Origin of the sequence: Candidatus Magnetobacterium casense (assembly GCF_000714715.1) — a bacterium.
Lineage (GTDB): Bacteria > Nitrospirota > Thermodesulfovibrionia > Thermodesulfovibrionales > Magnetobacteriaceae > Magnetobacterium > Magnetobacterium casense.
The window spans coordinates 1-44,418 of the sequence record NZ_JMFO01000027.1 but is presented as its reverse complement, the minus strand read 5'-3'; the positions used below and the strand labels follow the sequence as shown (position 1 = coordinate 44,418).

Annotated in this window: 34 protein-coding genes, 1 tRNA gene and 1 pseudogene; 19 read left to right on the top strand and 17 right to left on the bottom strand. The window is 48.8% G+C overall.

Annotated features, from left to right (window positions below; genetic code table 11):
• Position 1: 1 nt before the first annotated feature.
• From Mcas_RS18295 to Mcas_RS12595, 5 genes are all read right to left on the bottom strand, one after another.
• Entirely contained in the window at positions 2–277 is a 276-nt protein-coding gene (locus Mcas_RS18295) for an IS1634 family transposase N-terminal domain-related protein (RefSeq protein ID WP_156033357.1), read from the bottom strand.
• 174 nt (positions 278–451) lie between these two features.
• Positions 452–622, bottom strand: coding sequence for a hypothetical protein (locus Mcas_RS18290; protein ID WP_156033356.1), 171 nt, complete (start codon positions 620–622; stop codon positions 452–454).
• 223 nt (positions 623–845) lie between these two features.
• Positions 846–3,206, bottom strand: coding sequence for a 1,4-alpha-glucan branching protein GlgB (glgB, locus tag Mcas_RS12605; RefSeq protein ID WP_081853848.1), 2,361 nt, complete (start codon positions 3,204–3,206; stop codon positions 846–848).
• A gap of 73 nt (positions 3,207–3,279) precedes the next feature.
• Positions 3,280–5,373, bottom strand: coding sequence for a glycogen debranching protein GlgX (gene glgX, locus Mcas_RS12600; RefSeq protein ID WP_040335903.1), 2,094 nt, complete (start codon positions 5,371–5,373; stop codon positions 3,280–3,282).
• Positions 5,374–5,470: 97 nt separating this feature from the next.
• Positions 5,471–7,462, bottom strand: a complete 1,992-nt coding sequence (locus Mcas_RS12595; RefSeq protein WP_040335902.1) for a 4-alpha-glucanotransferase — start codon at positions 7,460–7,462, stop codon at positions 5,471–5,473.
• Positions 7,463–7,690: 228 nt separating this feature from the next.
• Between Mcas_RS12595 and Mcas_RS12590 the strand changes: the two genes are divergently transcribed.
• The 9 genes from Mcas_RS12590 (at position 7,691) to Mcas_RS12550 (ending at position 16,078) form a co-directional block, all read left to right on the top strand.
• Entirely contained in the window at positions 7,691–8,863 is a 1,173-nt protein-coding gene (locus Mcas_RS12590) for an efflux RND transporter periplasmic adaptor subunit (RefSeq protein ID WP_081853847.1), read from the top strand.
• Between the two features lie 259 nt (positions 8,864–9,122).
• Positions 9,123–9,560, top strand: coding sequence for a FecR family protein (locus Mcas_RS12585; protein WP_052567395.1), 438 nt, complete (start codon positions 9,123–9,125; stop codon positions 9,558–9,560).
• Between the two features lie 26 nt (positions 9,561–9,586).
• Positions 9,587–10,216, top strand: a complete 630-nt coding sequence (locus Mcas_RS12580) for an OmpA family protein (protein WP_162176324.1) — start codon at positions 9,587–9,589, stop codon at positions 10,214–10,216.
• A gap of 91 nt (positions 10,217–10,307) precedes the next feature.
• Positions 10,308–10,532 (top strand): hypothetical protein, encoded by a 225-nt coding sequence (locus Mcas_RS12575; protein ID WP_040335900.1) that lies wholly within the window; start codon positions 10,308–10,310, stop codon positions 10,530–10,532.
• Between the two features lie 133 nt (positions 10,533–10,665).
• On the top strand, positions 10,666–11,085 hold the full coding sequence (locus tag Mcas_RS12570; RefSeq protein ID WP_040335899.1) for a gluconate 2-dehydrogenase subunit 3 family protein: 420 nt from the start codon (positions 10,666–10,668) through the stop codon (positions 11,083–11,085).
• Positions 11,082–12,755, top strand: coding sequence for a GMC oxidoreductase (locus Mcas_RS12565; protein ID WP_040335898.1), 1,674 nt, complete (start codon positions 11,082–11,084; stop codon positions 12,753–12,755). Before Mcas_RS12570 ends, Mcas_RS12565 begins: the two co-directional genes overlap by 4 nt.
• Positions 12,756–12,779: 24 nt before the next feature.
• Positions 12,780–13,298, top strand: coding sequence for an archaeosortase/exosortase family protein (locus Mcas_RS12560; RefSeq protein WP_156033355.1), 519 nt, complete (start codon positions 12,780–12,782; stop codon positions 13,296–13,298).
• Positions 13,267–13,878 carry an exosortase H-associated membrane protein gene (locus Mcas_RS19310; protein WP_353740393.1) on the top strand — a complete coding sequence of 204 codons (612 nt, stop codon included), beginning with the start codon at positions 13,267–13,269 and terminating at the stop codon, positions 13,876–13,878. The genes Mcas_RS12560 and Mcas_RS19310 overlap by 32 nt, the downstream gene beginning before the upstream one ends.
• A complete protein-coding gene (locus Mcas_RS12550) occupies positions 13,865–16,078 on the top strand; it encodes a CHASE2 domain-containing protein (RefSeq protein WP_040335895.1) in 2,214 nt (737 codons plus the stop codon). The genes Mcas_RS19310 and Mcas_RS12550 overlap by 14 nt, the downstream gene beginning before the upstream one ends.
• Here Mcas_RS12550 and Mcas_RS12545 read toward each other — a convergent pair.
• A complete protein-coding gene (locus tag Mcas_RS12545) occupies positions 16,071–17,522 on the bottom strand; it encodes an O-antigen ligase family protein (protein WP_040335894.1) in 1,452 nt (483 codons plus the stop codon). The genes Mcas_RS12550 and Mcas_RS12545 overlap by 8 nt on opposite strands.
• 142 nt (positions 17,523–17,664) lie before the next feature.
• Here Mcas_RS12545 and Mcas_RS12540 point away from each other — a divergent pair, with 142 nt between their 5' ends.
• Positions 17,665–18,252: a coiled-coil domain-containing protein gene (locus Mcas_RS12540; protein WP_040335893.1), complete on the top strand. Its 588-nt coding sequence runs from the start codon at positions 17,665–17,667 to the stop codon at positions 18,250–18,252.
• A 182-nt stretch (positions 18,253–18,434) separates the two neighbouring features.
• On the opposite strand, the gene Mcas_RS19445 is transcribed toward Mcas_RS12540, so the two are convergent.
• Both Mcas_RS19445 and Mcas_RS12535 read right to left on the bottom strand, forming a co-directional pair.
• Entirely contained in the window at positions 18,435–19,370 is a 936-nt protein-coding gene (locus Mcas_RS19445; RefSeq protein WP_492208017.1) for an FG-GAP repeat domain-containing protein, read from the bottom strand.
• A pseudogene (locus Mcas_RS12535) lies at positions 19,359–22,370 on the bottom strand (LamG-like jellyroll fold domain-containing protein); the annotation flags it as partial. The gene Mcas_RS19445 and the pseudogene Mcas_RS12535, both read right to left, overlap by 12 nt.
• Positions 22,371–23,001: 631 nt before the next feature.
• On the opposite strand from Mcas_RS12535, the gene aspS reads away from it, so the two are divergent.
• Positions 23,002–24,798 (top strand): aspartate--tRNA ligase, encoded by a 1,797-nt coding sequence (gene aspS / locus Mcas_RS12530; protein ID WP_040335891.1) that lies wholly within the window; start codon positions 23,002–23,004, stop codon positions 24,796–24,798.
• A 507-nt stretch (positions 24,799–25,305) separates the two neighbouring features.
• On the opposite strand, the gene Mcas_RS12525 is transcribed toward aspS, so the two are convergent.
• Entirely contained in the window at positions 25,306–25,839 is a 534-nt protein-coding gene (locus tag Mcas_RS12525) for a thermonuclease family protein (protein WP_052567392.1), read from the bottom strand.
• 152 nt (positions 25,840–25,991) lie between these two features.
• On the opposite strand from Mcas_RS12525, the gene grpE reads away from it, so the two are divergent.
• From grpE to Mcas_RS12500, 5 genes are all read left to right on the top strand, one after another.
• Complete coding sequence (gene grpE / locus Mcas_RS12520) at positions 25,992–26,585, top strand: nucleotide exchange factor GrpE (RefSeq protein ID WP_040335890.1); 594 nt, start codon at positions 25,992–25,994, stop codon at positions 26,583–26,585.
• A 14-nt stretch (positions 26,586–26,599) separates the two neighbouring features.
• Positions 26,600–28,360: an Hsp70 family protein gene (locus tag Mcas_RS12515; RefSeq protein WP_081853841.1), complete on the top strand. Its 1,761-nt coding sequence runs from the start codon at positions 26,600–26,602 to the stop codon at positions 28,358–28,360.
• Positions 28,353–30,341 (top strand): hypothetical protein, encoded by a 1,989-nt coding sequence (locus tag Mcas_RS12510; protein WP_040335889.1) that lies wholly within the window; start codon positions 28,353–28,355, stop codon positions 30,339–30,341. Before Mcas_RS12515 ends, Mcas_RS12510 begins: the two co-directional genes overlap by 8 nt.
• A complete protein-coding gene (locus Mcas_RS12505) occupies positions 30,338–30,655 on the top strand; it encodes a DnaJ domain-containing protein (protein ID WP_040335888.1) in 318 nt (105 codons plus the stop codon). Before Mcas_RS12510 ends, Mcas_RS12505 begins: the two co-directional genes overlap by 4 nt.
• Positions 30,656–30,749: 94 nt before the next feature.
• Positions 30,750–30,826, top strand: a tRNA-Met gene (locus Mcas_RS12500).
• Between the two features lie 149 nt (positions 30,827–30,975).
• On the opposite strand, the gene Mcas_RS16970 is transcribed toward Mcas_RS12500, so the two are convergent.
• The 6 genes from Mcas_RS16970 to ftsE all read right to left on the bottom strand — a co-directional run bounded on the left by Mcas_RS16970 (position 30,976) and on the right by ftsE (position 37,491).
• Positions 30,976–32,523 (bottom strand): ABC transporter ATP-binding protein, encoded by a 1,548-nt coding sequence (locus tag Mcas_RS16970; protein ID WP_052567390.1) that lies wholly within the window; start codon positions 32,521–32,523, stop codon positions 30,976–30,978.
• 4 nt (positions 32,524–32,527) lie between these two features.
• Positions 32,528–33,325 (bottom strand): ABC transporter permease, encoded by a 798-nt coding sequence (locus tag Mcas_RS12490; RefSeq protein WP_040335887.1) that lies wholly within the window; start codon positions 33,323–33,325, stop codon positions 32,528–32,530.
• Positions 33,326–33,476: 151 nt separating this feature from the next.
• Positions 33,477–34,790, bottom strand: coding sequence for a S41 family peptidase (locus tag Mcas_RS12485; protein WP_040335886.1), 1,314 nt, complete (start codon positions 34,788–34,790; stop codon positions 33,477–33,479).
• 28 nt (positions 34,791–34,818) lie between these two features.
• The gene (locus Mcas_RS16965; RefSeq protein WP_081853840.1) at positions 34,819–35,961 is read right to left on the bottom strand and encodes a murein hydrolase activator EnvC family protein; all 1,143 of its coding nucleotides are present in this window, start codon (positions 35,959–35,961) and stop codon (positions 34,819–34,821) included.
• A 1-nt stretch (position 35,962) separates the two neighbouring features.
• Positions 35,963–36,829, bottom strand: coding sequence for a cell division protein FtsX (locus Mcas_RS12475; protein ID WP_040335885.1), 867 nt, complete (start codon positions 36,827–36,829; stop codon positions 35,963–35,965).
• Positions 36,829–37,491 carry a cell division ATP-binding protein FtsE gene (gene ftsE, locus Mcas_RS12470; RefSeq protein WP_040335884.1) on the bottom strand — a complete coding sequence of 221 codons (663 nt, stop codon included), beginning with the start codon at positions 37,489–37,491 and terminating at the stop codon, positions 36,829–36,831. Before ftsE ends, Mcas_RS12475 begins: the two co-directional genes overlap by 1 nt.
• A 300-nt stretch (positions 37,492–37,791) precedes the next feature.
• On the opposite strand from ftsE, the gene Mcas_RS12465 reads away from it, so the two are divergent.
• Entirely contained in the window at positions 37,792–39,099 is a 1,308-nt protein-coding gene (locus Mcas_RS12465) for a protoporphyrinogen/coproporphyrinogen oxidase (RefSeq protein ID WP_040335883.1), read from the top strand.
• A 36-nt stretch (positions 39,100–39,135) separates the two neighbouring features.
• Positions 39,136–40,212, top strand: a complete 1,077-nt coding sequence (locus Mcas_RS12460) for a radical SAM/SPASM domain-containing protein (RefSeq protein ID WP_040335882.1) — start codon at positions 39,136–39,138, stop codon at positions 40,210–40,212.
• Positions 40,213–40,245: 33 nt separating this feature from the next.
• Here the strand turns inward: Mcas_RS12460 and nifS are convergent, their stop codons facing one another.
• The gene (gene nifS / locus Mcas_RS12455) at positions 40,246–41,400 is read right to left on the bottom strand and encodes a cysteine desulfurase NifS (RefSeq protein WP_040335881.1); all 1,155 of its coding nucleotides are present in this window, start codon (positions 41,398–41,400) and stop codon (positions 40,246–40,248) included.
• 110 nt (positions 41,401–41,510) lie between these two features.
• Positions 41,511–43,937: a PAS domain S-box protein gene (locus Mcas_RS16960; RefSeq protein WP_162176323.1), complete on the bottom strand. Its 2,427-nt coding sequence runs from the start codon at positions 43,935–43,937 to the stop codon at positions 41,511–41,513.
• Between the two features lie 107 nt (positions 43,938–44,044).
• On the opposite strand from Mcas_RS16960, the gene Mcas_RS12445 reads away from it, so the two are divergent.
• The coding region (locus Mcas_RS12445; protein ID WP_040335880.1) for a transposase family protein at positions 44,045–44,418 on the top strand (374 nt) is incomplete at its 3' end.

The following is a 44,418-nucleotide window of genomic DNA, read 5'->3' as shown; positions in this document are numbered from 1 at the left end:
TTTAGCCGTATGATAAAACGTAAAGCACATAGAGTGCACCAAACTTTAATCCTGTTTTCACGCTAACCTTATCCGTCTCTATCACTTTCTTATCTATTGGTTTTCCAGTGCCTGTCAACATGTCTCTGATCATCCTGATAATATTTGCAGGAAGATGTGTAAGATTTGATAAAGTCCGTTTTTTTACCTTGCCATCATCCCTATAGGATTCACGTAATAATATCCTCGTGTGACTTTTGCCACTAGATGTCTTTATCGTTGAGTAATCTATATACATAGTGACTACTATTATATATCATAGTTAATTTAATTGTCAAGCGTTATTTTTGTACATTCGACTATTTTAGTGTCTACATTTTGGCTAAAAAATATCCGTACCCTGCCATCTTTATTGATATCTATGCTTACTGTTTACAGAATATCCGCTATATATGGGAGAAAATCTACAGGTTCATTGCCCCAAGGTTGCCCAATCTTGAACATTCCTAATTCCTCCAATAGATTTACCAGCCTTAGTTTCTAAATCATCAAGAGAAAATAAAGAATTACCTTTTAGTGGGGTGCATAAATTTTGGGTGGGCGGTAGTATGTTTTCTTTAAATGCCTGACAATCTTCTTCCATTGTCCTGACAGATATAATACTAAAAGAACCCTCCCCTAACCCCTCCCATAAAGGGAGGGGGTTCTTCTACAAGGACGGGAAAAGTTACCCACTTGAAATGAAAAGGAACTCTTAATTTCGATGCTATAAACAAAGCAACCAGATAGCCCCCACCTGTCCACTCCTCCCCTTGCTGGTGGGTCTGAGGGAGGAGGTTGGCGAGGGTGGTCTGGCTGAAAATAGCTTATTTCTTGTCTGCCGGTTTAACCTGACTATTAACGGATTTGTCTGCCGGTTCTGCCGGTGATATCAGCAGTTTTTCCGCAGGCGGCGTTGAAACGTCTTTGACTTCCGGTTGCTCCGTGACCTCCTTGACCTCTTCTGCGGCGATTGTGACGACTTCCTCGCTGTAGGGCTTCATGAACACGGCACCCAACGGCGGAACTTGCAGGTTCAGAGAGAACGGTTTGCCCTGCCACCAGACATGGTCGGCATGAAAACCTCCCCAGTTGCCAACGTTGCTGCCCCAGTATCTCTCACTGTCGCTGTTAAGAAGTTCCTTATAAAACCCGCCCTTGGGAACGCCTACTCTGTAATTTGTCCGCGGCACCGGGGTGAAGTTAAACACACAGACGATGAAGTCTTCAGGGTCCTTGGCCTTCCTTATGAACGAAACGATACTGTTGGAATAATCGGTAAAGTCAATCCACTCAAAGCCCTGATGATCGAAGTCCACCTCGTAAAAGGCCCTCTCGGTCTTGTATATGTTATTTAGGTCTCTGACAAAGTCCATGAGCTTTCTGTGTGGCTCATGCTCGGTCAGGTGCCAATCCAGACTGATATCCACGTTCCATTCCTTCCACTGCCCGAACTCACCACCCATAAAGACCAACTTCTTGCCAGGCTGGGCGTACATGTAGGCGTAGAGCGTCTTGAGATTGGCAAACTTCTGCCACATATCCCCCGGCATCTTGTCCAGCATGGATCGCTTGAGATGAACCACCTCGTCGTGCGAAAACACGTTGACGAAGTTCTCCGTAAAGGCGTACAGAAGCGCAAAGGTGAGGTTGTTGTGGTGGTACTTCCTGTGTACAGGCTCCTTCTGGAAGTACAGGAGCATGTCGTGCATCCAGCCCATGTTCCACTTGAGACTGAATCCCAATCCGCCCAGATACGTCGGACGAGACACCATCGGCCACGACGTGGATTCTTCGGCTATGGTCAGGATGCCCGGATGATACCCGTGCAACACCTCGTTGAAACGCCTCAGGAGGTCTATAGCCTCGATGTTTTCCTTACCGCCATACTTGTTGGGTACCCACTCGCCATGCTTTTTGGAATAGTCCAGGTACAGCATTGATGCAACGGCATCCACCCTCAGACCATCCAGGTGATACTTGTCGAGCCAGAACAGGGCATTGGCGATGAGGAAGTTTGCGACCTCATTTCTGCCATAGTTGAATATCAGCGTACCCCACTCCTTGTGCTCACCCTTGCGCCAGTCGGCATGTTCGTAGAGTGCCGTGCCATCAAAGTAGGACAGCCCATGAGAGTCCCGCGGGAAGTGCGCCGGCACCCAATCCATTATAACGCCGATGTTGTTTTCGTGACATTTATCGACGAAGTACATAAAGTCATCCGGTGTGCCATGGCGCGACGTACATGCGAAGTACCCTACCGGCTGGTATCCCCAGGAGGCATCCAGGGGGTGTTCCGTGACAGGCAGCAGCTCTATGTGCGTGTAGCCGAGGTCCTTGACGTAGGGAATGAGCGTTTCGGCCAGCTCCCTGTATGTCAGCCAGCGATTGCCATCCTCGGGCACCCGGCGCCAGGAACCCAGATGTACCTCGTATGTGCTGAGGGGCGCCTCAAGCCAGTTGCGTTGACGGCGATTGTTCATCCATGCATCGTCTTTCCACTTGTACTTGTTGATGTCGTAGACGACCGATGCGCTCTTGGGTCTGACCTCTGCGAAGAACCCATACGGGTCTGACTTGATACCCAGGTAGTTGCCGTAGCGTCCTTTGAGTTCAAACTTGTATATGTCGCCCTCCTTCAGGCTCGGCACAAATATCTCCCAGACGCCAAAGGAGCCACGCAGACGCATCTGATGCCTTCTGCCGTCCCAGTTGTTGAAGTCGCCTATGACGCTGACCCGCAGCGCATTGGGTGCCCAAACGGCAAAGAATACTCCCGTGATGCCATTGATTGTAGTGACGTGGGCGCCTAACTTTTCGTACTTCTTGTAGTGGGTGCCTTCGCTCATAAGGTGCAGGTCAAAGTCCGACAACACCGGTTCAAATGAGTATGGGTCATACATCTCCGCAGTGCCGGCATCGGATACGAGCCTTACCTTGTAGGGGAAGAAGACGTTTGTCTGCTCAACTATGGTTTCAAAAAAACCCTCCTGTCTGAGTCTGGTTGCCTGATAGACCTTTTTGGTGGCATCCGTGCGGACAACGTACAACTCCTTTGCATCGGGGTTGAATACCCTTACGGCAATGGCGTCCTTGTCGTTGAACTTGATGTGATGCATGCCAAGGACAGAAAATGGGTCTGAGCTGGTTGCATTGATCACCTGCTCGATATGTTCGTTTAGATTCATAGATTGTCTCCTTTTACTGTCATTCCGGCAGAGGCCGGAATACACAGATTAAATTTTTCTAGCTTATCCACGCCTACTTACTCACCAGTATAACTACAGAGCGTGGCCAGACCTTGTAGTGAGACTGTTCATTCATAAAGACCTCGTTGCCTATCTCTGTGATATCAAAGGGGTGTTCCTGTGCGGTGTCAACAAACCTGAACCATCGTTTACCGGTGAAGGGTTTTGGTAGTGCGAAGTCCAGGGGTTCCCAGTATGCGTTTGCCACCATGTAGATATCGTTCTGTTGTCCTTCGCCGCAGAGCAGCATTGCAATTGACCTGGAATCGTTGGACAGGTCCGGTTTGCCGACCTTGATGCCGTGCCATGACACTGAGGAGGTGTCTTCGTCCAGAAAACTGTCCGGTCTCAGGAGCTGGTGTTGCTTTCTGAACTGGATCATCAGCTTAAAGAATCGGAATATGTCGGAATTGGTTTTTGTCAGGTCCCAGTTAAACCATCCCAGTTCGTTGTCCTGGCAGTAGGCGTTGTTGTTGCCGTTTTGTGTGCGGGCTATCTCATCGCCGGCCAGGATCATTGGCACCCCGTGGGAGATAAACATCAACGTGGCAAAGTTTTTTATCTGTTGTCTGCGCAGTTGGTTGACATCGGCGTTTTTGGTTGACCCTTCCCAGCCGCAGTCCCAACTGAAGTTGTCATCAGCGCCGTCTCTGTTTTGTTCGCCGTTGTTGTCATTGCGCTTGCCGTTGTAAGAGACAAGGTCATTGAGCGTAAAGCCGTCGTGACTGGTGACGAAGTTTATGCTGTGCCAGGGTTCACGATTGCTCTCTTTATACATCTCCGGGGAGCCCATCAGTCTGGATATCAGGTGGTTGACCATACCGCTCTCTCCCCTTACGAAGCGTCTTATGTCGTCACGGAACTTGCCATTCCACTCGGCCCATCGTCCCCAGTTGGGAAACGTCCCGACCTGATACAGCCCGGCAGCATCCCAGGCCTCTGCGATCAGTTTGGTGTTGGCCAGGATCGGGTCAGCCGCTATGCGTTCCAGCAACGGCGGGTCTCTTAACACCTCTCCCTTGCGACCACGCCCAAGGATCGATGCCAGGTCAAACCTGAAGCCATCAACATGCATCTCCATCACCCAGAACCTCAGACAGTCAAGGATCACGTTACGCACCACCGGGTGGTTGCAGTTGAGCGTGTTGCCGCACCCTGAGTAGTTGTGGTAGTGGCCGTCTATGGGGTCTATTATGTAGTACGTGGAGTTGTCTATGCCCTTGAACGAAAACGACGGTCCCTTCTCATTGCCTTCGGCTGTGTGGTTAAAGACGACGTCCAGGATCACTTCGATGTTGGCCTCGTGCAGCTTGCGAACCATGTTTTTGAATTCCCTCAATTGGCCGCCGTTTTTGCTGTCTGCGGCATACGATGCCTTTGGGGCAAAGAAGGATATGGGCTGATATCCCCAGAAGTTCTTGAGTCTCTGGCCCGTGGAGGGGTCTATGCGGTCCGAGTCCATCTCCTCAAACTCGGCAATGGGCAACAGCTCTATAGCGGTTACGCCAAGCTCCTTCAGGTATGGTATCTTTTCGACAATCCCTGCATAGGTACCAGGGGCGCTTACCGCTGATGACTGATGGGCAGTGAAGCCTCGCACGTGCATCTCGTATATTATCGAGTCACGCAGGGGTATCTCCAGGGGTTTATCGTATTCCCAGTCGTAGTCGTCTTCGATGACCAGACAGCGGCGGGTGTTTGCAAATACCTCTCCGGGGTCGTCTCCCCTGCGTTTGTATATCTTGCCCCAGGTGGAGGCACCCGTTAGTGCCGTTGCATAGGGGTCGAGCAAGACGTTATCGGGGTTACAGCGGTGAATGGGGTACATGTCATCGACATCACGGGCCATGCGATAGCCGTAACGTGTCTGCACACCCACGCCCCTGACAAATACATGCCAGACGTCACCGGTCTTGTTAAAACACTGGTGCAGAGGGATTTCGGCAACAGGCTCTCTGACTCCGGAGGCAAAGATCACCAGCGTTACGGACGTGGCATGCTTGGAGAATATGGCAAAATTGACCCCGTCTCCCTTCACCGTAGCGCCCATGGGCAGTGGACTACCACGAAATATTTCCAGATTTCCTATTCGTTTCAAATACAGCATTAATATATCTCTCCTTTCCTGTAAATCCCCCCTCCCTGTATGGGAGGGGTTAGGGGAGGGTGCGCACAACTGTGCCTGAATTTAGCCTCCTCTGCTATCAATCCACCAGGGGGCGATTGCGGCGCTCATCGACAAGCCCCTTGATGTACATGCTGTACTCGTTGTACTCTGCGAGGTAGCTTACGGTGTCTTTCATTCGGTACGTCCAGTTTTTGTCGTTATAGGTGCCGGGTACGTTTATCCTTTCTTCATCGGGGTTGGATGTTCTGAGGTTGTAGTACAACGACAGCAGGTCCGGTAACAGGATGATGGTTATGAGGGAGTTTGCCCCCAGGTTTCTGCGCATAATGCTTGCGGCAACTTCGGTCGTAAGATAGTTCGGGGCAGTGCCACCCAGGCCGAGCAGGGAGAAATATTGGTTTTTATCCCAGCCAGGTTCTTCCCACAGTCCCCTGAGGGTGGAGGTGTCATGCACCGACGGGGAGGCCACGGACAAACGCGGATAGTATGCGGGGTGTATATAGGGGGCATCATGCTTCTTGTACTCCCTGGCCCATCGCTCAATCCTCAGACCCAGTATCTTCATATCTGCAAGTACTCCCGGTACGCAATCGGGAATAGCACCGAGGTCTTCGGCACAGACGAGCATGTCCGTTGTCTCTGCCATCATCTTGAGGAGTCTCTTGCCGTTGACCTTCCAGACCTCTTCGTGTCTGACCTTGTTTCTTTCGATGAGGTCAGTGAGCTGTCTGCGCTGCCCTTCGTGGAGGTTATTGAACGTCCTGGTCCTGTAGTAGAACCAGGTGGGCTGATACTGGTTCGTCCCCTTGGGGGCCTTGGGGTTTGTGAGCATGACCCTGTCCCAGTACAGCTCAAGGAGCTTGTCCTTGATGTATGATTCATCGGCGAGGGCCATGATGATATTTTCACTGGATATGGTGGCGGCAAATACGTAGTTGTCGTTACCGGTATGGGCGAAGTAGCTGTTGATAATGCGCTCGGAGTCGTTGCCAAAGAAGCTCCTGAGATACGACTTCGTAAAAGTTGGCACTACCAGGCGTTGTATGCCGTCTTCGTCAAAGCCGATATTGCTGAGTTCCGTTTTGGATAACCATGAGGCAGGCTCATAGCTGCCCAGCACGCCGGTGTGTTCGGGGTCCGGTATCTGCCATATGCGGAAGAACCCCAGGACGTGGTCAATGCGATAGGTGTGGTAGAAGTTTGCGGCCTGCTTGAGTCTCTGCCGCCACCACTTGTAGTCGTCCTTTTCCAGAGCCGACCAGTTGTAGCATGGGAAGCGCCAGTTCTGGCCCCTGTCGGAGAACATATCCGGCGGTGCTCCTGCCCTCATGCTCAGGTCAAAGTACTGGCGTTGTGCCCAGACATCGGCGCTGTCCTCGTTGATGAGTATGGGGATGTCGCCCTTGAGCTTCAACCCCATCTCTTCAAGGGCATTTGAGGTCTTTGTCAACTGTGCCTCCAGCTCGTACTGTATCCAGGCATAGAACGTCACTTCGTCTGTGTGTTTGTCCCAGAAGGCATCGATGTCGCTGGTGGAGGGGTTGTTGAGGGTGCTCCAGTTTTTCCAGTGTTTTTGTTCGTTGAGGTCCTTTAATACGCGGTAGACGGCGTACTGTTTCAGCCAGGACTTGGAGGCCATCCATGCGAGGATGTCCTTGTTGGACTGTATGAGCGTTTTATTGAGCGTGTATATCTTGTTTAGCATTGCCAGCTTGAACTGACTGACTTCGTTGTAGTTGACGCTTTTGAGGGCGTTTAATTTTGCGGCAGTTTCCTTTATCTCTGCTGCAAAGCCATCCTTCAGTTGCAGGTTGCCGGTTGTCAGCGCCTGCAGGCGGATATAGATTGGGTGCAGGGCAAATGCCGTCAGGGCATTATAGGGGGAGGTGTCCCTGCCCGTGTCGTTGACAGGCAGTATCTGTATAACATCAAGCCCCATCTTCCTGCACCATGTCCCAAAGGGTATCAGATCAAGGAATTCACCAATCCCGCAGCCCTCCTCCGTCCTGATACCAGAGACAGGCACAGCCACTCCGGTAAGATAGTGTGTGATTGTTCCAAATTTCATTTAATTTGTCCCTCTCTTTATAGATTTTTATTTTACTTGCGAACAAGACCTGTCAAATATTATAATCAAAGCAGGCCAAAAATTGATAGGCAGCGAGTTGCCTCATCTAAAATCTATACGAAACAGCATCTGTTGCCTCACAGTATTTTTTTATAGCAAGAAAAATTTTCAACATCTATTGCCCTGTTGCCATATCAATGGCAGTAGATGTAAAATAGAGCGTTGTTTATGAAGACCACAGTTGAAGGAACGCGCATGAGGCTTGAGCAGACGCAATTTGTTGTGACAAGATCGTGTTTGAGGTTGTTTTGGTTTTTTTCGTGTGTTGTGTGCATTTGCCTGTTGCCTGGATGCAAGAAGGATGAGCTGCCCCAGACGCCTGCGGAGAAGACCATCAATGTCATCACAATCCCTGCGTTGAAGACCACGCTCAGGGCATTTGTTGAGGCAACGGGGTCGATTGAGCCATTTGAGCGGGTAACGGTCAGCAGCGAGGTCGATGGCATTCTGTCGCAACTGACCGTGACCGAAGGAGCACGTATATCAAAGGGTGCGGTGATTGCCAGGGTCAACGACAGCGAGTTAGTCCTGTCCCTTAATAGTGCCGAACTTGCCGTGACTCAGGCCGAGGCATCGCTGACCAACATTAGGGGTGAGTTCCAGCGCAAGAGCGACCTGTACAAAGACCAGCTCGTAACAAAGCAACAGTTTGACGACATCTCCACACGTCTGGCTATCGCCCAAGCCGAGGTGGAGAGGGCAAAGGCCGCAATGGCGCTCTCACGACAGAGACTGGACAAGACGACCATTCACAGTCCGCTCAGTGGTGCGGTTGAGGTCAAGAAGGCATCCGCAGGTGATTACGTCCGAAACGGCACCCCGCTGGTGACGATCATCCAGACCGACCCCGTCAAGCTGAACTTCACGGTACCCGAAAAGGCTGTCCGGATGCTGCACAAGGGACAAGAGGTGACCTTTAGTGTTGATGCGTTGCCCCGGGGGCAGTTCACCGGAAGGGTCAGCGCCATCTACCCCGCAGTTGACAAGAAGACCCGCACGCTTGAGGTTGAGGCGCTCGTTGACAACGCCGATGGCGCACTGAGGCCGGGGTATTTTGCCCACGTGATGCTCTATACGCAACAGCCACGCGAGGTCATCGCAGTCCCTGCTACGGCGTTGCTCTATGAGGGCGACAGTGTTAAGCTCTACGTTGTTGACGGTGACAAGGCCGGCCAGGTGTTGGTGAAGGTCGGACAGTCCTTTGCAGATGAGAACTCCGGAGAATTGACCGAAATAACACAGGGCATTACTGCCGGGCAGTCCGTGGTAGTGGTCGGACAGCAGGGCCTCTTTGACGGGGCCAGGGTGAAGGTACAAACGGCAACTAAAGAAGATAAGTGACATGTCTGGGGGTATTGACAATAATGTACACAGTGTAATATCGTTTGACAGTCCTATCAACATAAAACATTTGCAGGAGATCATGGATAATGCGGTAAATGAGTTACCTCAGCTTTTTTAGAAGTTACAAATTTTTTCACGAATTACCAGCAATTCTCACTGAAGGTGTGAGGGAATTTTTTTTGTATAAGATTGTCAACGGTATGACGGCTTGACAGAAACAAATATCTCGTGTATATTAAAAGTAGGGATTATTATAATGATACGGATTAAAGTACTGACATTGTTGCTTATGTTTATACCTGTGAGCCTGTATGCTGCCGATACAATAGGCAGTATCAAGACTGTCGGAGGTAAGGTGTCCATCATACGTGCAGAGGGCGTCATACCTGCAACTGTTGGGAGCAAGGTGTTTAAAAATGATACCCTGGAAACCGGAGATGATGGCGCCGTGGGAGTAATCCTCCGGGATGACACGCGGGTATCGCTTGGCCCCAAAAGCAAAATAGTCTTTGACGATTTCGTGTTTTCTCCAAGGGAGCAAAAGTATGCCCTCGTTACACGAATGAGCAAGGGGACGGCCACGTGTGTGACAGGGATGATCGGTAAGTTATCGCCAAAGTCCGTGAGGTTTGAAACCCCCCTCGCAACGCTCGGCATCAGGGGCACGAAGTTTGCCGTTCAGATAGAGGAATGAAATTGCAAAAAGTAATGGTGTCTAAGATGATTGGCAGACTGGCGATTTTGTTATCCGTATTGGCCGTGCTTGTATCATGTGCAAAGGAGGTAAAGAAGGAGGAAGTCAAACCGGTAAAAAACGCCGCCATCTTTACCCTTTTGTCTGACGATGGCAAGGTCGGCAGCATTGAGGTGTCAAACAGCGGTGGTGTACAGGTAATAGACAGCGCTGATCACTTCACGGGGGTGAGGGATGCCAATACCGCTCCAAGTCAGTCCCAGGAGATGCAACCACAACAGATACAGGAGATATTTGGCAGCGCCTTAAACGCACTGCCTAAGGCCCCTGAAAGGTTTATGATACACTTTAAACACGATTCCGTGGAGTTAACGAAGGAGTCGGCAGCATTATTACCAAAGGTGCTTGAGTCAGTACGCAGGCTGCAATCAACGGATATCAGCGTAATTGGACACACGGATACATCCGGTTCCAAGGAATACAACTACAAGCTATCCCTAAAGCGAGCACAGAGTATAAGCAAGTATTTAACAGAACACGACGTGGACCCGGCAAACCTTGAAATCGAGTCACACGGAAAAGACAATCCCCTGGTACCAACAGCAGACAACGTAGATGAACCACGCAATCGCCGTGTAGAGGTCACAGTCAGATAACCACATCACGTTGTTGAATATGGAAGCTAAAAGAGTATGTTTTATGTAACATTGGCTTTGCTTTAAAGCTAAAAAATTAGGAGGACACGAAATGAGTTACGAAAAACACCATGATAAATTGAAACGCCGTCTCTGGTTGTTAGGCGCGGCTATTTTCTTTTCACTGCTTAACACCTTATTGTGGGTTGCACCAACAATGGCTGGTACACCGCCAACACCAGTACCTGCAATGGGTGATGTAGGACAAGGGTTGTATGCTGTGGCTGCCGGGGTCGGCGGGGTTTATATGTTGCTCAGGGCAAGAAGCGGTAAATAGTACTCATGGCAGGGATAGTGCATAAACTACTTTAATGACCTATAGCCGAAGGAAATTTCTCAGAAGTCTTACGGGGATTTGTTTACTTGGATATTCAGGGTACGCGTTAAAAAGAGATTATTTACCATCCACGTTGACAGAGGACAAGAGACATACGCTGAAGGCCTTTCTCGATGTTATTATCCCTGCCGATGAGAGTCCTTCGGCATCTGCTCTCCGTGTTGATATTGCAATTGTAGCTAAGTCAGCAAGAGATAGAAGGTTCCTTGCACTGTTGTGGAGGGGCTGTGATTGGCTTGACAAGCAAGCTAAGAGCTTATTCGGCATCAGACTGTTTCATCTTTTGGATGAAAGTATGCGCCAGAAAATAGTCTCCTTTGCTGCAGAGAGTTCAGAGGGATCGTTACCGGCTATTTTTTTTGAACGGTTGCGCAGAGAAACATTTTTTTACTATTACGGCAATCCCCTGAGTTGGAAATCCATTGACTATGACGGCCCGCCACAGCCTTCAGGATTTCCCGATCATTCAAAACCGCCTGGCTTCAGTCCATGAATGAACCAGCCTTTGACGCTATTGTTGTGGGGACAGGGGCCGGTGGTGCCGCTGCTGCATGGGCACTTTCAAGGCTCAAGCTCAAGGTGCTGATGCTCGAATCCGGCCCGGCGTATAATCCAAGTACAGACTATGTTACAGATAAACCTCAATGGGAACAAGATGGTTTCCCGGAAAAAGAGGGGCACAAGGGTAAATATACGTTTGGTTTAATGCAAAGGTTGGATGAGAGATTCAGGAATCTCTCAAGTGTTAATAATGTTTTTGGCAAGGTAAACAATACCGGTTATAGAATGGCAGGTAAGTATCACCATATAAGAGGAGTAGGGGGTAGCACACTGGCATTCAGTGGCGAAGCCCATAGATTAAACCCCAGGGCAATGAAGCTAAAGAGCCATTTTGGAGTTGCCTCTGACTGGCCGTTTGATTACGACGAACTGGAACGCTATTATTGCATTGCCGAAGACGTTACAGGGGTATCGGGTGCTTCGGATGGAGACTCGGTACGGTATCGCAGTAAACCTTATCCGCTTGCAGCACACAAGATAAGTTATGGGGGATCAAAAATAAGGGACGGCGCACTTAAACTTGGTCTGAGCTTTATCCCGAATTCACTTGCCATCCTGTCAGAGTCTTACGATGGGCGACCTTTGTGTAATTACTGTGGATGCTGTCAACTTGGATGCCAGCGGATGGACAAGGGTAGTGCCGACGTTACCTTTGTACGCAAGGCATTAGATTCCGGTTACTGCATGCTTAGAACTTTATGCAACGTTGTATACATTGAAGCCGCATCTGATGATAGGATAAAGAGAGTGCATTACATAGATGCTAATGGGGACTTCCAAAGGGAGAGAGGTCATGTTTTTGTTGTTTCATGTGGGGCAGTGGAAACACCCCGACTCTTGTTACTGTCAAGGAATCGCTATGCCCCCGATGGCTTGTGTAATGAATCCGGCATGGTTGGCAGAAATTTCATGGAAACCCTTTATTGCAGTGTATCTGGCTTGCATCCGGAGCAGTTGAAGAGCTATCGCGGCACACCGGCTGATGCAATTTGTTGGGACTACAGCAATCCTGACGCTATACAAGGCGTATTAGGTGGATGTCGGTTCACTCACTCTACCCTTGAGCTGGGGTTTTATGGACCCATCAGTTATGCTCAAAAGGTTGCAAAGGGGTGGGGCAAGCAACATAAGCAACAGATGCGGAGGAGTTTTGGCAATTTATTAAGCGTTGGTGCCATTGGTGAATTTATACCCAATGAATACTCTTACGTAGACCTCGCCCCAATTAAAACGGATGAGTTTGGTTTACCATTGCCACGAATTAATTCATACCTCAATGAAATGGATTTGATGAGACTCAAGTTTATGCTTGATATGTCTCGTGAAATACTCATTGCCTCTGGGGTAAGCAATATTGCGGAAGTCTACAGCACCTACGATAACTTCAACTCTACCCACGTCTTTGGCACTTGCAAAATGGGTAACAGGCCCCAAGACTCGGTTGTAAATCAGTTTTGTCAAAGCCATCGCTGGCGCAATCTTTTCGTGGTCGATAGCAGCGTATTTCCAAGCTCTGGGGGCGGAGCATCTCCGAGTCTGACAATTGAGGCATTAGCCATCAGAACGGCTGAATATATAGATGAACTTAAGAGTAAATATTGAATACCGGAGGCTTTTGACTTGAGTTTGAACTCGGACAATGCTTTTGCTATAAAGCGTTTTGTGCTTGTGTATGCGACACTGATGTTTTTATTTTTTCTGTTAATGAGCGTAAATGCTGTAAAAAACGTCTTTGATGTAAACAAAGTATACAATGAGAGCATAGTTATTATGACGTCAAAGGTTCTAAATATATTAAGCATCCCACATTCGTGCAATGGCAGCATATTGAGGTTGTCCACATTTGCCATGGAAGTGAAATTTGGCTGTAGTGGCCTTGAGTCTGTAATGATTTACTCCATTGCGATAGTAGCCTATCCTGCTACCTGGAGGCAGAGGTTAGTGGCAATAGTGACAGGGTTTGTCATTATACAGTTACTCAATGTCATAAGAATAGTTGCTCTGGGACTTACGGGGATATACTTTAAAGATATATTCGATATCGTTCATCTCTATGTTGCTCAAGGGGTTATGATTGCCATATCCCTTGCCCTATTCTTCATTTTTTCGAGCTATGTCAGAAAAAACGGGCAGCTTTCAAAATAAGGGATTTTACCTGAGGACCGTATTAATGTTCCTGGTATCCTTTTTGTTTCTGTTGTCTGTCTGGATTTGGTTAAAGGATTACTATGCAATAGGGCTTACGCACATATCATTCAATCTTGTGTCATTAACTGTTGGAGGAGTCAACTTTATTAAAACCGACACAGAAAATGGTGTAGTAAAGTCAACCTTTGAACCGGTGAGACATGTCTACAATAAGAGATTTAATCTACATGTTAATACTTCTACTTATACGTATAACATGCCTTTGACAATGGCAATTGTTGTAACCCTGTTGCCGCATATAAGAAAAAGAGGCAGAGTGGTAATGGAATCGTTATGTTTGGTTGTTTGTACTCATTTATGCTATCTATATTTCGGTGGTGTGTTTCATCTTGCTGATGATCTCATCAAGGCAGGTATTTATACTACATACGCATTAGGAATGTTTTTATTAAACGTAGACAAGTTATTGTTCGAATTCCTTGAAGCAATGATCATAAGATTTGAACCATTCCTTATGGCTATATATATTTATAGCAGATTTCGCTCTACGGAGACTCCCTACATTGCGGAAACCTGAAACAGCCAAGGGAAAGAACCTGCATCTGCTTATTCTGGGTATCGGGCTTTCAATATTATGCACGCTGCTTGTAATATATCCGCCTGTCTTTATAAGATTCATCAGCGGTAAGCTCTATGATACCATACTGATGTCTGTGCATTCCAGTAAGACAAGCGGTGTGCCGGTTATCATTGACATAGACGACAAGAGTATGCTGCAATACGGGCAGTGGCCATGGCCGCGTTACAGGGTTGCCCTCTTGCTTGAGCGGTTAAAGTCGCTGGGAGTATCGGCAGTTGGTATCGACATAGTGTTTTCAGAGCGAGACCGCACATCTCCAGTAATCCTGAAACACACCCTTAAGACCGACCTCGACCTCGATGTTGGTTTCATCAACATGCCCGATGCCCTGATGGATTACGACAAGGTGTTGGCAAACACACTGAAAAATGGGCATTTTATACTCGGATACAAGTTCATCTTTGATGGTCAACCCGGCAAACATAAACAGGAATGCCTCTTGCATCCCTTAAAGGCAGCCACCATTGATACTATCGACAGTATGCAGCAGACCAACAACGAACCAAATGACGTGCTCTGTAACCTGCCGGAATTATCGGAGGCGGCAAAGGCTTCCGGATTTTTTAACGCGGCAAACGATCGGGACGGCATATTTCGCAGGGTGCCCCTGGTGACACAGCGGCAGGGAAGGTACTACCCAAACCTGGCCCTTGCCACGTTTCTCCACAGTGCGGACAACGCTCAGGTGAGCATAAAACGCGACAAAAACGGTATCGAATCCATCCGTGCAGGCGGGATAACCATCCCCGTTGACGCCACGGGCAACATGCTCATCCACTACAGGGGTGGGCGCAAGACCATTCCTTTCTATTCAGCCGCAGACGTTATGCTCGGCAACCTGCCACCGGATGCCCTTGAGGGTAAGATTGCCTTTGTGGGTTCATCCGCGTTGGGATTAATGGATATTCGTTCAACGCCCTTTGATCAGTTTTACCCCGGTGTTGAGGTCCATGCCACGGTTGTAGACACCATACTCAGGGGTGACTTCATCGTTAAACCTGGTTGGGCCATTGGTGCCGAGGTCTTGATAACATTGCTTGTTGGGTTTGTGTCAACGGCGCTCTTTGCATACCTGAGAATTTATAAGAGCGTCCCTGTATTGATACTGATAATGCTGGCGTTATGGTTTGGTGCCAAAGGCATTATGCGTGCCAATGGGGTTTATCTTTCACCACTTGTGCCGCTTTTGACTTTGAACAATAATTTTATGGTACTGACTATCCTGAAATTCAGGAAGGAGGAGTCCGACAGGCGTTTTCTCCACCATGCGTTTTCCAAGTACGTCTCAGGCGCCGTGGTTGACGAACTGGTCAGAAACCCGCAACAACTCGCACTTCAGGGCGAAGAGAGAACCGTCTCCATACTGTTTAGCGATATACGGGGCTTCACCGCCATCAGTGAACGGATGTCCCCTACCGATATCAGTGCACTCTTAAGAGGCTATTTTACACCCATGACGGGCATTGTCAAGGGCAACAAGGGCACCCTGGACAAGTTTATAGGGGATGCCATCATGGCCTTTTGGAACGCCCCCGTAAGCATTGACAACCACCAGAGCTGTGCGGTGACGGCTGCATTGGAGATGTTGAGCGAACTTGAGAGGTTAAACGTTGACTTCAAGGGACGTTTTGGCCTTGAGCTGCAAATTGGCATCGGTCTGCACAGCGGCGTGGCCATGGTGGGCAACATGGGGTCGCAAGACCTATTCAACTACACAATAATCGGAGACAACGTCAATCTCGCCTCACGCATCGAGGGCCTTACCAAGACCTACGGTTTGAGCCTCCTGGTCAGTGACGCAATACAGGGCAGTGTTGACGCACAATCGGGCATCAAGTTCAGGTTCGTTGAGATCGACAGGGTCAGGGTCAAGGGCAAACAACAACCGGTGACATTGTATACGGCTTACTCGGCAAAGCAGGCTGAGGAGCTTGAGGAGGAACTTGCCCTGTTTACAGGGGCGCTGAATATGTACTATGCCCTGGACTTCGTCAGAGCGGGGCAATTGTTCTCTAAACTGCTGACCGGGTATCGTCAGGTGGTCTTGTATGACCTGTACAGGAGACGTTGCAACTATTTCCAGATGAACGTGCCCGGTGACACCTGGGACAAGGTCTTTACACACACGATCAAGTAGCTGCCCCACCCTCAACCTTCCCTTTGATCCCCATGATGGCCACATGTAGCCCCAGCAGAAACCACACGTATCTTGATGACGGCGAATTGATGTCAAACCACACCAGCCCCTCAATCCCAAATACGGTTAGCAGCATTACGCAAGAAGCCACAAAGAGTCCGCTCAATGGCCCGGTATCAAGCTTGTGAAGCTTGCCGTACATGTCCCCTGACAAAACGTAGCAGATATAGATCAGCAGGAGTATCCCCACCATGCCCATGTCAAAGAAAAACGCAAGGAGCAGACTGTGTATCTCACGCGGGGTGTTGGGGGAGACGTGGACAAGGCCACCAATGCCCATACCCGTTACAAACGTCAGGGGGTGCTCCTGCATGTAACGCAGGCCATCAAGCCACATCTGTTTTCTTATCTTCATCCCGGTGACCCCCTCCTTCTGTGAGGACAGCTTTGCAGTGCTGGCATCGTGTTGAGAGCTTTTCTTTGTAAATATAGGTTCCCCCCTGTAACCAAACCCTACCAACATACGGTCTATAAATCCGGGTGTAGCCGTTATTACTATAAGCAGCATGGTTGCAACACACAAGACGGCATATCGGAGAAACCTCTCCCTCGATGCCGGATGCAGGTGGAAGAACAAGACAAAGGCAGGTATCAGTGCAATAAAAGCCGCTCTGACACCCATCAGTACAATAGAATAGGACAGCAGGATGGTAACAACGGCAATGCCGATACGCTTTTTCCCTGTGGAATTAACGATAAAGGCCAGCATGAAGATGATGACCGCTACTACGAACCCCGACATCGTAGGCCCTCCCCCAAGCCCCCAGGGTCGGGAGTCCATCTGCCACAGGGCAAAGTAAGACAGAACAATGTTCTTGTCAATCCTAAGCTCTGCATGTGGGGTATACCACTGAGAGATAAACACCGATACGGTATGGATCAGCGCCGATACGGCCATAAAGATTATAAGAAGCTCTAACTGCCTGGTGGTCTTTATTATTGCCGTCAGCAGGTAAAACATGAGCATATTGAAACACAGCAGCAGGAAAAAGTGTAGTCCCAGCACAAACGATGGCGTCCAGAGCAGAGAGACCCCCAGATAGAGAAACAGTGCCAGCAGAGGCAGGTCAAGTGGGGTTGGTGGTCTCTTAAGACGGTAATTGAAGGCCTTGTGGACTGCCCACCCTGCCAGGGTCACAAGCAGAAAGACGATATAGACTGGGTAGTCAACATGGTCATTGCCGTCGGCGATATGGATATGCAGTGCGGTATTTTCGATGTTGTAGACAAAGGTTGTCAAGAGCAACCCCCACATTGGCCCCTTGAGCACAACGAAGGCAAGGGCCAGTACGCAAACTATCACCGCAAGGTAGAGGGGCGACAGCATATAGGCTATCCCCGCCAGTAACGCCATCAATGCCGCAATGATCGTTGTCAGAGCCATATCTCCCCCTCCCTTCCTGCGTAGGTTCAAACTTGAGTTATCGCTATATGATAAAGCTACCTGCCTGTCCATGTCAATATTATAGCGCGTTTTTGATTTTTGCACTTGAATTTTTTATACCAAGTATTGTACAATAGATGATATGTATAGAAAGATAGAACTGTATAACCTGCTCAAGGACAAAATTGGGGAAGATGGGACTATTGCCATCATTGATGCAATTGACGATGTGGCCGAACATGCAAAAACCGAGATGGCAACAAAGGCCGACCTGATGGCGCTGGAAGGCTCATTAAAGGCCGATCTGATTATCCTCGAAGGCAAGATTAAAACCGACACAACGGCGTTAAGAACCGAGATGAAAAACGACTCAACGGCGCTAAGGACTGAGATGAAAAACGACTCAACGGCGTTGAAGGCCGACATCGTGGCGCTGGAAAACTCGTTAAAGTCTGAATTAGTGGCGTTGGAAGGTAGGATGAAAGCCGAGTCAGCGGCATTGAGGACTGAAATGGTGGCGCTGGAAGGTAGGATGAAGGCCGAGTCAACCTCGTTGAGGGCCGAACTGGTGGCGCTGGAAGGAAGACTCAATGAGCGTATCACCACTGAAGTAGCCAAATTAGAGCAAAAACTCTCAGAGACTAAAGCAGATATCACCAAGTGGATGTTTCTGTTCTGGATAGGGCAGATAGCGGTTATGATTGTCATACTCAGGGCATTTGCAAAGTAACGACAGCTTTGCCTGATGATTTGAGCGCTGATCGTATAACCTGGATGCTTGTGCAGTGGCTTCACGCCTTGTCAGGTATTTGTTGGGGGTTGAGGGAGGGGCAGCACCCCGTGGTGTAATGGGGTAAACCCCTCCCTTTGCAGTTTCTTCTTTATTTACTTAGTCACTTACTTAGCCTGCCACTATTTAGCCTGCCATTCCGGGGGCATACCCATCACAACGTAACCCTTGTCGGATATAGCCACGCCGTCCATGAACCACGCATACACGTCGCCATTGCCGGTGTTCTTCCAGAAGATGTCGGCCTTGCCGTTGCCGTCGTAATCAGCCACGGAGATGATCTGCCAGACGTTGGGCATCCCGTGACTCACAAGACCGCCGCCAGCTATCTTGAACCCGTCCATCAGCCACATGGCAACGTCGCCCGAGGTGATGTCCTGCCAGAGCAGGTCGGCCTTGCCATCGCCATCAAAGTCAACGACCGCCTTTATCTGCCAACTGCCTGGGATACCACGTGATGAGTAATCCATCTTTGAGATCGTCGTGCCGTCCATCAGCCAGACAACTATGTCGCCGTCGGTGTTTTGCCAGATGATGTCGGCCTTCTTGTTGCCATCGAGATCGGCCACGGCCCTGATCGTCCACTCCGGCCTCATCCCCTTGACGATAAATCCACCGCTCTTGATGTCCTTGCCGTTCATCAACCACACGGCCACGTCGCCAGATTCGGTGCTCTGCCACAGGATGTCCGCCTTGCCGTCGCCATCGAAGTCGCCGGCCTTCTTGAACTCCCACTCCTTGGGCAGACCCTTCAGTGCATAATCGTGGGCCGATATCTGCGTGCCGTTCATGATGTACATGTAGACATCGCCCTTGTCCTTGTGCTGCCAGACTATGTCGTTCTTGCCGTCGCCGTTGAAGTCAGCGATTCCCTTGATGTCCCAATCCGCCGTGATACCCTTGACGACGTAATCGCCGCCAGTCAGGCTGAACTTGTTCATCAGCCATATGAAGACATCGCCGGATTGACTGCTACGCCAGATGACATCGCTCTTGCCGTCGCCGTCAAAGTCGTATATCGGCGTTACGGGGACTGAAAACTCGACGCTGACGTCCATGTCTTTAGACATCGTGAGCGTACATTGGCTGCCGCCTGTGACTATTGGATTGCAACCCGTCCAACCCTTTACCGTTGAGCCTTGTGCGGGGGTGGCTGTTAGAACCACCTCGTCGTTTATGACATACGACGTCAGACATGTCTTGCCGTCGCTGCTACAGTTGGGGGTGCCTTTGGATGGTGTTACTGTACCGCTGCCGTTGCCAGTTATCTTGAGGGTGAGCGTCACAAAACCTCCAGGGTCCTGCGTAACGGTAAACGTCTGTCCGGCTATGGTCATAGTGCCCGTGCGCGTATTTGCAGTCGGGTTGGCGTCTACGGAATAGTACACTGAGCCGTTGCCGCTGCCGGAGTTGTTAGAGCTGATCTTTATCCAACTGTCGTTGCTTATCGCACTCCACGAACAAGCGCTCTCTGCTGTGACGTTCACGCTGTCGGTTCCGCCGGAGCCGTCGATCTGTTTAGTCGTTGGGGTGAGTGTATATTTACAGACACCGGCCTGATTCACCGTAAATGTCTGACCGCCTATTGTTATTGTGCCTGTGCGAAGTGGCCCTGTGTTTGCCGCAACGCTGTACGATACCACGCCGGAGCCGGTTACTGCGCTACCAGACGTTACGGTGATCCAGTCAACGCCGCTCGTTGCCGTCCATTGGCAGGTGTTTGTTGAGGTCTTTACCGTTACATCGCCGGTGCCACCTGTTGCAAGGAAATCCTTGCTTGTTGGAGTAAGGGTATAGGTGCAGGAATTTCCTTGTTCCGACTGTGTTACTGTAAAGGTCAGGGAGGTCTGTCCTGCAACTGTTATCGTACCGGTACGAGGGGTTGTAGCCGTGTTTGCCGCAACGGTATAACTGACCGTACCGGCACCGGAGGCTGAACTGCCTGATGCTATGGTTATCCACGATGCGTTGCTTGTTGCCGTCCATGCGCAACCGCTGTTTGTGGTCACGCCGATGGTGTTGCTGCCGTCTGTTGCAGTGAATGACTTACTCGTTGGGGTGATTGTCATGCTGTTGCAATCTATACCTAACTGCGTCACCGTTAAGGTCTGTCCTGCAATCGTTATCGTACCGGTGCGGGAGGCTGTAGCGGTGTTTGCCGCAACTGTGTAACTGACCGTGCCATTGCCGGAGCCGGAAGGGGTGTTGACCGTCAGCCATGAGGTGGCGTTGCTTGTTGCCGTCCATGCACAACTGCTACCTGCGATTACGCTAATGGTATCGCTGCCGCCTGCTGCGGGGAATGACTTGATTGTCGGGGTGATTGAGTAGCTGCACGGGGTTGGCGAAAACGTAGCCGTAACCGTACAGTTAGCGGTGATAGCGCCTGTTGTATACGTGTTGCCGGATAGAGAGCCGCCGCATCCGGTTACTGAGCCGATGGTGTATCCCGTGTTTGGCGTTACCGTGAATTGCGTTGTCCCGCCTGATGTAACGGTCTGAGGTGTTGACGGGGTTATCGTCCCGCCTGTGCCTGCTGATGGCGTTACGGTGTAGGTGGTGGGTGGGATGACCGAAAACGTAGCCGTTACGGTGCAGTTAGCGGTGATAGCGCCTGTTGTATACGTGTTGCCGGATAGAGAGCCGCCGCATCCGGTTACTGAGCCGATGGAGTATCCCGTGTTTGGCGTTACCGTGAATGTCGTTGTTGCGCCGGAGGTAACGGTTTGAGGCGTTGACGGGGTTATCGTTCCGCCCGTGCCCGCTGATGGCGTTACCGTGTAGGTTGGTGTTGGGGTAGGCGTAGGGGTTGGTGTGGGTGTTGGGGAATCGTTATACAACTGCTGAATCTGCGTATCAGAAAGAGCACGGTTGTAGATACGGATGTCATCGATAGAGCCACCGAAGTACTCACCCAGAAAACTGGAAGCTCCGATAAACATCTTTGTGGCATTCAATGTGAAACTGTCATAGATAGTATCCAATTGATTATCCAGGACACCATTAGTATACATGCTATACTTGCCGGCATTTTTAACAACGGTTAGCTGATACCAAGTATCTTTCAGATAATCTGCTTTCGTCCCTTTCAATGGGTGTGCTGTGTCCCAGCTTACGCCATGACTTAAAAATAACGAAAGAGCTCCGGGGTTGTAATCATGGTTGTAGCTCAACGCCCAAATGTCATGTGGATAGGTATTCATAAGGGAATGGTTTCTTTTCACACTAGTCATCGACTGTTCTGCAAACTTTGCCCATATGTTTATGGTATAAGTTTGACTACCCCAGTTAATAATACCACTGTCAATCTGGATATAATTGCTCACACCATCAAAGCTATACGCCTTGTTGGCGTTCCCGAACCGATCCGTCGTTAGGGTTGCCCCGTTTACAACCCCATTGTTGCCGTTGCCGCTTTCGTCGTTGGCATTACCGTTAAATGGATAATACGCAACAATGCCGGTGGACTCAATATTGTACAACTGCTGAATCTGCGTATCAGAAAGAGCGCGGTTGTAAATACGGATGTCATCAAGCTCACCGTGATAATAATTCTGTCTACCCCCTGAAGTTTCTTCAGCGCCTATATAAAGATTGCGTGAAGTGTTCTGAATATTAGTTTCTATCGTTCCTGTTCTATCCAAAGCGCCATTGATAAAGATTTTCCAAACCTGAGTTGATTTGTTATATGTAAAAACAACCTGACTCCATGTGTCTAATGGCAAAGTAGCATTGCTAGTAGGAGATGTGTCATCCCAACGAGGGGTAGCTTGAAACACTACTTTACCAAGAGCTAAAGATAACCAATAGCTTCCATCATAGTTAACATCGGCCATATGCTTAGATACTATATGCATATAACCAGCTATTGGCTTTGTTCTGTATTTAGCCCAACATGTAATAGAAAAGTCTGTGGTAAGTTCTAGTGTGGCATTGTCGGGAATATTTATATAATTACTACTCCCATCAAAGCTATATGCCTTGTTGGCATTCCCGAACCGATCCGTCGTCAGGGTTGCCCCGTTTACAACCCCATTGTTGCCGTTGCCGCTTTCGTCGTTGGCATTACCGTTAAATGGGTAATACGCAACAAGACCGTCATTTAAAGCCGCTCTTGCTACCCCCCCCCGTTGGCAAAAACCATGCCAAGCACGAGGAGCGTCAAAAAAATCCTTCCTGCACTGTAACCTTTCTTAAACATGTTTCGTAACCTCCTTAAAGTCTCAATGAAATTGCTCATTCCCCCGACTAATGCCAAGGGTACCAATGTCACCAATCTTGCTTAATCACACGGAACTGCAACACAACTGTCGATGCTAACAATACATCAACGCATAATATTCACCACCTCCTTTTAAGGACATCATACAATTGCCTTCGTCAGGTTATTATAAACATAGCGTTAAAAATAATGCAAGCAAATTATTTCTTTTGGAGGCATAAATTTTCTTGCTGTAAAAAATACCCTTATGTGAAGAAAATATGGCATACTCCTAAAAAAGCACGGTAAAATGGGGTCAAGGGGACTGGTCCCCTTGCGGGGGGTTCTGAAGGGGGGCGGAGCCGCCCCTTTCTTTTCTTTACTGTCGCTTGTCAAACATCCTCTGGACATGCTATCCTTAAAGATAAAAGAGCACGATAACGATGATACGGTCAGGATACTTCCATGACAATTAAGAAGGAGGCAAAATGTACAGGGACAAGGGCTGTGGCCAAATAGGCATTGATGATACAGGCAAGGATGTCAGACTCTGCGGATGGGTATATCGCAACCGTGACCACGGTGGGGTGATCTTTATCGATCTCAGGGACAGGACAGGTATAGCACAACTGGTCTTTAACCCCGATACACAAACAGCGGGCATTCAGACGGGTACTCACAAGACAGCACATCACTTAAAGACGGAATCGGTCATAGCCATAAGCGGACAGGTGCGCAGGCGTCCGGAGGGGACGGAGAACCACGATATCCCAACCGGCCTGGTAGAGGTGCATGTTGAGAGTCTTGAGGTCTTAAATGTCTCCGACCCCCTGCCCTTTCCCATAGATGAGGCCGGTGAGATCAACGACATTCTCAGGCTCAAATACCGCTACCTAGACCTCAGAAGACCGGAGATGATGAGCAACCTCACCACCAGATACAAGGCCTGCAAGGTCATAAGAGACTACCTCGATGAACAGGGCTTCATGGACGTGGAGACCCCCGTGTTGACGAAATCGACGCCGGAGGGGGCGCGGGACTACCTCGTGCCAAGCCGTGTAAGTGCCGGACACTTCTATGCCCTGCCGCAATCGCCGCAGTTGTTCAAGCAGATACTAATGATCGCAGGGCTTGACAGGTACTACCAGATAGTGCGCTGCTTCAGAGATGAGGACCTGCGCGCAGACCGACAGCCGGAGTTCACCCAGGTTGACCTGGAGATGTCATTTGTCGATATGAACGACGTCATAGTTGTGGTTGAGGGACTTTTAAAGAAGCTCTTTTATGAGATAAAGGGGCAACAGATAGAGACGCCCTTTGAACGGATCAGCTATCAGGAGTCGATGGCACGCTTTGGCAACGACAGACCTGACATGAGGTTTGGCCTTGAACTCAGGGACGTCTCTGCCCTGGTCAAGGACAGTACGTTTAAGGTCTTTCAGGATGCGCTTGCATCGGGCGGGATCGTCAAGGGGGTTTGTGGCAAGGGCATGGCCTCGTACTCCAGACGCGAGGTAGACCTCTTGACGCAAGAGGTGCAGGCGATGGGCGCAAAGGGACTGGCGTGGATAAAGGTCAAGGACGTCTTTGAATCGCCCATTGTCAAATTCTTCCAGGAGGGGATGCTCAGGGAGATGGCAGATATGCTTGGTGCACAGTCGGGGGATATGATGCTCTTTGTGGCTGACCAGGCGGCGATTGTCAACGATTGTCTGAGTCGCCTGCGTCTGGATATAGCCCGGAAAAACGCCCTCATTGGGACGCGGGACAAGTTTGTGTGGGTGGTGGACTTCCCGCTTATGGAGTGGGTTGCTGATGAGGGCAGATTTGCGGCCCTGCATCACCCCTTTACCTCTCCGGCGGATGACGACATACAGGCCATCCTCGATGGCAGGATCAGTGGCAGGGGTGATTGTGCGAGGCTTACGTCAAAGGCCTATGACATCGTCCTTAACGGCAGCGAAATAGGCGGAGGCAGTATTCGTATCCACCGGGCAGACCTCCAGCAGAAGGTCTTGGGGCTTATCGGGATCAAGGCTGATGAGGCGGTGGAGCGGTTTGGTTTCCTGTTGGATGCCCTGAAGTACGGTGCCCCTCCTCATGGTGGGTTGGCACTGGGATTGGACAGGCTTATCATGCTGATGACTGGCGCACAATCCTTGCGGGATGTTATCGCGTTTCCAAAGACCCAGAAGGCCGCATGTCCGTTGACATCTGCACCTTCGCAGGTTGACAAGACCCAACTGCGGGAGCTGTACATCAGGCTCAACATCGAAGAAGATTAAGGCGTCTGTTGAGAGTATACGACAAAGAGGCTGATTATTGAGTATCGTAGCTGGCCTCCTTTATAATACTACCCCCCGCACTCATTCTGCAACTGCGCTGCGAGGTATGTTTATTGCCACCATCCCTGCGGGTGCATAAATTTTTGGTGGCGTCAGGGAGGCATTATTTACTGTTTTTTCGGTAGCACTCCATTCAAACGTGGACACATTGGTTAATCATAACAACAATGCCATATTATGTGGGTACAGAAATGGCTTAAATTCTGCTAACCACGGTTGATTGTGGTGCTACCCGCCTCCTCTGTGCTATACTTTTTTTTGAAAATCTATAAGGTCTATTTCTTCATATTGCTTTTTCATATGTACCTCCTTAATATCATTTTCCCTATATTCTACCATACTACCGGAGTTAACTCAATAGACAATAATATTTTTGTCATGTCTATCCAAAAACCTTGAATATAGCCTGTTGGTGTTTTCACTGAGAATTGCTGTTGACATAAAGTTTTATTTGGCCTTGTGTTTTGAGCGGGCCCTGAACTCCCAGGGTGGTTGCGGTTTGTTATCTTGCCACAGACCGGCTCGTGCAGCCATGGCATGTTGCTGGGCTTTGAGATAACTTTCCGTGTATGGCGCCTTGAGGTAGTGCTTGTACGCCCAGGCATAACCAAGCTCTATCATCCGGAGGTTTATATCTTTGTCGCTTAATCTCAACACACAGACCTCACGATTATAGGTCTTGTCATCGGTTAAGGTTACCTCTACCTCTTTGCCCAGTATAAGTTGCTCCAAGGCTTTAGCTGCTTCTGTGGCATAGGGTTGCCCCGCAACATTGCGCTTGGGCGTCTCAGGGGAATCGATTCCATACAGCCAGCATGTGTAAGATTGTCTCCCAGGACCGGGAGATAAGACAACGGTATCGCCATCCTTTACCCGCACAACCTTTTCCCTGTTGTATTGCTTCTTTGGAGACACCTTCTCCGGCAGATTGCATCTGTTGTACGACAGCGATAACAGCACCAGGGTAACTAAAGATGCCACTACTGTATTGCCATTCTTGCGTCCTGCTCTCTTCCTTTTAGCCAATTCGGAATATATTTTAAAACAATTACCGAAATATGTCAACGATTCAGGATTGCCACCCTGCCTCACACTTGACAGACCATAGTATCTTTGTGTAACATATCACAGTCATGTTTGAAAGGGCTAAAGAACGCTTTTACAGATTCGAACGCTATGTCAGAAAGATAGGTGACAAGATTAACAAGGCGCTGGAAAAGCACCATCCCCCTCCCGTTGCGTTGATCGACTATATGCCGCAAGAGCAGGTATCATCCGATAAGATACCGGCAGATGACATACTGCTGGATGAGATAAAGGATATAAAAAAGGCTATAAGGAGACAATCTATCTCATTGGAGGTCATAAAAAATGACATTATCGAACGGCTCGACCAAAAAAGCATAAAAGACTTGCAGCCTCTTATGGAGCTTGCAGATAACTTTTTCTTCCTGGGAGAGTCTTTTACACAGGATGAGTACATATCGCCCGGACAAGAGGAGGCTATCGAAATAGTGTGGCAGAAACTTGACAGCGTCCTGTCCATGTTCAACCTTGAGGTCATACGTGACATTGAGGTGCCTTTTGATCCGGCACTACATGAGGCCATAGAGAGCACCTGTCAGCAGACAGACAATCCAACTGTTGAAAGGGTACTCCAACCAGGGTATCGGTACAGGGGAGACGTCGTAAAACCGGCACGGGTTATTATAGGAGATTTTTATTAGATGAGAGTGCAACGATGAAAAAAACAAAAGAACTATCACCAGGTGGACAGGGGCAATCAATCATATGTGGCATAGACTTGGGGACTACCAACTCGTGCATATCATACCTCAAAGACGGGAAACCCTTCGTTATTGCCGTAGAGGGCAGTAGTCCGATCTTACCTTCCGTAGTGAGTTTTGATGAGCAAAATGGGCGTATGCTGGTTGGCAGGGAGGCTATTAATCGTCTGTCTGTTTACCCCCATCACACGGTACGGTCAATAAAACGCCAGATGGGTAAGGATACAACCGTGCAGCTTGGCAGCAAAGAGCTATCCCCAGCAGAGGTGTCATCTTTTATCCTCAGGCGGCTGATTGAAAAGGCGCAACAGTCAACCGGTCTTGCGGTAAAGCAGGCCGTAATAACGGTTCCGGCCTACTTCAACGACGCCCAGAGAAGGGCAACAATCACAGCCGGTGAGCTGGCAGGCGTTGAGGTCCTGCGTATTGTCAACGAACCCACGGCAGCTTCCCTGGTCTATGACTACGTAACCGGAATCGACACGCTGAACACACCATATATACTCGTCTACGACCTTGGCGGGGGAACCTTCGACGTCTCCATACTTGAGATAAGAGGCGAAATCAAGGAAGTCCTAGCCTCATGCGGAGACACCAACCTCGGCGGAGATGACTTTGACCAAAGGTTGATTGATATGTTTATGCGGCACCTGGAAGAAAAAACAGGGGTAACCCTCTCTGCTGAAGAACTCCCACTGCAAGTGAGACTCAAGGATATCGCCGAACGGACAAAAATCGCCCTGTCCGATAGCCCCTATGTTAACGTAAAGGAGGCATCCGTTACCAGAATCAATGGAGAGTCCGTCAACCTCAACCTCGAGGTCTCCAGGGATGAGTACGAAACCATGATAAAGGACCTCGTGGACAAGACCATTGACAAGGTCAACGAGGCCCTGCGAGAGGCCGGTCTCTCCAGTGGGGAAATAAGCGAGGTGCTACTGGTTGGGGGGGCAACAAGGACACCACTTGTACAGCGCTCCATCGATGCCATCTTTGACATCCCCATACAGCACAGCGTTGACCCCGATCTGTGTGTCGCCCTTGGCGCCGCAGTCCAGGGCGGACTCATCATCGGTCAACCCCTGGGGCACATCCTGCTTGACGTTACCTCTCACTCCCTGGGTGTAAAAACCGCAGACAATTTCGATTTCAGCACCGGTGAGGCCGATCACTTCTCCGTGATTATCAGACGAAACACAAAGATTCCCGTGCGCAGGGCAGAGAGCTACTATACGATGGTTCACAACCAGGAGGGGGTCAACGTAGAGGTATATCAAGGGGAAAGCATTTCCTGTAAGGACAACACCCTGATAGGTGAGTTCTTCTTTGAATTGAAACCGGCCCCTGAAAACTCTACCGTTACGACGGAATTTGCCTACGACAAGGAGGGTATCGTACACATCACCGTAGACCAGAAGGGATATGATAATCGCAAGGAAGTTACCCTGGATGTACGCACCAGAAAAATCAAGGACAAGGATGCAGCCAATGGCGGTGACGATGAAAAAGTACTGAATTATATAATCTCAAAGTACAAGGCCCTGTGCAACAAAGAGGATATCGATAAAACCTCACGCAATGAGTTGATAGATATCGGCGAAAGATATGAGCGTGCCTTAAGGGACAAAGAGGATGATAAGGTCATAGATGACCTTGAGGCAAGCCTTATTGAGCTGATAGAAGAGATAGAGGAGTCCCTGGAGGACCTTGAATAAGGGCAAGGCAAAGAGAGAGCAAAAAGAGCTCGACAAACTGCTATCTGGTGGCCGATACTGGCAGTGGCTTGCGAAGGTGCAGGAGGCATCCCTTAATGACCACTATAAAAAAGACTGGGACGATGTTTGGCAGACCCTTGCAAAACAGGCCCTCAGACACCCTGACAGGCTTAAGGAGTTCTGGGATAATTGCGTAACCATAAAGTCACACCCTGACAGTGCAGACGTTAGACTGCTATTTGACGTCAGGCGCTTTATCTATGACGACACCCATACTGAAGAATTAATGAAGATTCGGGGGCTTAGTATGCCCGCAGAGGAACTCCGTAAGCGGGTAATGACTTGGAAGGATGACAGCTTTCCACAAAAAAAGCTCGAAAAGCTGTTAGCATCCTTCTGCAAGACCCCTGAAAAGATCGTAAAGAGGCACTTCCTGAGCCTTGCACAATTGCTGCCGGGTACTGACCTGGCCAACTATGCACAAGACCTTGCTCAACATATTGGCTATATCAACCGGATAGGCACCAAGACAGACGCCAAAGTCAAAAGTGATAAGCTGTCAGAGACGGATAATTACGTAAGCGACATACACGAGGGTCTTCCCTATGATCTGGTGCAAATACTGTTGTACCCCTTTGTCGTTAATCTGACCAAGTATTTGACCACACTTGCCAGGAGCGGCAACACCGTGGCTGCTGCCAATTGTGTCATAAAAATGCCCTTTCTCTTCTCCCTGTTGGCCGGTGACAAGGCCGAACAGATACGAGACAGCATCGCTAATGTAAACTCCAAGGTACTGGACAACGAGCATATAGAGAAAAAGATATCGGGGGCAGACCTCCCGGGCAAGATAGTCCTTATACGCAAACTCAGGGAACTAATACAGGAGGCTTCCTATGGTAAAAGGAACTATGCGGTATATTTGCGGGGCCTCTACCGTGAGGTCATGTCAGAGATATCACGCCTGCAACAAACCATTTCGGAAAGGGAAAAGAAGGCCGTAGCCAACGTCCTGGGAAGAGAGGTGGTTCATGACCTACATTTGCTGTATGATGGCAGTAGCGACCTGTCGGAGTTTTTGTTCATGGCTGGGCAGTCGGGTTGTATGAACGCCAAACTTGCCACTCTGGCCATTGTGATGAAAGAGACCTTCAGAAATCGACGCCTTATGGAAATAGCGCAAGACATCCTGAAAAACCAACATAACGATTTGGAAGAGGAGCTTGAGTGGTTGTTTAGAAACTTTGAATCACTGGTGTTTCCTGATATCGTTTATTTAAGGCCGCTTATTAAGATGTTTGGCGAACAGGAAGGTTTCAATAAGACCTTACATGCAATTGTGAAGTCGAAGTTGCAGGCATCTTTGATGTCAGGCACAATATCAAGTGAGACTAGTGGGTTACCCGACTTTTTTTCTTACCTGCTGGATATCAGAGGTAGTGACGAAAACATAAACAAGCTAAGAATATATCTGTCAGATATGAAGCACTATGAACCTTTTCGTCATCTGTCGGAATACCTTGACTGTTTCCCTGCTAACAAGTTTTCTGAGAAGGGGTTTTATCGTCTGTTTGCCAAAATGTATGGTGATAGCGGCATCAAGACTGTAATTGATACCTTCAAAGCCCTTATTGAAAAACAAAAAGACACAGCTTACTACGATATGGATATTTTCAATGATCCAAGGGGGTTTCTCGTGACAATGCAAAACGGTGCATTTTTGCAGCTTATTGACAAGCGTTGGGATGACTTCAAAGGCATTGACACTGATATACTTCTGCGGTTGGCAGAGATAATCATTGAGAGATTCTCTGCAAACAATATACTCTTAAAGCTTTACAACCTGGTAGAGACCCGCCATAATGATGGAGAAACAGGTTTAGAGGACTTGCGTTCCATAATATCATCAAGACTAAGAAAAGCCGCCGATGTCAAGACAACTACGCCAACCAGGACAAGGCAAAAGAGGAGGAAGCGTTGACCAAGTACGATGCCTTTAAGACGTTGCAGCTTGAACCATCGGCGAGCAAGCAGGAGATAGAGGCTGCCTACAACAAGCTGGTCAGGCGTTATCCGCCGGAGTTTCAGCCAGATAAGTTCAGGGAAATCGATGAGGCATATCGTTTCTTGACCTCCTTGTCGGTCATGATAGAGAGACTGCTGGCGGATGCGATAGATGACGCCGGCATTGATGCTGACCTCTTTACGTTTGACACACCGCCTCCGACACATCTGCTTGCGGGTGCCATTAAAACTATAAAGCAGCAACATAAAATAAGACACCTTATACAGTAACTCTGCGGGTTTTTGTTGAGTATCTACAGCGGGATAATTTTTTTTATTTTAGCTGTTGACAAGTGCAAATATATATGTTATGATTAGAGAGTAACGCGGGGTGGAGCAGTCTGGTAGCTCGTCGGGCTCATAACCCGAAGGCCGGTGGTTCAAATCCACCTCCCGCCACCACCACACACACTGCCCAATCGGACAATTTGGCAACTTTCCCCCTTCAGACCCCCTCCGCAAGGGGAGGGACAAGCCGCTCCGGGCACGAAGAAGTCCCCTTGATTCCGTAAAAATGCCACGTTTGTTGTATTTAACCCAATCGAAATTTGCTATATTTCCTCAAAGGTGGGGTTGAGGTCTGCCATTCCTGTGAAGACGTTGCCCTGTTGTATGCTCAGATGTATTAAGCCATAGCGGACATCCACGGGCTTATCTTCGTAAGTGAGCCTCTCTGCAACGCCAAGGTCTAAGAAGACATCCCCCGACTGCACGGCCATCCTGAGGGAGAACCGAAACACTACCACCTGATCGGCCTGAGCCGCAGATACCGGATGTCTGGCAAGTCGCGTGTTGTTGCCGTGGACAAGAACGCCATCAAGAGTCTTTACGGCAAACCCATAGATAAGCTGCTCGACAGGGGCATTAAACCTGGCCTTGAGGTATACATCTATCAGACTGCCCGATTTCACGGAGACGGGGTCATATCGTCCGTCACAGACAACAAGGTAGTCAACGATCCGTCCGCGGCCATCAGTGATGCGATATTCATTTTTATTGTAGCTGTTTCTGGTTACGCACTTATCGACTGCGGGGATTTCCTCAAGGAACCGACTCAACTCGGTCACGGTATCCTTCTGCTCATCCGCCGGAGCGCCGAGGTTTGCATCCTTAACCGCCGATTCTGGCTCAGAGGCATTGACGATGAGGTCGATCATCTCTCTCACCTCATCGTCAGAGGAGCCAACAACACACCTCTGCGTAAGCATATATCCCTGCAGCTCTGTATCGCTTATGGAGTTAAGCTCAATGTGCCCAAGCGAACTCAAAAAGCCGTAGTATGTGAACTTAAAGTGTACAATGTTAAACCCCCTGTAGCCATCCTCCACCAGGATTGGGTCAATGGCATAGCCCGCTATCTGCCCCGTAAAGAGCAGGTCGAGGTAATAATCGGTGATGACCCGTGGCTGCCCCTTTTCTATGAGTCTGCCCTTTTCGAGCAACACGGCATAGTCGCAGTGTTTTACGATGGACTCGGTGCTGTGGCTTACAAACAGGATGGTCTTGTGTGCCTTCTGGAAGTCGAGGAACTTGCCAAAGCACTTGTGCTGGAACTTGGCATCCCCCACGGCCAACGCCTCGTCGATGATGAGTATGTCGGGGTCAACGTTGATGGCTGTGGCAAAGGCAAGCCTCACGAACATGCCCGAAGAGTAGGTCTTAACCGGCTGGTCAAAGAACTCCCCGATGTCGGCAAAGTCCTCAATTAACGGCAACCGCTCCTTGATCTCATCGCGTGATAGCCCCATAACCGTACCGTTGAGAAAGACGTTTGCCCTGCCCGTCAGTTCAGGATTAAACCCAGCCCCCAGCTCCAGCAGGGCCGAAATCCGGCCATTGACCGCAACCGACCCGCTCGTTGGATGCAAGACCGAACAGATGACCTGCAACAGGGTTGACTTACCCGAACCATTCCTGCCTACGATCCCAACCGTTGCCCCCTTGGGAACCTCAAAACTTACGCCTTGCAATGCCCAAAACTCGCGGTGAAGTTTCTTCTTAAACGGGTGCAGTGCCTCTATCAGCCGTTGCCGGGGTGAATTAAACAGCCGAAACTTCTTTGATACATCCGATACGGCTATGGCAATGGATTCATCCATGTCTTTACAGCATCTCCGCAAACTCAGGCTTTAGCTTCTTAAACACGTATCCGCCGATAACAAGCATTGTCAGCGTCATTGCCCAGAAGTATGCCCCCTGGTACATATGATTCCACAACGGCACCCCGTAAACAAATGATTCCCTGTAGCCCTGTGCAATGTAAAAGATCGGGTTTAACTTTAATATTACATGGAACTTCTCAGGCAGCACGTCTATGCCGTAGACAATGGGCGTGAGCCAGAACCATATGTTCATAATGACTCCCAGTACCACGGAAGTGTCTTTGTGAAATACGTTTATAGCCGCAAACAGCCAGCTCAAACCTATACTAAAGGTACACATGGCAAACATATAGTAGAGGCATTGCAGATTCATAAAGGACAGCGGTATCCCATACGCAAGCATGATACCCATAAATATGGCCAGCATCACAAAGTGGGTTATCAGGTTTGCAAGCAGTGTGACAAACGGTAGTATTTCTGAGGGAAAGACCATTTTCTTTATCAGGTGACTGTTTGCTGCGATCACGTTTGCGTTGATGAGGAGGGTTTCACTGAAGGTCATCCAGGGCAGCAGGGCGGCGGCAAAAAACAGGATAAACGGCACATCCCCGATGGGTTGCACGCGCAGTCCGACCGAAAAGACAAACCAGTACACCAAGATTGTCACCAGGGGATTGATGATGGACCAGACAAAGCCGGCAACCGTACCTGCATACCGTCTCTGGATATCCTGTACCGCCATGGAGACGATAATCGCACGGTGCATATAGAGCTTCCTGGTAAAACCAATCAGGTGCATCTATACATTATACCTGTTAGGCTGTATATTGTCAAAGCAGGAAAGAAGAAAAGAAAGGGGCGGCTCCGCCCCCTTTAAAACCCCCTGCAAGGGGGCCAGCCCCCTTGACCCCATTTTACCATGCTTTTTTAAGAGGATACCTACAAACTACTTATGAGACCTGAAAAAACTTTCTCATAACATCCCAGGTCTTTAGGACATCGATGGCACGTTGCAACTGGACATCGTCTTTTTCATCGACCTCTATGGGTGCTTTTTCGGGTTCCTCGCTATCCTGCGATTCACTCTGGTCGTTGCTGAGGTGTCCCTCGAGGTCCTTTTCCCTCATCACGACGTGTTCCTTACCATTTTCGGTCTTGAGCTTTACAACTATATCAGGGGTAATGCCGGTGTTCTGGATGGATATCCCCTTTGGCGTATAATACCTGGCCGTTGTCAGTCTCAGGCCCGCACCATCACTCAACGGCAAGACGCTCTGCACGGACCCCTTGCCAAAGGTGGTGGTCCCTATGATCACGGCCCTGTTCCAGTCCTTGAGCGCACCCGCTACGATCTCCGAGGCACTGGCACTGCCCTCGTTGACAATGACTACCATCGGGAGCTTTTCAAACTTGTCTGCACCTTCGGTTAAGAACTCCTTCTTTTCACCGGAGCGGTCCTTTATGTAGACGACCAACTTGTTTTTCGGCAAGAACTGCTCGGCAACACCCACCGCACCCTGTAACAACCCCCCGGGGTCGTTTCTGAGGTCGAGGATGACGGCCGTCAGCTTCTTCTCTTTCAGCTTATCAATGGCCTTGACCAAGTCGCTGACCGTCTTCTCCTGGAACTGGGTGATCTTGATGTAGGCAATGGAGTCGTCTACAACCTTGGACTTGACGCTCTGGACCTTGATGATGTCTCTGGTCAGCGTGTAGTCCTTGGGTGTTCCCATGCCCTTGCGCATAATGGATATGGTAACCTTTGACCCCTTTTGGCCTCGCATCTTGCTTACGGCATCAAACAGGGTCATCTTCTCTGCAGACTCGCCGTTGATCTTGACAATGATATCACCGGCCTTTATGCCGGCCGCATATGCCGGGGTGTCCTCTATGGGGGCAATGACGGTGATAAAGCCACCCTTCTTGCCTATCTGTATACCAACGCCACCAAATTCACCCTTTGTGTCAACCTTCATCTCCTTAAACAGCTCAGGTGTCATAAAGCCCGAGTGCGGGTCCAGCGAGCTGACCATTCCTTTTATCGCCCCATAGATCAGGTCCTTGGTCTTTACCTCTTCTACGTAGCTGTTCTTGACGATATTGATCACTTCGGTAAACAGCCTCAGGTCCTGATAGACCTCTGCCTCGGCATTGACTACCCGTACCGTCCACCTGCCAATGAATACACCACTGGCTGCTATGACAAAGATCAACATCCAGAACAAAATCCCTCTCAATGCCCTGTTAACTAACGCCTTATCCATTTTATCCTTAACCTCCTGATTTTTCTGCCTACTTTTCTGCTCTGAGCCATTGTAGGGGATTTATCGGTTTCCCCTTATACCTAACCTCAAAATATATGCCTGAACTGTTTAACACACCACTCTCACCGGCATTACCGATGACACTTAGTCTCCTAACCGTATCACCAACCTTTGAAGACAACCTGCTGAGATTGGCATACACAGTGTGATAGCCCATGCCGTGATTTAAAATAACCACCTGCCCCAGCCCCTTAAACCAATCGGCAAAAACGACCTTGCCATCATATATGGCCTTTACATCGGATTCATCGTCGGTGCTTATGTATATGCCGTATCTGAATACAGGCGTCTTAAATTGCGGGTCCTGGTGAGCGCCATAGGGGATGGCCAACTTGCCCACAGCAGGCCATGGGAGCTGACCCTTGAGGTTCTTGAAGTCCGAGTCGGGGACAATGTCCTGTGCCCGCTGTCTCTCCATGATTTCTTTTAACCTGGCGGAGGTAGCCTCAAGCTCTTTCAACATGGATTCATACAGAATCTGCTCCTTTTTTATCGAATACAGGAGTTCCTCCCGCTCTTTTCTTTTGCCAAGGAGCTGCCTTTCAGACTCCTGCAACCTGTCGGCATCTTTCTTTTGCTGCTCAAGCATGGTTTGCAGTTCCTTTTCTTTCTTTGTGTATTGTATGGCGGCGCTCTTATACATTAACATCTGTTTATATTCTCGCACGGAGAGTTTTGTCAGATAGCTGTTAAGACGCAACATCTCATAAAAGCCCTCCGTATTTAAGAGGATCAGTATCTTGTCTATGTCGTAGCCATAGCGCTGTAGTATCTTCAGTCTCCTGCGCAGGGTGGACTTTATGTTTGTCAGGGAAGCCTCTACCCTACTGGTTTCCTGTTTAACGACTGCTATTTTAGCGTTTAATTGCCTGATCTTGGCAGTTTCTTGTTTTACCTCGGAACTGAGTTTGTTTAATTCCGTGGTTGAACGCTCCAGTTCCTCCACGACGGTTCCTTCTTTTTTTCTGGTAGTTTCGAGTTTTTCCCGATGGCTCCGTATTTTTTTTTGGACATCTTCGTATTTACCTTCGGTGTTGTCGGCACCGGGCTGTGCATAGACAGCAACGGCAACAAGCAATGTAAGTGTCATAGATATTAAAGTCTTAGGCATCTCAATATTTTAATCTCCCCAGGGCAAAGACGACCCCACCCAGACCTAAGACAAGCCCCAATACCGGCATGAAATATAATGCGACAAAAGGCACGGCAATAAACGAAAAGACCGGTATATTGACCATTATCCGCCCTATGAGGTAACTGTTCAGTATCCACAGCAGGATCGTTCCCAACACTCCCCCCATAAAGCCAATAACGGCCCCTTCAATAAAAAACGGCGCCCGGACAAATGCCCTTGTTGCACCCAACAGCCTGTATATCTCAATCTCGTCCATTCGCCTGTAAAACAGCAATCTCACAGTACTGTAACAGATAAAGATAACCGCCGTGCCAAATATAGTTCCGGTAAATATCCCCAGCACCCGCAGACCCTGCTTAAAGGCATACACGGATTCCAACAACTTACCGCCATGCTCTATGTCGTCAACGTTTTTGAGGGTTTTAATCTTGCCGATAAACTCCTTGACGCTGCTAACGTTGAGGGTATTGCCCTTGAGCTTTATTTCAAAGGAGTCGGAGAGGGGGTTTTCGGTTATTCCTTTCAGGACGAAATCGTCTTCCTTGAAGGTTTTTTTGAGGTTATTCAGGGCCTGGTCCTTCGATATAAACTCTACCGAGCGGACGAGTGGTTCGGACTTGAATCTGGCCTCGATGACCTTGATGTCGCTCTCTGTGGTGTTATCTTTAAGGAACACCAGGATAGAGAGTTTTTCGGGCAACTGTCTGGTCATCGTCTCTATGTTATAGACGATCGTACCAATGGCAAACAACATCATAAGCAGTGCCCCGATAGAGAGTACGGTCAGCAGGTTTATCCAGAACTCCTTTAAGATGCTCTGTATGGCCAGTCGCAGGGGGAACACTACAGGATTGCCTCCTTGACCAGGCGTCCACAGTCGAGGTAGAGCACCTTTTTGGCCGAATTTTCATACAATCGTCTGTTGTGTGTTGCTATGAGGATTGTGGTGCCCTTGGCGTTTATTTGCTTGAATATCTTCATGATGGCGTCTTCGTTTTCGATATCGAGGTTGCCGGTAGGTTCATCGGCAAGCATGACGGTAGGTTCGCCGACAATGGCACGCGCAATGGTGATACGTTGCTGCTCACCGCCTGAGAGTGTCAGGGGATAGCTGTCGGACTTATGCCGGAGGTTGACCATTTTCAGGACGGAGTTAACGCGCTCCTTTGTCTCACGCTCCATAATGCCTCGGATTCTTAGGGTCAGGGCGATGTTGTCATAGACCGTTTTGTTGTTGAGGAGCTTGAAGTCCTGAAACACCACTCCGATGTTTCTGCGCAACAGGGGGATAGAGCTTTCCCTGAGGGTAGCGGTGTTAAAGCCCGCTATGGAGATATGCCCTTCGTCGGGTTTCTCCGCCAGGTACAACAGCTTAAAGAGCGTGGTCTTACCCGCGCCGCTGGGGCCGGTGACAAAGGCCAGCGTCCCCTTTTCGATTGTGAAGGAGACCTTTGTCAGGGCCTCCTGTGCCTCATATCTTTTCGATACGTTTTCTAAACTGATCATATCTTCAATCCCTATTATAACAAAATGTCAGCAAGAATGTTTGGCTCGTCAAAATAAAAAAAAGAAATTTCTCCCGGGGTATCTTACAAGAGGGGAGGAGGGGGCTGGCCCCCTTGACCCCTTGAAAAGAATTTTACCATGTTTTTTTAAGAAGATACCTATTAACAATATAACAAAATTTTCTAATGCGATTGCCCTGAGTGCCTTGGCCTTGCCTCTTGACTAAATATCATGTGCCATATTATCATTAAATACAAATAGTTAATAAAGAGAGGGGGCAATGAGAAGGGGGGTGCTGCAATGTATACGGTGATCGTTGGAGCCGGGATGACAGGGTTGACTGCGGCCTACGCACTGACTAAGGCCAAGAGGCGATGTCTGCTCATAGAGAGGGAGGACAGGGTCGGAGGCCTGTGTCGGAGCTTTACCCTTGACGGGGTTGTTTTTGACATCGGTCCACACGTGTTTATATACAGAAAAGGGCTTGAGGCAGAGGAGTTCATCCTGGGGCTGCTTGACAAGGAGGAGGTCATAAAACGACGCTGGCGGTTTGGCATAAACAACGGCAAACGGACATACGCCCTGCCAATGTCAATCGCCGACCTGCTACTGTATCCATGGCGCTTTAAGCGACAAATGCTGGAGGCATTCCTCAATAGAAACACCCACCAAACAGGACAGTCTGAGTCGGTGGCCCAGGATATGATCAACAAGTTCGGTGAGGCGTACTACGAGGAGGTCTTTGAGCCGATGCTCCGCAAGAAGACCCTTATATCGGGGCATGACCTGCATTGCCACTGGGTTGCCCGTGTTGACCGGGACGCACGCAATCAACGTGAGGCCCCTGGTGATTCCACAGCGTCACCCTCTCTGTTGTTGAGGATCATAAGGACGTTGTATCAGACATATTACTATCCCGCCAGGGGGTTTGAGCGTCTGCCCCAGAAGCTCTGGCATATGTATGCTCAAAACGGTGGTGAAACCATCCTGGACTGTGATCAGTTGCGGTTTAACAAAGCACATGGATGCATCAATGCCGTCAATGTCAAGGGCGTTACCTATCCGGTGCAAGACCTGGTCTGGACCGGCTCCGTGGACGACCTCAACGCCCTGCTCGGCATCAATGCCCCGAGGCTCAGTTATGCAAGGCTCGCCTTTGTCTTTCTGACCTACCAGCGCAGAAGGTACGTTAATCGCCCATTGCTATATGTCTACTATACTAATCCGGAGCTGTGCTTTAAACGTGTATACTTCCCGTCAAACATATATGGCAGGGAGTCGTCTGCCACTGCTGAGGGCATCTGTGTTATACTGAACTATGAAAATGACTTCGATCAACAGTACATACTAAAACGCACGGTGGAAGACATAGAAAGGGTCGGATTGTTTAAAAAACGCTACCTGCGCCAATCAAAGGTGTTAAAGGCTGGTCCGTGTATGCCAGTTTACGGACTCAACTATGAACAAGATATGGCAGAGGCCCTCAGTGGTATACACGCTTACCAGAACGTCTATTCGGTGGGGCGCATGGGGGGATTCTTGTTTTGTATGGTCCCTGCGGCGGTCAGTCAGGGGTTTAAGGTTGCCAGGGAGATACTCAATAAATAGCCGACTGAAAACTATCCATACGGTGCAGAGGTATCGATGCCGGCCATAGACCTGGCAACGCACGGCATGAATCCCGTGGTGGCGTTTGGCATCCTCAAGAGGCATCTCTATGCCTTCTACAAGCACTTTACCGCAAGAAAACTCCTGAACTTCTGCCGCACAGAGTACAACAGACTCACCAAAAAGACCCGTCTTAATTCGTTTCCATATATACTGAAACTGGAGACCACAAACATGTGTAATCTCTCCTGCGCCTACTGCTACGATGGCAGACGTGCGCCCCTGGAGGGTGAACGTCACTACGGAAAGATGTCGTTGGATGGCTTTAAGCGGCTTATAGACGAGCTTGCCCCGTACCTGTTCAAGATAAACCTGTATGGGTTTGGCGAGCCGTTTCTTGACCCTCAGTGCATTGACATGATTGCATATGCCACCAAGCACAACGTGGGGGTTGGCGTGTCGTCGAACATGAACTTTGTCGATGATACCCTTGCCCGCAAGATAGTGCAATCCGGGCTGGAGGTGCTGATCTTTTCCTGTCACGGCGTTACGCAGGAGAGCTACAAGAGGTTCATGGTAAAGGGGAACATGGGGCTAGCCTTCAAAAACATCTCAGAGGTCATAACGCAGAGGGATATGGCAGGGTCCAAGACGCCATTTATCGATTGGCAGTTCTGTGTAACCGGCTTTAATCAGGGCGAAATTGCAGCCGCAAAGGCCAAGGCCATGGAGCTTGGCATAGACCAGGTGCGTTTTATAAAGCCGTTCTTCCCCGAAGATGCCGCACCGGAGTGGTTTTCCGACCTGTTTCCACGTCACAGCACGGCTGTCGTTGTCAATCAGATATCTTCTCCGGGCAAAGGGCGGCGACGTCCGGTTGGGTGTTCGTGGCCATATCGCAGCGCCTACATCAACTACGACGGTGGGGTTCTGCCATGCTGCAAGGACACGCGCCTGATCGCCAACGACTTTGGCAACGTCTTCAGAGACGGCTTTGCTAACATCTGGAACAACGAGCATTACGTCAGCAGCCGGGCATTGATAGCGCATTCATCCAGTGGGCAGGGTGGGTGTCAGACCATGTGTGCGCGCTGCCCCGTTACGCTTGAGTGACAATGCAGGAGTGGTGGGGTGGGCAAAGCCGCTCTATCGGCCAAAGGGTGATATGTCTCTGAGGTACTTGATAATCCCGGGCAGGACTTCTATGACCTTGTCTATTTCGGCCTGGGTGTTGTAACGACTTAGGGAGAACCTTACGGAGCCGCGTATCACCTCTGCCGGTACGGACATGGCCGAAAGGACGTGACTGGGGTCCTCGGAACCCGATGAACAGGCCGACCCCGATGAGGCACATATGCCATGTTGGTTGAGCAGCATCAGCACTGCCTCGCCATCTACGTACTTGAAGCTTATGTTTGTGGTGTTGGGCATTCTGTTGTCCGTGGTGCCATTTAGCCTGCAATCGGGGCACTTTTCCAGGATGGCGTCCTGCAACTTGTCCCTCAGACGGCTTACATAGGTAGCTTCGGTGTTGATACTGTCCCCGGCCAGTTGACATGCCTTGCCAAGGGCAATGATGGAAGCCACGTTTTCGGTTCCGGCGCGCCTGCCCTCTTCCTGATGTCCACCGATAAGCAACGGGTGAAAGGGAATGCCCCTTCTGACATATAACACGCCAACCCCCTTGGGTGCATGGAGCTTGTGCCCGGATATGCTCAACATATCCACGCAGAGGTCCCTCACATCCACGGGCATCTTGCCAACCGCCTGCACGGCATCGGTATGAAACAGTATCCCCCTCTCTCTGAGGCATCGGCCTATCTCCGGGATGGGAAATACAACGCCTGTTTCGTTGTTTGCAAGCATGACTGACACAACGGCAACCGAATCATCCAGGGCGTCCATGAAGGCGTCCATGTCAAGTATGCCATAGCTGTCCACAGGCAGGCAGGTCAGACGATATCCCTCCCTCTCCTTGAGTTTGCAGAGGTTTAACACGGCGGGGTGTTCCACCTTTGTTGTGATGATGTGCTTTTTGCCTCTGTTGGCCTTGAGGGCGCTCAGGATTGCGGTGTTGTTGCTCTCCGTGCCGCAGCTCGTAAAGACTACTTCATCGGCATCAGCTCCTATGAGGGTCGCCACTCTTGCCCTTGCCTCTTCTATCTTGGCACGTACACCGGCACCAAGGCTGTATGCACTTGAGGGATTGCCATACAACTGTTTCAGGTATGGTACCATTTCCTCAAACACCTCCCTGGCTATTGCCGTTGTGGCGTTGTTATCCAGATATATCTCTTGCATATCCACGTGATAAGTGTAACATAGGTTGATATGTATTTGTCAATTTGGCCAACTACCAACCATGGCAATCGCATTTAACCGTAAGAAAAAAAAGGGGTGGGTGGAAGTTATTAACTACACATGAGGGCGATCCTAAACTCGGCGCCACCATCAACGTTGCTGACTGTCAGTTTTCCATTCATGTTTGTCTCTATAATCGTCCTCGACATGTAAAGTCCTACACCAGTACCCTCGATTCCCTTTGTTGTGTAGTAGGGGTCAAATATCCTGTCCATAACATTCTGTGGTATGCCACCACCATTGTCTCTGATTGAGGTTATCGCTTCGTTTCTCTCTTCATCTTTGTCAAATTCTATTTCAATCTTGCCTTGTACCGTCTCGGTATTTTTCCTGAGTATAATAGCATCTCTTGAGTTGTTCAGGAGATTAAGCATTACTTGTTTAAACTCATTAGGATACCCCTCTACGAGCAGCTTTGAACATGACATCTCTTTCACCTCAATGCAGATACCGTTGCTAGTAAAAATCCTGGAAAACAAGAAAACTAAGCCTTCTACCGCAAGCTTCACATCAAAGATGACTTTCTCTTTCGATGGTTTAAAAAAGTTCCTGAAATCGTCCATCGTTTTACTCATAAAGAGGATTTGGTTCATTGAATCATTCGCCATTTTATCAATATATTGCGCATTTAACTCGCCAAAACGATATGCCTCTTTCAGGTCTTGTACGAATATAGACAAGGCGTTTAGTGGTTGCTTCCACTGATGTGCAATTAATACGAGCATCTCCCCCATAGCCGCCATCTTGGATTGCTGTATCAGCAATTGTTCATTTCTATGTCTGTTTTCTATTTCTTTGGCTACCCGGGTCTCAAGATTTGTGTTTAAGTTTTTTAGTTCCTCTTCCATCCTTTTCCGATCAATAGCGATGGCATAAATGTGTGCAAGACGACTTATAAATTCCAAATCCTCATTGGTATAATCCCTTTCGGCATTTGCCAAGGTAATCTGTCCGATAAGGTTGTCTTTAATCCTCGCTGGTACCGACAGAAATCTATGTATCGCAACATGTCCATCAGGTGCACAGCCTTTGTATGAGGGGTGTATCTGAGGATTATTCGTATAAAACCCCTTCGCTGTATTCAGGGAATGTCCCCATAGGGCATTATATCCACTATCACCTCTTGGAAATACTACCTTTTGCTGTACACTCTCTATATTGCACATGCCATCGTGCATCATTGCGGTAAGGGTATGTCCAACCATATCATTTGAGTCTTTGTCTACCTCCGCTACGTATCCATGCAAGCTATCTGTCAGCGCCATAGCATATCTGTTAATGACCACGGCAATATCATAGATACTACTCTCAGGAGAAAGAGAGACCCTGGCCACTTCTGAGGCTGCTCTTTGAAAATCCAGTTCCCTCTTCTGCCTTGCTTGAACTTGTTTTATGTCCGTAATATCAAAAAATATCACAAACTTTGAGACGGAACCATCCACGTTGCTAATTGGAGCGTCGAGGAGCGAATATGTTTTTTTAGATTTAAGGCTATACCACTCCCGTTTAACGGTTTCTCCGGCGAACATATTTCCGTTACTGCACCAAGAGCATGGTTGCGTCCTATCGTGAAAATACTCATAACACCTGCGGCCATTTACCTCTCCAAAATCACTGATCATAGCATCGTTTACAAGTTCTATATGGTATTGCCTGTTTATTATCAAAAGGCCTATTGTTATGGCATCCGTTATTGCCTTAAGTTTATCTCTTTCTTTTTTAATGGCCGCTTCCATGTATCTTCTCAGGCTGATGTCTCTGAAAACACCCTGTACAAAAGGGCTTCCATTGTGGTAAATGATCTGCGCCAACACCTCACAGGGGATTTTGTCTCCATTTGATCGGACAACGTCAATTTCTATGGGGTAGACACTATCATTATTTATTAAATCTCTGATGAGTTCCTTAAATAGTTCTTTTGAAAATTCCTCTTTATCTTTAGGGTGTAATTGGGATTGGTGCATACCTTTGATTTCACTGACGGGTCTGCCTAAGAGTACAGACGCCGTTTGGTTGGCGTCAACGATATTGCCCGATTTCGGATCAGCGATAAGTATGGCATCCGGAGATTGATCAAACAGGCTCCTGTAGCGTTCTTCGCTTTCTTTCAACTCAGTGCTCATTTGCTTTTTCTCCGTTATTTCATCTGCAATATTGATATGAAATGTAGGATACTCCAGGCTCTCCCATAGGCGGACTCTGCTTACGTTTACCCATACAATCTGACCGTTTTTGCTGATATAACGTTTTTCCATCTTAAAACTCTGTATCTCACCACTAATCATAAGTTTCATGTTATCCGTCTCTGCCTGCAGATCACCGGGATAGGTTATTTTCTGGAATCCGAGGTTTAGCATTTCCTCCTGAGTATAACCAAATATATTGCAATAGGCCGCATTGACCTTAACGAACTTACCAGTAGATGAATGCACGATAGCAATCCCAACAGGCGCCTGTTCAAAGATTATTTTAAACATCTGCTCATTCTCATCTTTACTCCACATCCATTTAAAGATGTTGGCTCTTTCTCAAAGTGAGTGGGTAATGGTACAATGAGGGTAAAACATGTAAGGAGAATAGAGTTATGGAAATGTTGGAGAATTTATTTGAGCAAGCACTAAATATACAGTTACCGTGGAAGGTAACATCTATAGATTTCAAGAAAGTGGAAAAGGTGATAGATATACATATTGATTTTACAAGAGGTAGTATATTCAAGTGTAGTAAGTGTGGAAACAATTCTAAAGCTTATGACACAACTGAAAAGAAATGGCGACATCTTAATTTTTTTGAATATGAGAGTTATATAATAGCAAGAGTACCAAGGACTGATTGTAATGAATGTGGAGTTTTACAGATAGAAATACCTTGGGCTCGTAGTGGTGCTGATTTTACATATTTATTTGATTCTCTAATGATGATTCTTTGTAGAGAAATGCCTGTAAACAAAGTGTCTCA

Bases quoted from the DNA above. Each gene is read 5' to 3' on its own strand.
- Mcas_RS12545 (WP_040335894.1), bottom strand. From the start codon at position 17,522: ATGGCTCTGACAACGATCATTGCGGCATTGATGGCGTTACTGGCGGGG.
- glgB (WP_081853848.1), bottom strand. From the start codon at position 3,206: ATGAATCTAAACGAACATATCGAGCAGGTGATCAATGCAACCAGCTCA.
- Mcas_RS12595 (WP_040335902.1), bottom strand. From the start codon at position 7,462: ATGAAATTTGGAACAATCACACACTATCTTACCGGAGTGGCTGTGCCT.
- glgX (WP_040335903.1), bottom strand. From the start codon at position 5,373: ATGCTGTATTTGAAACGAATAGGAAATCTGGAAATATTTCGTGGTAGT.
- nifS (WP_040335881.1), bottom strand. From the start codon at position 41,400: ATGCAAGAGATATATCTGGATAACAACGCCACAACGGCAATAGCCAGG.
- Mcas_RS12465 (WP_040335883.1), top strand. From the start codon at position 37,792: ATGTATACGGTGATCGTTGGAGCCGGGATGACAGGGTTGACTGCGGCC.
- grpE (WP_040335890.1), top strand. From the start codon at position 25,992: ATGTTTGAAAGGGCTAAAGAACGCTTTTACAGATTCGAACGCTATGTC.
- Mcas_RS16970 (WP_052567390.1), bottom strand. From the start codon at position 32,523: ATGGATGAATCCATTGCCATAGCCGTATCGGATGTATCAAAGAAGTTT.
- Mcas_RS16960 (WP_162176323.1), bottom strand. From the start codon at position 43,937: ATGTTTAAAATAATCTTTGAACAGGCGCCTGTTGGGATTGCTATCGTG.
- Mcas_RS16965 (WP_081853840.1), bottom strand. From the start codon at position 35,961: ATGCCTAAGACTTTAATATCTATGACACTTACATTGCTTGTTGCCGTT.
- Mcas_RS12575 (WP_040335900.1), top strand. From the start codon at position 10,308: ATGAGTTACGAAAAACACCATGATAAATTGAAACGCCGTCTCTGGTTG.
- Mcas_RS12565 (WP_040335898.1), top strand. From the start codon at position 11,082: ATGAATGAACCAGCCTTTGACGCTATTGTTGTGGGGACAGGGGCCGGT.
- aspS (WP_040335891.1), top strand. From the start codon at position 23,002: ATGTACAGGGACAAGGGCTGTGGCCAAATAGGCATTGATGATACAGGC.
- Mcas_RS19310 (WP_353740393.1), top strand. From the start codon at position 13,267: ATGTCAGAAAAAACGGGCAGCTTTCAAAATAAGGGATTTTACCTGAGG.
- Mcas_RS12490 (WP_040335887.1), bottom strand. From the start codon at position 33,325: ATGCACCTGATTGGTTTTACCAGGAAGCTCTATATGCACCGTGCGATT.
- Mcas_RS12515 (WP_081853841.1), top strand. From the start codon at position 26,600: ATGAAAAAAACAAAAGAACTATCACCAGGTGGACAGGGGCAATCAATC.
- Mcas_RS18290 (WP_156033356.1), bottom strand. From the start codon at position 622: ATGGAAGAAGATTGTCAGGCATTTAAAGAAAACATACTACCGCCCACC.
- Mcas_RS12580 (WP_162176324.1), top strand. From the start codon at position 9,587: ATGATTGGCAGACTGGCGATTTTGTTATCCGTATTGGCCGTGCTTGTA.
- Mcas_RS12460 (WP_040335882.1), top strand. From the start codon at position 39,136: ATGCCGGCCATAGACCTGGCAACGCACGGCATGAATCCCGTGGTGGCG.
- ftsE (WP_040335884.1), bottom strand. From the start codon at position 37,491: ATGATCAGTTTAGAAAACGTATCGAAAAGATATGAGGCACAGGAGGCC.
- Mcas_RS12485 (WP_040335886.1), bottom strand. From the start codon at position 34,790: ATGGATAAGGCGTTAGTTAACAGGGCATTGAGAGGGATTTTGTTCTGG.
- Mcas_RS12585 (WP_052567395.1), top strand. From the start codon at position 9,123: ATGATACGGATTAAAGTACTGACATTGTTGCTTATGTTTATACCTGTG.
- Mcas_RS12540 (WP_040335893.1), top strand. From the start codon at position 17,665: ATGTATAGAAAGATAGAACTGTATAACCTGCTCAAGGACAAAATTGGG.
- Mcas_RS12590 (WP_081853847.1), top strand. From the start codon at position 7,691: ATGAAGACCACAGTTGAAGGAACGCGCATGAGGCTTGAGCAGACGCAA.
- Mcas_RS19445 (WP_492208017.1), bottom strand. From the start codon at position 19,370: ATGGACGTCAGCGTCGAGTTTTCAGTCCCCGTAACGCCGATATACGAC.
- Mcas_RS18295 (WP_156033357.1), bottom strand. From the start codon at position 277: ATGTATATAGATTACTCAACGATAAAGACATCTAGTGGCAAAAGTCAC.